Genomic DNA, 57671 nt, shown 5'->3' on the forward strand with positions numbered 1-57671 from the left:
CTACCGAATCCATCCATAAGGACTGGGTGGAAGGAATTAAGATCATGTACGACGAATATGGAAAACGCTTTAAAGAAATCGGAAAGACGGCAGTCATCGCCACAGGATCGGCCCCTGGCCTAATCTGTGCTGCTGCCAGACGTACCATGCAATACCTGGATACCTGTGATACCATTTATAATATTGTCTATGAAGGAGTTGAGGCAAAGCGGTTTTTACCATTCTGGTGGTCCCCGGTGACGGCCTTAAGCGATATGGGCGGTATCCCCAATGCTTTTGAAAACGGCGAGATGATACAAACAGAGCCTTTCGGACGGCCGATTTATCGAACATATGACTATGTGGGCAAAGAAATCCGTTTTGTGGAGCACGACCACGATGAACCGGTACATATGGGACTGAACGCAAAAGAATTTTTTAAAGGGGCAAAGAATATTTACTTTAAGTACGCCGGCTCAGGCGTGACCTTCGCAGAGCCGATCTACCGGGCAGGGCTGTTATCCAAAGTGCCGGAGGAAATCGATGGGCAGCAGGTAATCCCGTTCAATGTGGTTTTGAAGCACATTCCGCCTGCACCGAAGTACAGAGACGAGATAAAAGAGATCATTGAAGAGGGCCTTGTAACGGACTCCGGGGCAATGGTGGTGGAAGCTATCGGTGAAAAGGATGGAAAAAAAATCAAAGTGGAAACCCATGTCTTTGCTCCCGGATTAATTGAATCCTTTAAGCGGGCCGGCATCACGTCAGAGATGTATCTGACCGGACAGGGAGGCGCTCTTTTCACAAAGATGTTTGTGGAGGACAAATTTACACAGACTGGACTCATATCATCCGACATGCTGACCTTTGATCAGGTGGATTATTATATTAAGTGTGCGGAAAAATTGGATATTACCCTCGATACAAAGGTTACGGAGCTGAAATAGCTCCTCAAAGAAGTTAGGAAAGGAGCACACTGCTATGAAAGATCAACATCAGCCGAAGGTAAGAAGCGGCGTAAAAGATGTGGTGAAATCCAAAGTGGGGGTTCTGCCAGTTGTGGGAATGTTCTATGCGATCTGCTGCGCAGGGGCTTACGGTATTGAAGAGATGGTGCCGGAATGCGGGCCAGGGCTGACGATTGTTTTACTGCTGATTATTCCAATTGTCTGGGCGTATCCATACGGAATGATCTGTGCGGAAATGGGTGCTGCCAGGCCGGTAGAAGGCGGATCCCTCATCTGGGTAAAAGAAGCACTGGGTGAATTCTGGTTTGCGATTATGGCCTTTAGCAATGTGATCTGGAGCTTGGTGTGCAATACCGTATATGTGGTTCTGGCCATCAGCTACCTGGGGATCTTTGTAGAGCTGACTCAGGTAGAGGCATATCTTTTGAAACTGCTGATGATCGTGGTATTTTTTATCATCAATGTTTTGGGCATAAAAGAAGTGGGCGTTGTCAGCACGATTATGTCCATCATCATAATTTTGGCCTTTGCGGTAGTAGCTGTCGTCGGCTTTATGAACTGGAATCAGAATCCAATGGATCCCTTTGTACCTGATGACGTAGGCGTTTTGGAAGGCATCGGCGCAGGGCTTGCCATCGGAATCTGGATGTATTCGGGCTTTGATGAGATGTCTCTGCTCGCAGGAGAGATTGAAGGCGCCAACCGGGTTATTCCCAAAGCTCTGATGATTGTAATTCCGCTGATTTCTCTGACCTATATACTGCCCACATTGGCTGGAATCGCATCCATCGGGAATTGGGAAGAATGGACGACAGAGTCCGGTGGTATCGGTTATACGACTGTTCTTACAGAGAATGTTGGAGTGGGATTCGGCGCAGTCTTTATGGTTGTGGCGATCATCGGTCAGTGTTCCATTTTCAATGTGTGCCTGGCTACAGGCTCCAGGGGCATTCTAATTTTATCTGATGAACACCTGGGACCTCAATTCTTTGCCAGACTGACGAAGAAGAAAGGATCGCCCTATGTGGGACTGATTATTGTTGCTCTTGTCAGTGCAATTTTAATTCCCTTCAGCTTTTCATTCCTGGTAGTGATCGATGTATTCTTTATGGTAATTGTCTCGGCGCTGACGGTCATTGCGGCGATTATTCTGAGGAGAAAAATTCCCAGAGAAGAGGTACCCTTCAAGATACCGGGAGGAACGCCGATGCATGCACTGATGTGCACCTGCGTTCTCATCATCTGTGTACTGACCACATTGCTCAACGGTACCGATTGGTTCCTGGGAGGACTTTTATGGATTCTCATTGTTCCCATCCTTTATATCCTGTGCAAGCGGAAGTTTGGCGGCTTGACCGTTAAGGAGCCGGAGCAATACCCGATCAACCCGCGTACCAGACTGGGTCCTTTGGATCTGCATAAAGCCGGATACTTATATATGGGAATTGGCATATATGCCATACTTGCCAGATGGTTCCTCCAGTGGTATGAAGGAGCAGACGCAGCAGAGTATTACCTTGATGAATGGGGCAGCGGCTTGTTCAGCGACTTCCCTCTGATGCTCAATGTAATAACTCTGACCGGTATGATCGTCTTTATAGTCGGCATTCTCTTCTATCTACTGGGGAGAAAGCTGGAAAAACAATAATTTCCTTCCGCCCGCTACTGCCAAGTTACACAGCGGACGACAGGCTTTATGAATAGGCGCTTCCCCTGACAATGAAAAGGTTGGGGGAAGCGCTTGTTTTTTCGGAAACCTCTTGACAAACGCAGAATAAATGCGCATAATAAAACTATAAAGTTTTTAAAAAACTCGCCGGTACTCGTCCGCAAGGCAGAGCAAGGGGGAGTTTTTCTTTGGGAGGAAAACATTCATGGATTTAAAAAAACAGCATATTCTGGAAGCTGCGGCAACCCTATTTATGGAGAATGGCTATCTGAAGACATCCATGCAGGATGTTGCCGAAGCCTGCAATGTTTCAAAAGCAACGCTTTATAAATTCTTTAATTCCAAGGAGAGTCTGGGAATTTTAGTCGTCTTTTATCTGACGGATCAAATGATGCAGAAGGTGGAAAAGATCACAGAAAATAAGGACCTTTCGCCTAAGAACATCCTGCGGGAGAGCATTATCGCCCGAATGGACCGGTTTGCAGAACGCAACCGGTTTATGGATGAGTTGCTTTTCTCTTTGAACCAGGATCAGCGGGAGAAATATCTGCCGGCTGTCAATAAGAGCCGATTTGACATCTTTGAACAGTTTTCCGGCATCATTAAGAAGGCATTCTCTTTAAAGAGCGAAACAGCGGCAGGAGAGCTGACTCTGAATCTCAACGGACTCATCAAGGAAATCACCTTCGTGGCCGGAGAAGATGTGATTGACCTGGATGAAAGGAAGATTGCCGACTTTATGGTTGACAGCCTGGAAGCGATCCTGGAGAAAAGGAAGGGCAAGCGACCGCTGATGACAAAAGAACAGCTTGCAGCTCTGCGCAAAGCCTTCAGTGATGAGGAAAAATGGCTGCAGCCAGTACTTAAGAAAAAACGGCTGATTCATTCTCTGAGGGGAACGCTGGATGATTATGAAAAAAACGGCAAGATTCTCAACTTGAAGGAAGCAGAATCGCTGATTAGCCAATTAAAAAAATTAGAAGAAAGCGAGGAATCATAATATGGTGGAAAAAAACGTAACAAACGGGAAGCCGGACCGCTACATGTTAATTATTGGCATCATGCTGTCGGGAGCCTTCATTGCTGTACTCAACCAAACCGTCCTCTCTCCGGCCCTGCCCAGCATTATGAGGGATCTTTCCATAACGGCTGTAGAAGGCCAGTGGCTGACCACGGCTTTTATGCTGGTTAACGGTATCATGATCCCCATAACCGCCTATCTGATCAACCGCTTCACAACCAGACAAATCTTTCTCAGTTCTATGATCCTGTTTACCGCAGGAACTGCTTTGGCAGGATTTTCGAAAGGTTTTTTGCTCCTTTTAGTAGCCCGCATTCTACAGGCAATGGCGGCAGGGGTTTTGATGCCCATGATTCAGACCGTTATTCTGCTCCTTTTCCCCAGGGAAAAGCGGGGATCAGCCATGGGAACCGTGGGAATCGTCATCGCCTTCGCTCCGGCCGTGGGTCCTACTTTGTCGGGATGGGTCGTGGATGTCTGGGGCTGGAACAGCATCTTTTTAATCATTGCGCCTCTGGCAGCCATCGACGTGATTCTCGGATTCGGGCTGCTAAAGAATGTAGGTGAGACGAAGAAGCTCAAGCTGGATCAGCGCTCGGTCATATATTCAACATTGGGATTCGGCGGGCTGCTCTACGGGTGCAGCTCTGCAGGAAGCTACGGATGGGCCCATCCCATGACTTTGGCTCCACTGGTAGTAGGCATCGTGTTTTTGGCAATCTTTGTCAGGCGGCAGATGAGGGCAGAGGCGCCGCTTTTAGAGCTGCGAATTCTAAAGACTAAAATCTTTGCCTACTCTACGATCATTGCTATGATTATCAATGCCTCTTTGATCGCAGGTACGATTATCACGCCCATCTACTTGCAGAATGTGCTTCATTTTTCCGCCCTTCAATCGGGTCTGATTATGCTTCCGGGCGCGGTGATTATGGGTGTCATGAGTCCGATTACCGGGAATCTGTTCGACCGTTTCGGGCCGAGGGGAATTGCCATTACCGGGCTTGCGATTATGACTGGATTTTCCTTCTTCTTTGTGTTTATCGATGAAACCTGGATTTTTTCACATTTGTGCATCATTTATACGGTGAGAATGTTCGGCATGTCCATGGTCAATATGCCCCTTACCACTTGGGGACTCAACTCCCTGGACAATAACATGATCGCCCACGGCAGCGCCATCAATAATACGGCTAGGCAGGTAGCGGGATCCATCGGAACGGCTATCCTGATTACGATTATGGCTATGGTGACGGCACTGAATCAGAGCGCCGGAGAACTTGAGGCTACGCTGCGGGGAATGCATGCTGCTTACGGCGTGGCTGCATCTTTGGGTGTAATCGCGCTGATTATGGCCATCCTCTTTGTGAAAAAAGAAAAACGCACCGATGATATCTTTTGCGACTGATTCTATGTTAAAATAAAAGAAAAGAACAGGAGGCAGAACAATGGAAAAGCATCATGTGATAACCATAGGCAGGCAGCTGGGAAGCGGCGGCTCAGACATGGGAAAGGCGATTGCGAAGCACTTTGGTTTTAAATACATAGACAAAGAGATTTTGGTCAAAGCGGCGGAAGTGATGAATATGACGGAAGAAAATCTGGCATACGTAGATGAAAAGAATACGACTGTTTGGACGACGCTGGCCCAGACCGCGGTGTATGAAATGCCCTATATCGCAGATGAATGGTATGTGCCCACCAGCAAACAGCTCTTTGACACACAGACCAAGATCATGCGGGAGGCGGTGGAAGAGGGTCCATGCGTTATCATCGGCAGATGCGCGCCTTATCTGTTCCGCAACTATGAAAAGCACGTCAGCATCTTCCTGCAAGCTGATCTGGAACCCCGGATGAAGCGTTTGGAAAAAACTCTGGGCAAACCAGTACGCGGAGATAAAGGTCGAAAGCTGATGGAAAAGGAAGACCGGGAGAGGGCGAGATATTATAATACCTTCACCGGAAAAAAATGGCTGGATTTGCGGGAATACGATTTTGTGCTGGACACAACGCCTTTTACCGATGAACAGATTAAAGAACTGTTAGTCCATTATATTAAGGTGCGGTTTCCAGAACTGTAAGGTTGACGCATTGGAACCAATGGGATAAAATAAATAGGTTACAGACAAAGGAGAACCTATGATTTATTTGGATAACAGTGCGACAACAAGACAGCATGATCGGGTGACTGAGGTCATGCTGCAATACATGGGGGAGGATTTTGGAAACCCCTCCTCGCTATACAGTTTGGGGATCATGGCGGAAAAAGCGGTCAAAGAGGCTCGGAAAAAACTGGCCCGGGCCATGGATTTGCCGGAGGGCAGCCTGTATTTTACGTCCTGCGGCACAGAATCCGACAATATGGCCATCTTCGGCGCGGCCTCGGCCCGCAGAAGGAGAGGCAGCCGAATCATCACCACCCAGGTGGAGCATCCGGCTGTGCTGGAGGCATGCGGCCGGCTGGAGCAGCAGGGTTTTGACGTGATCCGCATCCGCGTGGATCAGGACTGCCGCCTCGATCTGGATCAGCTGAAAGAGGCCATCAATGAGGAAACCATACTCATATCTGTCATGCAGGTGAATAATGAGACCGGCGCCATCATGCCCATCGATGAAATTGCAAAAATGAAGCAGAACGCTTTTTTGCACACGGACGCGGTACAAGCCTTTGGCAAGATCCCTTTAGCAAAATGCGCAGACTTGGTTACTGTCAGCGGCCATAAGATTCACGGACCAAAAGGAATCGGCGCGTTGTGGATCAAAAAAGATGTGCATATTCCTGCTTTTTTCGCGGGCGGAGGCCAGGAGTCGGGCATGCGGTCGGGCACGGAAAACGTTCCTGCCATCGCAGGCTTGGGCGAAGCCGCCGCGCTTTTGTCCGAAGAAGGTTCGGTTAAAGAGCTCAGAGACCGGCTGCTTTCAGGCATTCGGGACGAAATCAAGGATATTCGTGTCAACAGCCCGGATGACGGCTGTCCCTCTGTGTTGAATATATCCTTCCTGGGAACCAGGGCGGAAGTTCTTTTGCACACCTTAGAGCAGGATGAAATTTACGTTTCCACCGGATCCGCATGCTCTTCCAATAAAAAAGGACAGAGTCACGTGCTCAAAGCTATGGGTCTTTCCGACCGGGAAATTGAAGGAGCAATCCGCTTCAGCTTTGGCAAGTATAATACGGCCGCGGAGATGGACCAAGTGGTAGACAAAATGAAAAAGGCGGTAAGCCGTTTTCGCAGACTGGGCAGCTTCCGGTAAGCCACGCTGACAAAAATAGATAAGGAGAAACCATGAATCAGGAACACATTTTCATCGTGCGCTGCGGAGAAGTGGCGCTGAAAGGGATGAACAAACCATATTTTGAACGCATGCTGGCAGAACGCATCCGCAAGCTTCTTAAACGAAAGTTTGAACGCTTTGACGTGAAACGCCACGAAGGTCTTATTTTCGTCCGGGCAGATCAGCAGTATGATAAGGACGCCATTATCAAGGAAATTTCCAAGGTATTCGGCGTAGCTTCCATCAGCCCGGCCGTGGAAACCGAATCCAACCTGGATGCCATCGGTGAAGCCGCCGTGGCATATATGGAGGAACTGATCGAGGAGAAGGGAATCAAGACCTTTAAAGTCAACGCTAAACGGGCGGACAAGAGTTTCCCCGTAAAATCCCCGGAGATCGGCCGCATCATCGGCGCCAAAATCCTGATCGGCTGTAAAGTGCTGAAGGTGGATGTCCACGATCCTGACTGTCTGCTTTTCGTCGATGTGAGACATGATAAATCTTATATCTACCAGGACAAAATTGCTGGTTTCGGGGGGCTGCCTCTGGGAACCAACGGCAAAGGAATGAGCCTGCTCTCCGGCGGCATCGACAGCCCGGTGGCAACCTGGATGATGGCCAAGCGGGGAATGCTCATTGAGGCGGTTCACTTTCATTCTTACCCTTATACCAGCCAGAGAGCCCAGGAAAAGGTGGAAGATTTGGCAAAGATCGTCGCCACTTATTGCGGACGCTTTAAAATGCATGTAATCAATCTGCTGCCAATTCAGGAGCAGATTGTTGAACATTGCCCAGAAGAAGAAACAACTATTCTGGTACGACGATTCATGATGCGAATTGCTGAACAGGTGGCCCGCGAGACAGGCTGCGGGATGCTGATTACCGGGGAAAATTTGGGACAGGTAGCCAGCCAGACCGCAGAAGCGCTGGTGGTTACCGATGCTTCCGTACAGATGCCGGTTATGCGGCCGCTGATTGCCATGGATAAGGTGGACATCATGGATAAGGCCAGAGAGATCGGTACCTATGAAACGTCCATCCAGCCTTATGAAGATTGCTGCACCGTATTTCTGCCAAAACATCCGGCGACCAAACCAAAGCTGGAACGGATTCTGGCATCGGAAAGCAAGTTGAACGCAGAGCAGTTAATCGCAGATGCGGTCGCATCCCGCGAAACAATCGACATAAAACCAGAATAATCGCTAAAAATAGAAGAATTTCCTCCTTTTCTCTTAAGGACAAGCTGCAGGACACGTACTATAATTGAATTGTACGCTGCGGTTAGAGAAAGGAGGATTTTTATATGCATTTAAAATTTCAGATGACCGACAATATTCTCATTGCTTCGGCGTTCGGTGAACTGGATCATCACAGCGCCGGAGCAGTGAGAGACGAGATAGATGAAACGATGGAGGCCTTCCAATGCTGCCACTTGATCCTGGATTTTGCAAAAGTAACGTTTATGGATAGTTCGGGTATCGGCGTAGTGCTGGGCAGGTACAATAAAGTGACGAAAAAAGGCGGCAGGATTTTCCTGGCCGGTTGTTCGGACTTTGTCGAAAAGATTCTATACATGGCGGGAATCTTTACAGTTGTGGACAAGCAAAAAAACGTAGAGGATGCCATCTGTCTTATTAAGGGACAGGAGCAGCTGCAGATGGAGGTGACGCTCAGTGGAGAATAGAATGAAGATTGAATTTGCTGCCATGGCGCAGAATGAAGCCTTCGCCAGGTCGGCAGCAGCGGCTTTTGTGGCCTGCATGGATCCGACCATCGAGGAACTGACGGAAATAAAGACAGGCGTATCGGAAGCAGTCAGCAACAGCATCATACACGGATACAAGGAGGATTCCAGCGGGACCGTGGAACTGGAGTGTCAGATTCGTGAAGGGGGAAAGGTTGTGATTGTGGTGCGCGATCATGGCGTTGGAATTGAAGATGTGGACAAGGCAAGAGAGCCCATGTTCACCACAGGGAGAACAGAAGAACGATCTGGAATGGGCTTTACGGTTATGGAAAGCTTTATGGACAGATTGGAAGTAGAGTCTCGGGCCGGAGAGGGAACGACGGTGACGATGACCAAGCAGCTTGACCTGAGCGATGGCATCTAAATATGTGCCGGTAAAAAAGGAAGATACATACGCGCTAATAAAACGAGCTCAGCAGGGTGATGAAGACGCCCGGGAGCAGATCGTAAATCAAAACACTGGACTTGTAAAAAATCTAGCATTGAAATTTACCGGCTCCGGTTATGAACTGGATGACCTGCTGCAGATCGGATTTATGGGCCTTCTCAAAGCCATCGACCGATTTGACACAGGGTTTGACGTTATGTTTTCCACCTATGCCGTTCCCATGATCCTGGGGGAAATCAAGCGGTATATCCGGGATGACGGAAAGATTAAAGTCAGCCGTCAGCTGAAAATGGATATACGAAATTTAAAGCGAATAAAAGAAGAGTATTATAACAAGAACGGGACCTGGCCCAAGTTGAGCTATCTTGCAGAGGAAATGGAGCTGCCGGTTGAAAAGATTCTGGAGATTTTGGATGCGGGCGAAGCCTTGTCCAATGTGGAAAGTTTGGACAACAGTGAAATTTCCGAGGGCTATCGGGAGAAAAAGATCAGTCATATTTCGGAAGAAGAGAAAAACATCGATATGATCGATTTGAAAATGATCATCGGTACTCTGTCGGATCGGGAAAGACAGATTATTGTGCTGCGGTATTTTAAAGATATGACCCAGCAGCAGATCGCAGGCAAAATGGGGATTTCCCAGGTGCAGGTCTCGCGTATCGAAAAAAAGGTTCTCAAAAATTTGAGAGAAAAAATGGCAGAAACCGTCTAGGATCGAAGTTTGATACCTGGATGGTTTCTGCGGGCAAACGTTAATCGGCAGAAAACCATACGATAACTGCGCGGACAACGTCGAATTGGGAAAACTTGTCCGCAGATGGATAAGACTCAAGAGGCGGAGCCGCGCCTTCATCGGCATCGGTTTTGGCTCGGGCCGTCATGTAAACGGCGATTTCTTCATCCGGCTTGATTGGCACAGGTTTATCAATCGTGGATGCAACCAGACCGTCGTCGGGTGACAGTTTTGCAAGGCCGGTAACTTCACTGCTCAAAGATCCGCCTTCTTTATGGGATGAGGCGATGTGCGCCGTACGCCCTTCATCACCAAAGGTCACTAAAAGCTTGCCATTGAACTGGTCAAATTGGGAGTCTCCCGACACATCTTCCCATTTGCCTGTTTTACTTCGGTATTCCATAATTTTCACATGGAGCGTTGTTAGAGAATCATCGACTTGATACGCGATCAGTCCGGTGCCGTCCGTGCCGTCCAGTCCGGCCATGGAAAGAAGATCCGCTTCATCAGTCGTCAAAGGTTTGGGACCGATTTCCATCTTTCCTGGACCTGCAGTCTTGCTTTCTTCTCCGCTGTTACCGGATCCACAGCCTGCCGTGGACAGGATAAGCAATAAGATGAACGAAACGATCAAAATCCGTCTTTTCATAATTTAATTCCTTTCTAAATAATCCTAATCTGACAGGCTTTCATAGCCTTCAGCGCGTTTTCATGGCTTTTGGGGGTCACTCCCGCGCAGCAGGAGCTATCTACTGTTACAGGTATTTCCGGAAGAAATGCCTTAATCATCAGAGCGTTGGAAATCACGCAGATATCGGTACATAGTCCCACCAGCTCGATTTCGTCAGGGGCGTTTCCCGCCCGTTCCAATTCCATCATCATGATTCCCAGATCTTTTGAGCCAAAGGTTTCTTTTTCAATCACAGGTGCATCCTGCGGGCGAAAGAGGCTGGCGCAGATTTCCCAGCCATCGCTTCCCTTGATGCAGTGGGGGACCGGCAGGTTTCGGCCTTCCTGGGTCTGCAAATAATCTTCGCCGTGGGTATCGGCGGTAAAGATGACCAGATCGCCTCTGGCATCGTATTCTTTAATTTTCTTGTTGACCGGTTCGACAATTTTTTCAGCTTCCGGGGTTCCCAGCGCTCCGTCGATAAAGTCTTTTTGCATATCGACAACAATCAGTAATTTACTCATTGATAACCTCCCTGTTTCTTTGTTATGAAAATCATATACCAGAAAGCCTTCTTTCGCAATGAAAATTTGCTATAATGAAAAGATGAGGTGAAGGAAGAATGAAAATGAAAGGATTGGTGCTTGTGGTGATCCTGCTGGTCACAATGGTCGGATGCGCCGCGGGCCGGGAAGAACAATACATCGATGTGAACGGGGTCAGTTTGGCCTATGTCCGGCAGGGAGAGGGCGAGCCTTTGATCCTGCTCCATGGAGGCGGCGGAAGCGGCCGCAGCTTTGATCATGTGATCGACAGGCTCAGCGAAACGTTTACCGTATATGCCATAGACAGCCGGGGGCAGGGGAAAAGCAGCGCTGTGGGCGAATACAATTATCAAGATATGGCGGATGATGCGGCGGCTTTTATAAACGAATTGCAGCTGGACCATCCGGCTCTGTACGGGTTCAGCGATGGCGGGATCGTCGGTTTGATCCTGGCGTCTCAGCATCCGGTTTTGCTGTCAAAGCTCATGGTCAGCGGCGCCAATGCGGATCCCAGTGGTATTGTAGATGAGGACCGGGCGGCCATGGAGAGAAGCTATTCCGCCACCGGAGATGGACTTTTGAAAATGGAGTTAACCCAGCCTCATTTGACTGTGGAGGATTTGAATCGGATCCGCATCCCTGTGCTGGTGACAGCCGGAAGCGATGATATGATCAAGGAATCCCATACCCGATTCATTGCCGAAAACATACCCGGCAGCCGCCTGGAGATTCTCCAGGGAGAAACCCATACCAGCTATGTTCTGGAAAGTACTCAGGTTGCCGATCTGATTGAGGATTTTTTAAAGAAATGAGCGGATGGCCTGCCAGTGGTCTGCTAGTTTGTCTAAGGTCCAGGCGGCGTTGGCCGGGCTGGTGGAAGGCAGTTTGACCGCCGGCCTGCCAGTGTGCGGCTGGCAGTATGTTTCATAAAGTTTATGGGATTTGGCTCCGTTGCAAAAAATCTGTGCAACAGGTGCTGCATCTAAAATTCTGGACAGGTCGTTTTGCACCACATTGCGGATGGTGCTGTCGCTGGAGCCTGCGATTTCACAAGAAGCGATTACGTCCCATACAGCGATGTTATTCTCAAGCAGGAAGGCTTTTTTCTCGTCAATGGTCTGGGGCACCGGATGACCTAACACCTGGGCCAGCACCTTCCAGAAACGATTCTGCGGGTGGCCGTAAAAAAACTGGGCTTCCCTGGATTTGACCGAGGGAAAGCTGCCCAAAATCAGAATTTTGGAATGGGCGTCGTATACGGGCTCGATGTTGTGAACCTGGGGAGTTGTTTTTGCTGTCTGCGCCATGAGGGGCTCCTTTCTTTGGAATGAATTGCCTAATAATTGGAATTTTTAAAGTGCGGAAAAACAAGAAAAAATCCCCTCAAACCTGTTGAAAACAATGGATTTGAGGGGATTTATCTTTGGAGCTACTGGTCGGATTTGAACCGACGACCTGCTCATTACGAGTGAGCTGCTCTACCCCTGAGCCACAGTAGCATCTGATACGATCAATATTATACAACGGAACGGGCAGCTCTTTCAATAGTTTTTTTCAAAAGTTTTCGAGAAATTTTGCCAGCTTTACCCCAGATTTTCCTCAGCGGTATTGTTGATATGGCTGAAAGCTTTTCTGGACGCGATGACAATGACAGCCGCGGCGGCCATGCTCCCGAGAATGATCCATTGGGGCGCCGCCCAGTCAAAGAGCAGACCGTAGAGGGCCTGGCCCAAAGGCTGGGAGCACATGGACATGGCCATAACAAAGGAAATCACTTTTCCGATCAGGCTTCCCGGCACCTCGCTCTGCACGAAAGAAAGCATCTGAACGCTGAACATGGTGGCGAGCACCATCATCAGGAAGTAACAGCAGACGATGACCAGATAGGAAACCATGGGAGGCGCATCAAAGAGCAGGCAGAGCGCCATGGGCAGCAGGGTTGCTGCGGCAGCCAGGAGCAGCTTCCATACTTTTTCGGCCCGCAGCCGGTTTGCCAGAACGCCCACGAGGATACCGCCCGCCAGGCCGCCGGCAGCGGATATTCCCTGCGCGTAGCCGTACAGCTGGCCGGACAATGCCAAATGTATTTTGATGATGACCGGAATGCCCACGATCACCATGGAGGTCAGTACCAGATTGAACAAGGCTACAATGATGATGACTTTTTGGATGACCGGTTTTTCTCTGTGAATGTAGTGAATGCTTTCAGCAAAATCCCCTTTTACAATGGAGAGAATACTGCCGTTCTCAGGAAGCTTGTTTACAGGAATGCGGATGAACAGCTCCATGACAGCAGACAAGAGAAAGCAGATTCCGCTGATGAGAACCACCTGGGTTACGCCGAAGGCTTCATAAACAATACCGCCCAAAACCGGACCGATGAGGTTTGCCAGGGCCGACACCTGATTGATGATAGCGTTGGCTGTCATCAGGTTTCCTTTCTCCTGCAGGAAAGGAATGCTGGCCTGAACAGAAGGCTGATACAGAGATTGAATTCCCGAAAGCAGCATCATTACGATGAGGACCAGGGCCTGAGGTGATAAGGAACCGTTGAGAAGGAGGAAAAGGCCGGTTAAAAAGGCGGTTAGAAAGTCTAAAAAAACCATAATATTCCGCTTGTTGACCCGGTCCGCAAGAAGGCCGCCTACAGGCGAGAGGATCACCATAGGAATGAAGGAACAGGCCAGAACGATACCGAACAGGGATGACGACCCTGTTCGGTCCAGCAGATAAAGGGGCAGCGCGAACCGCAGCGTGGCATTTCCAAAGAGCGAAATGATTTGTCCGATTAATATCAGTGTAAAATTTCGATTTAGCAGTTTCATAAAAATCTCCTTTCATACATACGGTTGGTATGTTCAATCCCAATAAATTGCTTCCCGTAGGAAGCGATAACAAGTGAAAACGGACGCTAATCGTCTAAGCATTCCCCATAGGACAATGCGGCAGCCATGACCTTTTCGTCCATAACCGGCAGGCCGATCTGGTCCAGCAGCGTCTTTAAAAAGCGAACTTTCTCCGTGAAGGCAGCCCGGGTTTCATGAAAGACCAGCGGATTGATCCAGATGTTGATGAGCAGCAAAAACACTTCCGCGGCCTCTTTGGGCTGGGATACGGTGATCGATCCATCCTCCACGCCTTCCTCGATGTAGGGCAGCAGCATCTGAGGCGAATGTTTTACGGACTCGAACACTTCCTGCGCCAAAAACTTTGGATTGTGATAATAGTCAGGCACTGCTTCCATCAGTTGATGTTGCTGGACGCTGGTCATACAAGTCAGGCAGATTTCCTTCAGCTTTTCCAGTCCGGTCAGTTGATCCTCACGGCCCTTGAACATAGACGCAAAGTCCACGTTCGCATACATCCGTTCGCCGACCGCTTGAATGATGTCCTCCTTTGATGAGAAATGATGGTAGATGGCGCCTTTGCTCAAATCTCCCAGATCGTTCACAATATCCTGGATGGTTGTCTTTTCGTAGCCCTTTTGTAAAAACAGCTTTGTAGCAGAATCCAGAATCCGGTTAACCGTGACCTCCGGATATTTGTTCCTCGACATATCAATGGTCCTTTCCATACATACGTTTGGTATGTATAATAAATTATCACGGAAATGACCCCGTGTCAAGTGGTTTGCCGGGCAAACATATCAAGAACCCCATTTGGTCATGAAAGGAACGCATTGTCTTTTGCAGGGCGGTAACATATAATAGATTTATTAAAGAAAGTGCCTGCGCCGGCGTTTTCGGGAAAAATGGGGGAATTGTCAGGCGTAATCAGAAAGAGAGGATAAGGAATGAAAAAGTGTATTTGTGTGTTATCAATGGTTTTAATTTTTGCTGTATCTCTGATCGGCTGCGGCCGGGATCCGGCAGATGTCCAGCTGAGCGATCAGCAGATAAAAAGTGTGACCGAGCAGCTTACTGCGAGAGAGCCTTACGATCAAGATGAGGCGGAATATCTGGACGTTCAAACTTTTGACTCGCTGAAAGTCTACGGCGCCCGCGAGAAAGAGGGGTATACAGAAATCTATGTCTGGGATCTGTCGGGAGACTTTGTGAAGTACAAGGATGCTGCTTATGAGCTATCAGGCAGCTCCATGCCGTTGACCTTGGTAACGGAGATCAGCGGAGAATCCGTAAAATTAATAAACGTGAAATTTCCGGAAGACGGCGACCGATATGGGCCTTCTATTGAAGCAATGTTTCCAGAAAAATATGCGAAAGAAGCGATTGGGGAGGGAAACGGGCTGGTGGGAAAGCTGAAAAAAGAGCAAAAGGAAAAGATTAAGGCGCTTTGGAACATGGAAATCAGCGAAGATCTTTTTGATTTGAATCCAGATACGGGAGCCTTTACCATAACCAGAGTCGTAAATGATGGCAGCAGCGGTGCCGAAGATTTTAAGACAAAGGTGATAGAGAAAGGGCGTTTGACAAAAAAGGAATTATAAAGGAGGAAAAAATGAATTATCAGATGATAGGCAAGACTGTTCCTGCGGTGGAAATGCAGTTGAACAGAGGAGAAGTTATTTTTACCCAATCAGGCGGGATGGCCTGGCAGAGCGACGGGATCGCCATGTCCACAAACACCCGCGGCGGCGTGCTGAAAGGGCTTGGCAGGATGCTCGCCGGAGAGTCCATGTTCATCGCCCACTATGAAGCCGTCTGCGACAATGCGGTGATTGCTTTTGCCTCAACGGTTCCAGGGAGTATCCTGGATGTGGATGTCAGAGGCGCCAATGGGCTGATTATACAGAAAGGCGCATTCTTGTGCGCAGAAAATTCCGTGGAGCTGGAAACCGTGTTTACCAAGAGATTTTCTTCCGGCTTTTTTGGCGGGGAAGGGTTTATTCTACAGAGGCTGACCGGAAGCGGCAAGGCGTTCCTTGAAATTGACGGCGATGTCACCGTGAAAGAGCTGGCGCCGGGGGAAGTGCTGAAAGTAGATACCGGCAATGTGGTAGCCTTTGCGCCGACTGTGAACTACGAGGTGGAAACGGTAAAAGGCATGGGTAATATCCTCTTCGGAGGAGAGGGCCTCTTCCTTACCAAACTAACCGGCCCGGGAAAAGTCGTTCTGCAGACCATGAATTTTGCCGACTTTACAGGGCAGATCGCAGCCAGAATTCCATCGGGAGACTGAGGAAGCATAGGCAAGGAATGGCATTCGGTGCATTCGGGTTGATGGGAAAAGGATGATGGTGCGGTGAAAAGGCTGATTGTTTGATGATATTTGGAGCTGGGCGGGCTATTGCATTTTGTATTACCGTGGAAAGGGGCGGTTGCTGAAGCGGCGCGGCTCAGTTCTGTAATTGCCGGGGATATATGTAAAATATTCCTATTTATATTTGAAATAGGGTGATTTGGGGGCAATGTCCATATAAATTTTGGATTTTAGAGGAAAAGATGGTAAAAAATTAATTTAAATGGAACTAATTGAAAATTAGTTTTGTAAAGTTAGTGCAAACTTTCTTGATTATACTTCCGAATTGACCGCAAATCGGTTCTTTTCAAGCGATTGGCGACGGAAAATGCTTTGTTTTTATATGGACCAGCACTCTGTTTTTGGTGATTTCGAATATAAATTGAGAAAATAAATGAAAATTCAGGCGATTGCGCCTGGGATATTCGATTTTGTAAGTAAGGTTAAGGCACAGGATAACAAGGCGGATAAATTGATATGTTTGTTGACTAATGTATTAGGCATAGCTGATCGGTTTGGGTCGTGGCTGTGCCTGATTTTTTTATTTTTTGATAGGAAGTAAAGTTGGAATCGGATTTTGATTTTTGATGAGCCTGCATCAGGGTGAGGGAGTGGAAGACATAGGACGTCCGGGACATGAACGCTGGAAAATTGGAAGCATGCTTTTTGGGACCTTTTCCAGACCCATTTCCAGACCTGGCAGTGACGCGGCGTAATAATTGTTGACAACAGGCGTTATATATATATATAATATGTTAGATTGTATATACTAAATTTATATGAATAAAAAAATGATGCTCGATCAAAGTGAGCGATTATAATGGGGAAACGGGGTGCCTTAGGGTACTCTTTTTTGTTTGGTTCCAAATGCTACGTTTTGAGGGCTAAACGTTACGAGTTGTTGTGGTTGCGGACAATGATGATGTGAAGTTGAGTGTATGAATAACTGATCGTGTAAGTTATGCTAAGCATACAGCAATATAAAAAAATTAGAGCTGAAAATATATAATTTATGTCGGTTAAATAAGGAGCGGTATTATGAAAAAGAAATGGATAAGTTTGATGACTTCAGTGATGATGTTTGCAACAATATTAGCCAATCCGGCGATTGGGGCTGCGGCTGAGAAGCAATCAGAAGCAAAAGACGTGCAAATAAAAACAGTAACGTCAGTCGAGCCTACTAAGGCAAAAGAAGAGAAACCGGAACCTTCAAAAGCGAGCAAAGCGACTGCACAAGCGGCAAGTAGTAAGGATATTGCTGTTAGTGAAGGCGTGACTGGCGGGAATATTTATTTTGATGAAGCGACGGGGACGATTACGGGGTGTGATGAAAGTGTAACTGGAGTTGTGATATCTTCTGTGATAAATAATGTTTCGGTTGAGACGATAGGGGAATCTGCGTTTCTTGGATGCAGCGCGCTCACGAAAGTGAAGCTGCCAGACAGCGTGACTGTAATCGAGGGGTATGCGTTCAGCGAATGCATAAAATTGGAAGAAATCATTCTGCCAAAGAACCTGGAGAATCTGAAAGGGAGAAGTTTTTACAACTGCAAGGCGCTGGGATCGATTGAGATTCCAAAAAGCCTGCAAAAGAGCGGTACGGCCGGAGGATATCAGGTAGGACCGTTTGCAGGTTGTGCCAAATTGAAAGACGTCCGCTTTGAAGAAGGGACGAAAAGAATCGTGGAAAATCTGTTTTACGATTGTGATGGAATCGAGAACGTGACGATCCCTGAGGGTGTGACGGAGATCGGCACATCCGCGTTTGGCAACTGCGTAAATCTGATTAGCGTGAGGTATCCGTTGAGCCTGCAAAAGATAGGGGAATCTGCATTTGTCAAGTGTACCGGATTGGCCAGCCTGGAACTGCCGGAGAAATTGGAGACGATAGGGGAATCTGCGTTTCTTGGATGCAGCGCGCTCACGAAAGTGAAGCTGCCAGACAGCGTGACTGTAATCGAGGGGTATGCGTTCAGCGAATGCATAAAATTGGAAGAAGTCATTCTGCCAAAGAACCTGGAAAATCTGAAAGGGAGAAGTTTTTACAACTGCAAGGCGCTGGGGTCGATTGAGATTCCAAAAAGCCTGCAAAAGAGCGGTACGGCCGGAGGATATCAGGTAGGACCGTTTGCAGGTTGTGCCAAATTGAAAGACGTCCGCTTTGAAGAAGGGACGAAAAGAATCGTGGAAAATCTGTTTTACGATTGTGATGGAATCGAGAACGTGACGATCCCTGAGGGTGTGACGGAGATCGGCACATCCGCGTTTGGCAACTGCGTAAATCTGATTAGCGTGAGGTATCCGTTGAGCCTGCAAAAGATAGGGGAATCTGCATTTGTCAAGTGTACCGGATTGGCCAGCCTGGAACTGCCGGAAAAATTGGAGACGATAGGGGAGTCTGCGTTTCTTGGATGCAGCGCGCTCACGAAAGTGAAGCTGCCAGACAGCGTGACTGTAATCGAGGGGTATGCGTTCAGCGAATGCATAAAATTGGAAGAAGTCATTCTGCCAAAGAACCTGGAGAATCTGAAAGGGAGAAGTTTTTACAACTGCAAGGCGCTGGGGTCGATTGAGATTCCAAAAAGCCTGCAAAAGAGCGGTACGGCCGGAGGATATCAGGTAGGACCGTTTGCAGGTTGTGCCAAATTGAAAGACGTCTGCTTTGAAGAAGGGACGAAAAGAATCGTGGAAAATCTGTTTTACGATTGTGATGGAATCGAGAACGTGACGATCCCTGAGGGTGTGACGGAGATCGGCACATCCGCGTTTGGCAACTGCGTAAATCTGATTAGCGTGAGGTATCCGTTGAGCCTGCAAAAGATAGGGGAATCTGCATTTGTCAAGTGTACCGGATTGGCCAGCCTGGAACTGCCAGAGAAATTGGAGACGATAGGGGAGTCTGCGTTTCTTGGATGCAGCGCGCTCACGAAAGTGAAGCTGCCAGACAGCGTGACTGTAATCGAGGGGTATGCGTTCAGCGAATGCATAAAATTGGAAGAAGTCATTCTGCCAAAGAACCTGGAGAATCTGAAAGGGAGAAGTTTTTACAACTGCAAGGCGCTGGGATCGATTGAGATTCCAAAAAGCCTGCAAAAGAGCGGTACGGCCGGAGGATATCAGGTAGGACCGTTTGCAGGTTGTGCCAAATTGAAAGACGTCTGCTTTGAAGAAGGGACGAAAAGAATCGTGGAAAATCTGTTTTACGATTGTGATGGAATCGAGAACGTGACGATCCCTGAGGGTGTGACGGAGATCGGCACATCCGCGTTTGGCAACTGCGTAAATCTGATTAGCGTGAGGTATCCGTTGAGCCTGCAAAAGATAGGGGAATCTGCATTTGTCAAGTGTACCGGATTGGCCAGCCTGGAACTGCCGGAGAAATTGGAGACGATAGGGGAGTCTGCGTTTCTTGGATGCAGCGCGCTCACGAAAGTGAAGCTGCCAGACAGCGTGACTGTAATCGAGGGGTATGCGTTCAGCGAATGCATAAAATTGGAAGAAGTCATTCTGCCAAAGAACCTGGAGAATCTGAAAGGGAGAAGTTTTTACAACTGCAAGGCGCTGGGATCGATTGAGATTCCAAAAAGCCTGCAAAAGAGCGGTACGGCCGGAGGATATCAGGTAGGACCGTTTGCAGGTTGTGCCAAATTGAAAGACGTCTGCTTTGAAGAAGGGACGAAAAGAATCGTGGAAAATCTGTTTTACGATTGTGATGGAATCGAGAACGTGACGATCCCTGAGGGTGTGACGGAGATCGGCACATCCGCGTTTGGCAACTGCATTAACCTGAGCAATGTAACGTATCCGTCAACTTTGCAAATAATAGGGGACAGTGCATTTTTTAAGTGCGTTGGATTGGGAGAAGTGGCAATTCCTGAAAAAGTGGCCAAGATAGGCAGTTCTGCATTTAACAATTGCACTAAACTGACCAAAGCAGAAATCCCAAACTCCGTAAAATCCATAGGATATCAAGCTTTCTACAGGTGTCCGGACATTGTAATATACTGTGCGGCTAATTCATATGCCTGTATTTACGCAATGGATAATAATTTGGAAGTTGTATTGACAGATAGTAAATTTGATACTTCAAACAGCATATTGAATTATGACGCTACATATTACGAGACTAATTTTTCATCAACAACGATTAACAATGGATACATACCGCTTAGTTTGGGCTATGCTATTAAAAATAATAAGTTTGTATCTTTGTCCAATATGAAGGTTGTAATTAAAATCCCTGCAACTGCGGAGATTGTGAGTCAGACGCTGACTGTAGATGGTGAACTCTGTACAGATTATACTGAAAATCAGGGTGTTATTACAATCCCGGTTACAAAGCGAACTGGAAAAATACGACTGAGCGTACGGCCAACAGATGCGACTTCTATGCGCAGCTATGCTAAGTTTAACTTTACAAAAAATGGGGTTGCTGATAGTGAAGTAATTGGTGTTATTAATGATGAAATTCCGGTATTGTCGTTGGAAGCGAATGAGATAACGGATAGTAAAGATATCGTATTTAAAGGAGTGTCATCGACAGCAGAAGATATAAAAATATATTTAGATGATGAATATAAAACCAGTGTGGTAGCAAACAAGGCTGGAAATTACAAGGGCGCAGTAGAAATCAAGGCACCTTCAGAAAATAAAAGATACATGCTGAAAGCAATATCTGAAAACTCTTCAGGAGAACGAATTGAAGCGACAACGGAGATAAAATATCAAAAAAATGCTGCAGTACTTACAGATTTTAAAATGTATTATCGAAATGAATGTTATGATTTGAATGCGGATGGTGCAAGGCCTAATGTTACCTTTGTACCAGGTAATCAATTTACATTTGAGACTAAATTCTCAAACCCACAAGAAATTGATAATGTTCATATTGTGAGCGAACGTAATAATATAAAACAAAGAATGAAAGCGATATGGGATGCAAAAAGTAATAGTTTTATTGCGGCAGGTTTCTTTGATAATGGTAATAAAAACTATGTACCAGGGGAACTTTCTGTGGAATATCAAGAGAAGAAGAAAACATCTCCAATCAAAGTTGGAGACATTGTTGATGTGACTTCTGAGGAATACACAAAACCTTTAAGCGGTTTGATAAAAAATAGCGATGTTAATGTCATAACAAATAATTCAAATGTTTATGAAGCAGAACTGAATTTGTCTGATCCTGACAAAGGGTTAAACAATGTGAAATTAAAGCTAAATGTAGAAAAAATTAATACAGCAGCCAGGTCGATTATTGGGGATGCCCTAAGTGGATACGAGACAATAAAGAAATATGTTCAGGAGGATGAAAATGGAAGACCATATATTTTGACAATAGGGAGCAGTCCTGGGAAAATGATCATTTTTGCAGATGACGTTTTAAATAATAAAACAATAAAATATGTGATTGAAGAGTTGACAGGAGATGGATTTGAAACAGTTAACAAATATTTAACTGGGATTGGAATCGCTGCAGATACGATTAGTGCATGGTATGAATATGGAGATATTCAAAACCAGATTGAAAAATCAAATATGACTATTGGAGAAAAGCAGGAGGCTACAAGAAAAAACAAGGAATTGCGTGATGACAAGATTAAATTCAGTGTCTTAGTTGCGGGGCTGACTTATGTAGGAACGATGGCACTTGGTCCGGCAGGCTTAGGTCTTGGATTATTGGTAGGAGCAATTGGAATGACCTCAGATTTCTTTTGGGATGCGCGGATGGCAGGGATACTTTCAGGCGGAAGAAGCAGATTAAATATTCAATGGGCGATCGACCCAAGCGGCTACGTCTACGAGGGTGTGACTGACAACCGTATCAGAGATGTAAAGGTTACTGCTTATTACAAAGAAAATGAAAAATCCAACACAATTAAATGGGATGCTTCCGAATATGATCAGATTAATCCGCTGATTACCGCGGAAGATGGCACTTACGCATGGGATGTACCCGAAGGATTATGGCAGGTTAAATACGAAAAAGAAGGATACCAGACAACCTATAGTGAATGGCTTCCAGTTCCGCCTCCTCAGACAGAGGTGAACATTGGTATGGTATCAAAGATCAAGCCAGTTGTAGAAAGCGCAGCGGTCTTTGATGATCATGCACAGATTACCTTTTCACAGTATATGGACCCGAACACGGTAACAGCAATTACCATAAAGGACCCGAAAGGAAAGAATGTACCTTACACATTGGAATATGACGAAAACCAAAAGAACATGGACGGAAAGGTTTTCGCAAAGAGTTATAAACTGAAATTCGGCATGCTGTACAGCGTGGATAAGGATGGAGCATACCAGATTGTAGTTAATAATGCAGTTAAGAATTATGCTGGCAATGCGATTGACGCTTGTTCACTAAGTAAAAAATATGAGAAGGAACGTTCCCTTGTGCTGCCGCAAAAAGCAACGGTGATCTATGGCGGAACCAGTGAATGTTCTGTTGAACTGATAAATGCTGTAGGCACAGAAACCTTTGAATGTGTTACAGGACTTAATGATATTGCTCAAGTTGGAAGCGTAAGCAAAATCAATGAGAGTGGTTCGGCCGAGATTACATTGATTGGAAATATGATCGGTGAAACCAATCTGACCATATCAGTACCAGGAACCAATCTAAAAGCAACTTTACCAATTGAAGTAAAGATGTCGGAAGAGAGCATTGACCAGCTTCCTGCGATTGAAGATTTGAAAGTGACATTAAAGGCCAAGGATACTGCTTTGCTGGAATGGAGCAAGGATGAAACATTTGCCGGATATGAAGTATATAGGGCAGCCGCAGAACAAGGTACATACAATCAGATCGATAGCACAAAGGCTCCAAGCTATCAAGATCAGCCGGCTAAGAGCGGGACATATTACTATAAGGTGCGGGGTTATAAAATAGCAGATGGTAAAAAACTTTATGGTGGATACAGTGGCATCGCTGGCACGAGTGTGACAATTGAACAGCCACAGCCACCTGAAAATTCAGTAACGCCGACCAAGCCGGCGAAAGGGAATCAAACCATCAGTGGTGCCGATACCTTCACAAAAGCCTACGGCAGCAAGCCATTTACCCTAAACGCAGCAGCCTCCGGCGGCGGCCAGCTGTCCTACCAGTCCAGCAACCCCAAAATCGCCACTGTTTCCAGCACCGGAAAAGTGACGATCAAAAACACGGGAAAAGTACAGATCACCATTACTGCCGCTGCCACGGCTAACTACAATGCAGCGGCTAAGACAGTTACCATCACCGTCAACCCGAAAAAAGCAGCGGGCCTGAAAGCCAAAGCCGGTAAAAAGCGCATGACCGTCAGCTGGAAAAAAGACACTAAAGCCAGCGGCTACCAGATCACCTACGCCCAGAACAAAAAGTTCAAAAAAGGCAAAAAGAACGTGATCATCAGCAAAAACAAGACAACGAAGAAAACCATCAAAAAGTTGAAGGCTAAGAAGACTTATTATGTAAAAGTACGGGCATATAAAAAAGCCGGGAGTCAGAAACTTTACGGCGCATACAGTGGTGCGAAAAAGGTCAAAGTGAAATAAGAAAACATGATAAAAAGCTGTCTCCGAAGAAAATCCCGGAGGCGGTTTTCTATTTATACGAAGCTGTCGGTATTTAAGCAAATCCGCCTTTAACTTGATACTTTTTTTCACCCAGGAGCAACAAAAGAGAGCTTTTAAAGGTGCTGCCATTGATTCGTTAAGTAACAAAAGGACCAATTGGTCCTTGTTAAAGATGCATTGAAGTTTTCCAGAGGGTGATGCTGTACAAAAGGCGAACTATTTTTTCAAACCTTTGACAATTGCCGCAATGTGATTGAACTGATCGGGATCGATCTCCCTCAAATCATTCATCAGCTGGAGGATCTTTATGTCAGTAAACTGACTGCTATCGAAAAAATCTCTGGGCGTGATATCGAAGTATTCACAGATATAGAAAAACACCGTCATGGAAGGAAGCATCTGCTTATTCTCAATGCGGTTGATATAGGAAGCACTCTGGCCGATTGACAGGCTCATATCACGGGCAGACACACCCTTTTGAAGGCGCAGCTCCGTTAATCTGTTGGCAAAGAATTTTTCATACATGACAGTGTCCTCTCTATGCATATTATTGTAATATATGGAAGCAAAAATTGTGTAAATTCTCTGTATCTATATTCCTTGACAGCGTGCAGTATAAATATATATAATAAAATCGAATATATATTTTAAATATCAGTAATAAAAATCATAGAGAAGATCGCCGTCTTATATCTCTAAGAGGCGAACGACTTGTGATAAAAACGGGTATTGGCGCTATGCACTTATTAAGAGGAGGACATATTTTGAAAGTCAAAAAACGAATTAGTTTAGTTATTGCATTGATGATGCTGATGACGGTGTTTGCCGTTCCGATGCTGGCATACGGTAAAGAGAATAAAGTTAAGGCAACGCCGCGGTCGGAAGGAAGCGGGTTTTATATTACAAACAACTCAGCGGGAGAGGGAGATATTGACGATTTATATATGGACCTAAACGATAGCGTGCAGTTGTATTTATTTGAAATGAGCAGCCCAATAACCACTTTGCCAAGTGGGTGGTCTTGGAATTCTGCTGATACTGAAACGATCACAATAACATCCGATGGGATAATAAATGCTGTTTCCAGAGGTTATGCAAGTATAACGGTTACAGATGACGAGGGGAATATTCTGGCTGCGCTGAGGGTTTATTGCGGATATAATGAAAGCTCTGGCTATGTCGTTAAATCCGCCGAAGGGGGTTCCTTTGACAACAACCCCTATGTGGATGAGTACGAATCATTGTATACAACACTTGGTACTTCATCGGGAAACAACACAATGAAGTTAAAAGTTGGATCGGATGACGAAACAACAATTAACCAGACAGATTGGACTTGGGAAGTGACAAATGATGATGATAATGGAGATCAGATTCTTTCGTTGAGTGAAACAAATAGCAATGGCGTGACTGCTACTGGAAAACAAAGCGGAATTGTACAAGTTCGGGCCTTTAATGAAATTGACGATTATACGAAGGTGCTGACAATTTATGTTGGTGATGCTTACGATTGGTATCTTGTGGACGGAGCTGACAATCAAGAAGGTTTTGTTGGTGTTAATAACACACTGAATTTGTACTTAAAAACAATACCGGAAAACAGTGTAATTCCATCTGATTACAATGTAGCTGTGGAAGATATCGACGATAATCCAATTACAGGCGTAGTTAGGATTGATAAAAACGGGAACAAGATAGGAGTAACAGGATTAGCAGAAAGCGAGAGCGCTCTATGGATTTATGCGTATGTAGAAAAAGACGGTGATACGCGCTGGAGTCCTTCTTACTATTTGAGAGCAGGAAGTGAGCTGCTTTGGATAGATAAAGGTTCAGTTGATTGTCAATTCACCCTGTTTACAAAAAGCAAAACGGCAAAAGTTAGCAGCGTTTATGCTTATGACGATGCAGTCAAAACTTTGACAATTCCATCATCGGTAACGGCATCGAAGGACGATGTATATAATCCGGGAACATATACGGTTACTTCAATGAAGTCGGATCTGTTAGTTGGAGAGGATTTGAACAGCATTACGATTCCAAACACAGTAACCAGCATTGGCGCTTACGCTGTAGGTTATGATAAGTTTGAAAATTCATCGGGAAAAGAAATTTACTCTAAGATCCCAAACTTCATCATCTACGGCTACTCCCCAACCTCTGCCGCCGCAAACTATGCAGCAGCCAATGGTTTCCGCTATATCAATATCGGCTCAAAACCGGCCCAGACCATCAGCGGAGCAAGCTCGTTTACAAAAGCATACGGCAGCAAAGCTTTTAACTTGGGCGCAAGCGCTTCAAACGGCGGCGCTCTGACCTTCAGCTCCAGCAACACAAAAGTAGCGGCAGTCAGCGCGAGCGGCGTAGTGACCATTAAGGGCACAGGAAAAGCAACGATTACAATCACTGCTGCCGCCACAGACCTCTATGGAGGAGGAAGCAAAACTGTTAACATCACCGTTACACCGAAAAAGGTTGCCGGTATCAAAGCCAAAGCAGGAAAAAAGAGTATGACCGTCAGCTGGAAGAAAGACACCAAAGCCAGCGGCTATCAAATTACATATGCCCAGAAAAAGAATTTTAAAAAGGGTAAGAAAAACGTTACCATCAGCAAGAATAAAACAACAAAGAGAGCCATCAAAAAGCTCAAGTCCAAGAAGACCTATTATGTGAAAGTCCGAGCTTACAAGAAAGCCGGAAGCCAGAAACTTTACGGTGCATACAGCGCTGTGAAGAAGGTTAAAGTGAAGTAAAAGAAAATGGAAAGCTGCCTCTGGGGAAACCTGGGGGCAGTTTTGCTTCTCGAAGGATTAGTGGTATAATGACCCAATAGAGAAAACAAAGTTAGTGCGCGATGCGCATGCGAGGTGAACATCATGAGAAACAAAGAGTTTGTAAAAATCGTCGAAGAGAGCGAAAACATCGTGTTTTTCGGCGGCGCCGGCGTTTCCACAGAAAGCGGCATTCCTGATTTCCGCTCAGATGAGGGGATTTATAAAGCCTGGACCGAATACGGCCGCCCTTCGGAAGAGATTATTTGCCGTCCCTTCTTTGACAGAAAACCGGAGGTGTTTTTCGAGTATTACAGAAAAAACCTACTCTATCCGGAAGCCAAGCCCAATGAGGCTCATCGGGCGCTGGCGAGGCTGGAGCGGCAGGGAAAGGTCAAGGCGGTCATTACCCAGAATATCGACGGCCTCCATCAGGCGGCCGGCAGCAAAAACGTAATCGAGCTCCACGGTTCCGTTCTGAGAAACTACTGTATGAAATGCGGCTTGTCCCACAGCATGGAATACGTGCTGGAAGCGGACGGCGTGCCTCTGTGCCAGGCCTGCGGCGGCATTGTAAAGCCGGACATTGTCCTGTATCAAGAAGAAGTGGGAAGCGATGCGCTGGATCAGGCCATTGCAGCCATTAAGCAGGCAGAAACGCTCATTGTGGGCGGCACTTCCCTGGTGGTTTATCCGGCTGCGGGGCTGGTGGAGCATTTTCAGGGAAAGCATCTGATCTTAATCAATAAGTCCCAAACCCAGTACGACGAACGGGCCGATCTGGTGATCAATCATCCAATCGGTGAAGTTTTTGCCGGATTGTATGAGTTTTAGCCCTCGATCAGATATGCTGCATGAGCACCACCACAATGACTCCGGTAATGAGAGAAAAGGTGGCGGCCCGCTGATACCCATGTTCGTGGGATTCGGGAATGATTTCATCGCTGACCACGTAGACGATGGCGCCGAAAGTAAATGCGTAGAAAAACGATGAAAGCAGGGTTGGCAGGGCTCCCAGCAGGACTCCGGCCACGATTCCCGGGAGCATCATAAAGGCGATCAGCAAGCTGATTTTAAAGGCTTTTAGTCGTTTCATGCCCATCCCCAGAAGCGGAACAGCTACAATCAGACCCTCCGGTATTTTCTGCACGATCATAGATACGGCCACCATCACTGCGCTGTCGGTGAGGCCATCGCTGAAAACGATACCGGTGGCAAGCCCTTCGGGGATGTTGTGGATGGCAATGGCGATGATGAGCAGCAGGACTCTGCTGCCGTGGCCTTTTGTTTCGCTTTCCTTCATATGCCCGCCGTCAAAGTGGACATGGGGGACAAAGCGGTCGATGAGGCTGATTAAAAATGCCCCCGCAAAGACGCCGGCGGCGCCGGTTAAAACAGGGATCGGGCGAAACTGTTCAAAGGCCGTGGGAAGCAGGCCTAAAAAGGCAGCTGTAAGCATAACGCCGGAGGCAAAGCCCAAGATCATATCGTTGGCCCGGTGGGTGATTTTCTTGAAAATCAGACCGGCCAGGGAGCCGATGACGCTTGCCAGTATTACAAATAGACCGGCGATGATTCCGTACATGGGTATTCTCCAATCTGAATAATTTGATACTATTAGCAATTCCCGATTTCTTCCGTTTTTAAACGGTATGTTTTGATTAACCAGGGAGGCTGGAAAATGAAACATTTAAATGTGTTGGAAGCGAAGCTGACGGACTTTGTTTGTCAGGCTTCTGGAAACTACCTAAATGAAGAGAACGCTATCACAAAGGATTTGATCGGCCTGCGGATTTATGATGCTCCGCTGATCGGGGCGGCCCCAGTATCCGATGTTCTCTTTGAAGCGTTGAAAAAACCGGAGGCCATAGGAGAACATTTTATGCTGCCCAAGGATTGGATGCCGGAGGGCAGAACAGTGCTTTCCTTTTTTCTGCCTTACACAGAAGCTGTTAAGCTAGCTAATGCGAGAGATGGGCGGGAACCGGCCCCGGAATGGCTTCATGGGCGAATAGAGGGCCAATCATTTTTGACGGAAGCATGCGCTTATTTAAAAGACACCATTGAGCATATGAGCGGGACTGTGATTGTGCCGACATGGGATCCGCGTTTTTGGAAAAGTGAAACACCAAAGGGCGTGGAATTCCCGGATTACGAGTTTACCAGCAACTGGTCGGAGCGGCACATTGCCTTTGTCTGCGGCCTCGGAACCTTCGGCCTTTCGCGGGGGCTGATTACAAAGGCGGGAATCGCCGGCAGGTTCGCCAGCCTCATTACAGATTTGGAATTCGAACCTGTGCCCCGCGAATATGATGGACTCTATGATTATTGTACCAACTGCGGAGCTTGCATACGAAGATGTCCGGTGAATGCAATCTCTTTCGAAACGGGGAAAGCACACGAACCCTGTGCAAGCTTCCTGGACTATACGGAGGAAGCCTATGCGCCGCGCTATGGCTGTGGAAAATGCCAGACCGGCGTTCCTTGCGAAAGTGGAATTCCCGGAAAATAGCGGTTTGGCAGGGTAAAGCGGAGTTTGTGGCCGGTATCGCCGCAGACTCCGCCTTTTCTTTGGCTCCGGAAGCCACTTAATTGCGCACCCGTTTATTTCCAAGCAGCAGGACACAGGCAACAAGGCTGAGGGCAGCGATGGCGATGCATACTGCCCAGCCCAGATGCCACATGCCACGGGCTCCAAAGATAACTCCAACCAGCAAAGGTGCCGCAGGCATTCCCATATCGCCGGCGCCTCCTTTTTCAGTCGGCTTGGACCCGTCGCTGCTCAGCTGTCCGCCGGACAGCTGAACTTAACGCTCCGGCCCTTTCGGGTTCGAATCCCTTTAATTCTGTGAACACCAAATAAAAAAGCAATCTCACATTCGTAAGATTGCTTTTTATCTGGCGCGCCATTAGGGATTCGAACCCCAGACCTTCGCATTCGTAGTGCGCTACTCTATCCAGCTGAGCTAATGGCGCTTATTTTGTTACCGAAAACTATTATACAATAAAAGGGCATGCTGTGTAAAGCGAAATTTTAATTTTTCTTTCGTTTTCTCTAAAAGCTACAAGCTAGACTTACAAAGCCGATAGGAGGCTCTTGCTTGTAAAACCGCGCAGACGCAGAATACAGATTTCCTGAGGGACCGCAATAATTCGTTTATCGGCCATGCTTAGAACATATTTCATTTGACCTGCAATCTGCTGAACTTCGGCGCTTTACAGAACAGGCCAAATTCAGAATCGCCGGTTAAGCCTCCCGAGGGCACTCTACCGGCCCGCGCCGCAGGAAAACGAATCACACAAATCTAGAAACAGTTGCATAAGTGGGCTGATCCATTTGTTTTTGTGATGTGCGCAAACGGCAGTAATGTTTGTGCCTGAAATATCAGTTGGAATTTTCTCTAATTCACCACGATTTAATTCCTCTTTTACAGTAAATTCGGGGAGAAAGGAAACGCCCACATCGTTTTTAACAAGATTTTTGATTGTCGGAATGCTCCACAGCTCAATCGTATGGTCGAGAATGATTGACTTATCACGAAGATATTGTTCAAAAATCTGTCGAAATATGCAATTCGGTTCATTGATGATGAGAGGGGCCGGAATCGTTCTATCCGGTGTCACAAAATCCGGATACCTGTTTTTTATTTTAGGGGATGCTACCAAAACGACCGGATAATCCTCCAAACGCTTAACCGTAAGATTCGAGCCAAAGCCTCCCACGTCTTCATAGAACACGCCTAAATCTAACCTCCCGCTGAAAAGTTCATCCCGAATATCATAACAATTCATAGAGCGCAGGAACAAACGGGCTTTCGGCGCTTGCTTGTGAAATTCTTTCAATATAGCAGGGAGCTTGTAGCATAGCAAACTTTCGCCGATACCAATCTGGATGTCTCCCGGGCATTCCGATAAATGTTCGCCTAAAAAAGACAACTTATCCACAGACTGGAGAACTTCATCCACATAAGGAATTAAATGCTCTCCTGCCTTTGTCAAAACCATTTTTCTACCAATTTTTTCAAATAAAATTGTGGATAAGTCGCGTTCAAGTTGTTTCATTTGAAATGTAATTGTAGACTGTGTATAATTCAGCTTTTCAGCAGCTTTAGAAAAACCGCCTTCCTCAATAATTGTGCGAAATGTTCTTAACCCTCTAAGCTCCATTGGTCCCCCATCAAATACTTCAAAAAAAATGAATTATATCTATAAATATTTTGATTTGTTTGTTGTATTGCTGTGTGTTATTATAGCAGGCAAGAGAAGGAAGCGCAAGGATCAGTTTCCAAAATGTTCAGGAATACAAAATTCAGCAATCAGTAAGGTCCTATTTAGCAATAGGATAGGACGTATCTATATGTTTTGATATGCAACTTAAGAGAGGCGGCGTTATTCATGGGGCAATTTGAGATACAACGGGAAAAAATACATAAAATAGGTGCTTTTCAAATCATCGTCGTGGTGGCTGCGGCGTGCCTTGTTCACGGAGTTATGCAAGGAGTACACGATAATTACGGCATTATGTTGAATGGGCTTCTATCCATAACGCATGTCGATTATGCCGGTATCAGTTTTTGTATTGGCGCCGGAGCGCTGGTTTATGGATTTGCGCAACCGTTTCTCGGAATGCTGGCACTGCGGAAATCAAATGTTTTTGTGATTTTTATAGGCATTTTATTTACCATCGTTGGTTTGGCGATTACACCGTTGTGCCGGAATATATGTACGTTATTTATTTTCTTTGGCTTGGTTTTGCCCTTTGGGACAACAGGGCTCTGCTTCGGAATTGTTATGGGCGCGATCACACCGGTTCTTGGGGAACGTCGGGCAGCTATTGTATCCGGGATTGTACAAGCAAGCGCGGGAATTGGCGACGCTCTGATGTCTCCCGGACTGGAAAAGATGATTTCTGACTTTGGAGTTCGCACCGCCATGACAGTTACAGCAGTCCCTTTTCTTGTAATGGTTCCGGTCGCCCTCTGGCTGGGTAAAAAAAATAGGGCTTACACGGTTGCTGCAAGAGATAAAAAGACAATAGAGAATCAATCTCTTTCGTCCATTTTGAAAAATGCCTTTGTGGACAGGGATTACCGTTTGCTTTTGATTGGATTTGCCACCTGCGGTTTCAATATGTCTATTATTGAAAGCCACTTGTTTTCACAATACCTGTCCTATGGAATCTCTGGAAAAACAGCATCCTTAACGCTTACCGTATATGGGATTGCAACGATGACAGGCGCGGTAGTTGTAGGTTTTCTTGGCACAAAATTCCGTATGAAAAATATCCTTGGTTGTGTTTATGCCATGAGAGTATTGATTTCTTTGGCTTTTCTCATTTTACCCAAAACAGTGCCCTTCGCGTTCCTTGCTACAGCACTTCTGGGAATGAGCGGCGATGCTACTGTACCACCCACGTCAGGTATTATCAGCCGTAAATTTGGCGCGGAGAAAATGGCCGTTTTGTATGGGTTTACCTTGATCGGACATCAGATTGGAGCTTTTGCGAGCTCATATCTTGGAGGCATCCTTGTGAAAATGAATATGGGATATGATCCGCTATGGACAATCAATATGATTTTGGCTATAATCGCTTCTATCGCAAGTTTTTCTATTCGTAACAACAGAAATCCTATTGGGAATGTTTAGCGAGGGCAGGAACAAATATCTTGCGAACTTTGACCATTTCAGCCGCTTAATCATCGGCAATCTGAGCACAGAGCGTAATTCTGAATATGCGCTGGAACAGGTTTACAAGGCGATCGGCAGCCGGTAATTAAGCCGCCTGCCGTTCATTATCGCCATCAATCTACCGCTTGCGGAGTTGCAGGCGCTAAAGATTTAGCAAACGTTCAGATTACCGGTATATAGCGCCAATTCTCCAATTTTATGATATACTAACTACACTGGTTCATCCAAGAAACCAGGGTGCATCGGGGATAAGAAAGAGAGCAGCATATGCATGGGTTTTTGTTGTTGATACCATTTTTGTTAATCAGGTTTGGGCTGCTGTCCGTTTTGGACAAAAGCGCAATCAAACGCGCGGCTCATTTTCCGCCAATGATGGGGAAGGAAAGAGGGGCATATTGGATTTATCAGCTCTCAAATACTGCGATCATTGTGTACTTATGTTTTCTTTCCATTGCCGTAGATTTTTCTCCGCAATTTTACATTGGGCTCGTAATTTATATTCTGGGCTGCCTTCTCTGCACGGTTTCCATGATCAACTTCGCTGCGCCTTCAAATGGCGGGCCGCATAGCAATGGACTTTACCAGTGCTCCCGCAACCCTATGTATGTGTCCTATTTGATCTATTTTGCGGGATGTGCGCTGCTTACCCGATCCTGGCTGCTGGGCGGATTTGTTTTAATCTTTCAGATCGCATCCCATTGGATCATTCTCGCAGAAGAACGGTGGTGCCTGGAACAATTCGGTCAAACATACCGCCAGTATATGAATCGCGTGAGGCGATATATTTAAAAGGTAGAAAAACGGCAAGGAGGAATCAAGCATGGCATGGTATTTTATCGTCGACACCTATATCGACGAACAAAGAGGGCGCGGAGAATACGACGACTATATCCGCGAGGTGAAACCAATCGTTGAACATTACGGAGGCGTATATCTGGCAAGAATGGATACACCCTGCAGTCTTTCGGAAAAAAGGCAGCCGCAGCGCGTCATTATCGTCCGATTTGATACAAGAGAGCAGCTGGATCAATGTTTTTCCTCCAGTGAATATAAAGCCATCATGTCAAAGCGTACCGGCAGCGTTGACAGTAGAGCGGTCATAGTGGAAGGGCTTGTATAATCGCGAATTTCCATTTATATTCGAAATGCAGTGATTTGGACACAATGTCCAAATAAATTCGGACTGTGGCTGGGTTTATGCGGCTAAAACAGGGTGAATGCGGAGCTTTTCCTGAAATGGCTAGCGCAAACTTTTCTTGACTGGACTTACAAATCAAAACACTGGCTTATAGGCTGCCAAAATGGAAATAACCTTGTATAATAACAAAGCATTTGTCAGGAATTGCAGCCTGTAGGCGTTGGAAAAATCTCAACAATAAGTTAAAAGTGATACATTGTTGAACGAATTGTCTCATTCGACAATTTTCGACATTGCACCTCTCGGCAAAGCCGCATTAATTAATCAAGATATTCTATCAACTTATGCTCATATCCGATATAATATAGGTAAAGATGGTTACTGACAGGTAAAGAAAAAAGGAGATCGCGATGGATCGGAATATACATATGGAAAATCAATTTGAGGACCTGCGTGCCCAACTTCACATCGACTGCGGGAAATGCTGCGGCCTTTGCTGCACAGCTTTATATTTCTCAAAGTCCGAAGGCTTTCCCAGCAATAAAAAGGCGGGAAAACCGTGTCCGAATCTTCTTTCCGATTTCCGCTGCAAGATTCACTCTCAGCTTTCACAAGAGGGCCTGAAAGGCTGCATCGCATATGATTGCTTTGGTGCCGGGCAGAAGGTGACACAGATGATTTACAGCGGATCCGCCTGGAAAACCATGCCGCCGGATCGCGCGCAGGAAATGTTCGACGTTTTCATACGGGTTTATCAGCTGCACCAAATTCTTTGGTACCTGATCGAAGCCCTATCTTTGACAGCCGCACAAAAGCATAAAAACGAACTGAAAGGACTCATCCTAAAAATTCAGACGACCGTGGGAAACTCTCCGGCAGATATCTGCAGCTGTGATATCGAAGCATACCGGAAAAGGGTCAATCATGTGCTGAAGGAAGTCGGCGACAGCGTTGGCGAGTCAGTTGGCGGGAATAAGACCGGAAAATTGGATGAAAGCGAATATCTTGGCAGACAATTTGGCAAGGCCGATTTGAGCGGACAGGATTTTTCCATGGCGCTGATGATAGCCTCTGACCTGAGCGGATGCAAACTACGGGGAACGAATTTTCTGGGAGCGGATCTGCGGGATACTGACCTGAGCAATGCGGATCTGAGCGAAAGCATTTTCCTGACACAGATGCAGATCAACGAAGCAAAAGGCAATAAACATACCCGTCTGCCTGATTGGCTGGAGCGGCCGGACCACTGGAAATAGAAGGGGTTGTGTTGCAGGTGATAGGACGGTGAAACTTTCATCAAGGGAAAAAATAAAAAATTTAGTTTTAAATTTACGCATTTTTCAACGATTGAACCCCATCAAAATCAGTTGTCAACAGCTGACCAAGCTTTCTTGCCATATCAGGCCCCGCAAACCCATAACTTTGCGTAAAAACAGACAAGTTTTTCGAAAAGTTTCCGATTCCATCGCCATCGCCATCTCCACCCCCCCTTGCACCCGAAGCCGCCTCCGCAAACTCGCCGCGCCCATTCTTGCAAACCGACCTGTCACTTGATATAATAAACACTAAGCAAATCCTGGAAAACAGATTTTGCAATGGCGCGGAATGCTTTTCGTCCATCACATCCATGGGAAAAGGCCCCGGATGCCAAACAACAACAATAGATCCAGCTGCGGCCGCTTTGCCGCGGACTGTATCCAACAAGGATAAGAACAGGAGGATAAACAAGATGAAAATCGTATTGCTGGAATCTTTGGCCATCAGCCAAGAACTTCTCGACCAATATATACAGCCCCTCAAGGCAGCGGGCCACACCTTTGAATCCTATGAGCGGGAGGACGACCTCAGCCTGCAGATTGAGCGGGCGAAGGATGCGGATATACTCATAATCGCCAATATGCCGCTGAAAGGGCAAGTGATCGAAAACTGCCGGAACCTGAAGTTGATCGATGTCGCCTTTACAGGCGTGGATCATGTGGATTTGGAAGCGGCAAAAAAGCAAAGGATCGCAGTAAGCAATGCTTCCGGCTACTCCAACGATTCGGTGGCCGAGCTGACATTGTGCATGATGCTTTCTCTTCTGAGAAACGTTCCTCAGGTCGATGAGCGTTGCCGCGCCGGAAAGACCAAAGACGGTCTTGTCGGCAGCGAACTGAGGGGAAAGACAGTAGGCATCATCGGTACCGGCGCCATCGGTACCAGAGTGGGCGAACTGTGCCGCGCGTTTGGCTGCAAGACCATCGCATATAACGGATTTTCTAATAAACTCAGCACCCAAGAGATGGAATACATGCCCCTGGAGGAAATGCTCTGTCAGTCGGATATCGTCACACTTCACTGCCCGGTGACCGAACAATCCAAGAATATCATTAACAAAGCTTCGATCTCGGCCATGAAGGACGGAGCGATCCTAATCAATGCGGCCAGAGGCCCGGTCGTGGACTCGCAGGCTCTGGCAGATGCTTTGAAGAGCGGCAAGCTGGCTGGCGCGGGCATCGATGTATTTGAAAAAGAACCTCCACTGGATACGGAGCATCCTTTGCTGCATGCCCCCAATACCATCGTCACGCCCCACGTGGCATTTGCAACAGAAGAATCTATGAAAAAACGAGCCAGGATCGTCTTTGAAAACATCGATCAATGGCTGGCGGGAAATCAGATCAATCGAATCCTTTAATGACAGGAGAATATTATGGAACTTGAAGCACGGATAAAGGAATGGCCGCTGATCGGACCTATGAGCGAGTACCGGGAAATCTATTGGGGAAATCCCAGGTATGGCCAAAAAGCGCAGCTGCCTTTTACAATGGATGATATTGACGATGCGGAGGCTAGACTAAAGAGGTTTGCTCCCTATATAAAAAAGGCTTTTCCAGAAACCCGGGAAATGGGCGGAATCATCGAATCACCGCTGCGGGAAATCCCCGAGATGGCAAAGGCGCTCAATATTGAAGGCAGGTTGTTTTTAAAATGTGACAGCCACCTGCCGGTATCCGGCTCCGTGAAAGCCCGGGGAGGCATCTATGAAATTTTAAAGCTGGCGGAAGCCATCGCCATGGAGCAAGGGATGCTGTCGCTGACCGACGACTACGGCAAACTGACGGAAGAATCTTTTCGCAGGCTTTTTTCCCAATACAGCGTGGCAGTGGGCTCCACCGGCAATCTGGGACTTTCCATCGGCATCATCAGCGCAAAGCTGGGATTCAAAGTGACCGTACATATGTCGGCCGACGCCAGACAATGGAAGAAGGATCGTTTAAAAGAAAGAGGCGTTACCGTAGTAGAATATGAAGACGATTATCAGCGGGCGGTGGCGGAAGGCCGGGCAGCGGCTGAGAAAGACCCAAGCTGCCACTTTGTGGATGATGAGAACTCGCAAGATTTGTTCCTGGGTTATGCGGCATCAGCAAAACGCCTGCAAGTCCAGCTGGAGAGACAGCATATATCCGTGGATGAACAGCATCCGCTGTTTGTTTATCTGCCCTGCGGAGTAGGCGGTGCTCCCGGCGGCATAACCTTTGGCCTCAAAACTGTGCTTGGACCCCATGTCCATTGCATTTTCGCAGAGCCGACTCATGCTCCCTGCATGACCCTAGGCATGATGACCGGCCTCCACGACCGGATCAGCGTCAGCGATATCGGGCTGGACGGCAGGACGGCAGCAGACGGATTGGCAGTGGGCCGTCCTTCCAAGCTGGTGGGGAACGTGGTGAGCACCTTGGTCCAAGGCTGCTATACGGTGGATGACGCCAAGCTCTATCGATATCTAAAGCTGCTGTGGGATGAGGAAAACATACAGATCGAACCTTCCGCCTGTGCGGGATTTGAAGGTCCGGTACATATGTTAATCAACGAACGATATTCCCCGACCCATATCGTATGGGCGACAGGGGGCAGTATGGTGCCTGGGGACGAAATGGAGCGTTACTATCAAAGAGGAGCGGAACTGGTGTAGTCTCCGGCGGATTTTGCCGCACGCCGAACCAATCAATCCTGCACCAGGATATATAGATTAAGGAGGTTTTCTATGGACGGACAAACACAAATGGAAGCATATTTAGACAAAACGATGCATGAAAATAACATAGGCCAGGAAAAGACCATCAATGGAATGATGAAATCGATCAAGGTCGGATGCTCTTATGAAGAGAAATCCATTTCTCTGGGATTTCCGGTTCTGGAGTGGCAGGCCAACCGGGCAGGAATGATGCACGGAGGGGCCATCTGCATAGCTTTCGATATGACTGCGGCTGCGATCGCCAGATTCTGCGCCGGCAAAAATTACGCGCCCACCATCAGCCTTGATGTGAAATATATTCGCCCCATCAAGCTGGGCGATACCCTGATCGTAACGGCCAAAGCCACTGCGGCCGGCCGGCGGATTACGCAGATCGTCTGCGAGGCCGTGAGTAAAGATACCGGAAAGCTGGCGGCAACGGCCGCCACGGTATACATGAACGTGGACACTACAAAAGAAAATCGCTAGGTGAATGGTAAAGAGCACGTCGGAGCAGAAGAACAGCCAAACTGTTTGAAAATTTCTAAAGCTTTCGCCCGAGGGGCTCTTTTTGTGCGCAAAAGACGAATGCCAGACAATTCTACAAGAATAATTTATTCAATCATGAATTTTTTGTGATTTCATACTTGAATAAACATAAAATGAGATGTATAATTATCTGAATAAAAAATTAAGAAGAGAATAAAAAGGATGAAGACAATGGACAACAAAAAAGAAAAAATGGAGGGCCTGCTGTATCTGGAGGACGGATCCGTTTATAAAGGACATGGTTTCGGATTCAAGGGCACTGCAGTGGGGGAACTGGTATTCAATACCTCTATGACGGGTTATCAAAAGATTTTGACCGACCCGTCCTATAAAGGACAGGTCATTACAATGACCTATCCGCTGATCGGCAATTATGGCATCAGCAAGATTGATAACGAATCCGGCGGTATTCACGCATTCGGTCTTGTAATCAAAGACCTGTGCAGGCAGCCGTCCAACAGCAACAGCATTGAAAGCCTGGATGAATGGCTTGTGGAACATAAAACACCGGGGATCTGGGGTGTGGATACGAGAAAGATCACCAAAAAAATTCGTACCGAGGGTACTGTAAAATGCGTGATCAGCAACCAGGGAATCTCCATTGAAGAGGCAAAACATCTATGCGAGACCAACTCCCTGAGAGGGGACTGGATGAAAAGTGTTTCAACGACAGAGCGGATCACCCTGGGGCAGGGCGGTCAATATAAGGTGGCAGTTCTGGACTTCGGAGTTAAATTGAGTATACTTAAAGCACTCATGAAGCGGGGCTGCCAGCTGGAAATGTTTCCTTACGGAACGCCGGCGGCGGAAATTCTCGAATATCAGCCTGACGGCATCTTTTTAACCAATGGTCCCGGGGACCCGGAGGAAGCAGCAGAAGCAGTCCAGGAAACGGCGATTTTGCTGAGAGATGCAGGGGTACCTGTTTTCGGAATTTGTATGGGGCATCAGATTCTGGCTTTGGCCGCAGGAGGAAAGACCTACAAACTCAAATACGGCCACAGGGGCGGCAACCACGGTGTCTACGATAAAGATACGAAACGCTCTTACATAACCTCCCAGAACCACGGCTATGCGGTAAAGATGGAAAGCATCATGCTCAACGGCCTGGAAGTAACCCATTTGAACCTGAACGACGGAACGGTAGAAGGGATGGAACACAGAGATCTTCCCGTTTTTTCCGTGCAGTTTCACCCGGAAGCATCACCCGGGCCCAATGACAGCGCTTATCTCTTCGACAAATTTGTAACTCTGATGAAAGGTGGTAAGGAACATGCCTAGAAAAGCTTCTTTAAATAAATTACTCATCATTGGTTCGGGTCCTATCATCATCGGCCAGGCGGCGGAATTCGACTATGCCGGCACACAGGCATGCAAAGCGATCAGAGAAGAAGGGATCGAGACCATTTTGGTCAACAGCAATCCGGCGACCATCATGACCGATAAAGGCATCGCCGACAAAGTATATATGGAGCCCCTGACCGAGGAGGCTCTTGACAAAATCCTGGAAAAAGAGCGGCCCGATGGAATTCTGGCCGGATTCGGCGGACAGACGGGGCTAAATCTGGCGATGGCTCTGGAAGAACACGGCATCCTGGAAAAATACGGGGTGAAGCTTTTGGGGGTCAATCGGGAAAGCATTGAAAAGGCTGAAGACAGAGAAGAATTCAAAAAACTCATGCAGGAAATCGGCGAGCCTATCCCGCCGAGCATCATAGCTACCAGTATGGAGGAGTGCTATCAATTCGTAGAGAAAATCGGATACCCGGTGATTATCCGCCCGGCCTACACGCTGGGAGGGACCGGCGGCGGCGTGGCAACCAATGACGACGAGTTAAAGCTCCTCTGTCAGCGGGGAATGGAAAACAGCGCCATCGGCCAGATCCTGCTGGAAAAATCAGTAGCCGGGTGGAAAGAAATTGAATATGAGGTTATCCGCGACAGCAGAGATAACTGCATCATCATCTGCAGCATGGAAAACCTGGACCCAGTGGGCGTACATACAGGAGACAGCATTGTCGTGGCGCCGACACAGACGCTGCGTGATGAAGAATACCAGATGCTGAGGGATTCCTCAGTAAAAATCATCCGCAGCCTGGAAATCGAGGGCGGCTGCAACGTTCAGTTCGCGCTCAACCCGGATAATGGAGAGTACATTGTAATTGAAGTAAACCCAAGGGTAAGCCGTTCTTCGGCTCTGGCATCCAAAGCGGCGGGCTACCCCATCGCCAAGATCGCGGCCAAGATTGCCCTGGGCTATAATCTGGACGAACTGAAAAACTACGTTACCCATGAAACCAGCGCCTGCTTTGAACCGGTGTTGGACTACTGCGTGGTCAAATTCCCCAAATGGCCCTTTGACAAGTTCCGCACCGCTTCCAGAAAGCTGGGAACCCAGATGAAGGCCACCGGGGAAGTCATGTCCATTTGCAGAACCTTTGAAAGTGCCCTTCTGAAAGCCCTTACTTCGGTGGAAATCAAATGCGACGGACTGCGCATCCCCTTCGTCACCAATCTGGACGACGAAAAGCTGATGGAAAAGCTGGCCGCCTGTGACGATGAACGAATTTTCTGCATCGCGGAGGCCCTCAGAAGAGAGCTGATCGATGTGGAAGGGCTCTATCAGCTTTTGCGCATCGACCGCTGGTTCCTCAACAAGATTAAAGGGATCATTGACTTGGAAAGGACGCTCAAAACCCAGCCACTTACAAAGGAACTGCTCTACGAAGCGGAGTCCAGAGGTTTTACGGACAGCGAAATCCTCGGCCTTTCCGGCGTGCCCAGGGAAGTCCTGCAGGACATCCGTATTTATAACGATATCTTCCCGGTCTATAAAATGGTCGATACCTGCGGCGGCGAGTTCGATGCAGCCACCCCTTATTATTACTCCTGCTACGATGCGGAAGATGAGGTGGAGGTCAGCGATGAAGAAAAAATTCTGGTCATCGGTTCGGGACCGATTCGGATCGGCCAGGGGATCGAATTCGACTACTGCTGTGTGCAAGGCGTATGGGCCATCAAGGATCTGGGCTATGAAGCAATTATTATGAATAATAACCCGGAGACGGTAAGCACTGACTTTGATACTTCTGATAAGCTGTATTTTGAGTCTCTTCATATTGATAACGTTATGAACGTGATTAAAAAGGAACGCCCCTACGGTGTCATCCTCCAATTCGGCGGTCAGACATCGCTGAATCTGGCGGAAAAGCTCAACAGCCGGAGCATCAACATTTTGGGAACGCCCTATAAATATATCGACCTGGCAGAGGATCGGGAAAAGTTCTGCGATCTGCTGGATGAGCTGGGTATCGCTGTTCCCCAGGGACTGGCAGTAACTACTGCAGAGGAAGCATTCGCTGCAGTTGAAAAGCTGGGCTACCCGCTGGTTGTACGGCCGTCCTATGTCATCGGCGGCAGAGCTATGCAGGTCGTATACAGCGATGTGGAGCTGAAGCGGTATCTGAAGGAAGCTGTTTCGATCTCCACCGAGCACCCTGTTCTCATTGATAAATATGTTCAGGGAAAAGAAATCGAGGTCGACGCCATTGCTGACGGAGAGGATGTACTCATCCCGGGCATCATGGAGCACATTGAACGGACCGGCGTCCATTCGGGAGATAGTATCTCCGTTTACCCCCATTTCACCCTTTCCAAAGAAGTGGAGGATACGCTGATCGACTACACCAAGCGGATCACAAAAGCCCTCAATGTGGTCGGTCTGGTGAATATTCAGTATGCGTACGACGGCCAAAAAATCTACGTGATCGAAGTGAATCCGAGAGCATCGAGAACTGTGCCGATTTTGAGCAAGGTAACGAAGGTGCCGATGGTTAAACTGGCCGTGGCTGCCATGCTGGGCCATAAGCTGAAGGATTCGGAATATGGAACCGGCCTCTATAAACGGGCGGACTACTACGCGGTCAAGGTTCCGGTATTCTCCAATGCCAAACTGACCAACATGGATATGGCTCTTGGACCAGAAATGAAATCAACGGGTGAGGTGCTGGGAATGGATGCGGATTTGAGCAAGGCGATCTACAAGGGTTTCTTGGCCGCCAATATGAAAATCCCCACAGAGGGCAATATTTTCGTCACATTGAGAGATCCGGATAAAAACGCGGCAACTGCGAAAACCCTCAAACGGTACGAGCAGGCTGGATTCAAGCTGTATGCTTCTGAGGGTACGGGCACCTTTATGAAAGAAGCCGGCATTGGGGCAGAAGTGATTTCCTATGAACAGGCAAAAGAGATGATCGGTGAAGAGATTAAAATGGTCATCAATACACCGAAAGTCGCCAACCGGCCGGAAAGCGACACTTTCCCCATCAGGCGCAAAGCAATCGAGCGGGGGCTGCCGGTGCTGACCTGTCTGGACACAGCTGCGGCATTTCTGATTGCCATCAATCTGAAACAAAAAGGTGTAGAGCTGGATTATAAAGTGATGTAATTCTGACTAAAATTCGTGTAATCCCAGACGCCGGGCGGCTGCATGCGGCAGCCCCTTGGCGTTCGGCTGATCTATTCGCCGCAGCTATAGCTGCGGTTCTTTTTTTTGGCAGCTGGGACAAAAGACACTGGACCTGCCAGCCAGCACCATCTTTTCAAGGGGGCGGCCGCAGATCGGACAAGGTTCCTTTTGACGGCCATACACCTGCAGATACGGCGCGTTGCGATATTCCATCCCTCTTGCGGATAAGTAATCTTCTGCGGAAATGTCATTTTTCTCGATGAAATCTGTCAGTATTCGGGGAATATGATCGGCAAGCCGGCCGCATTCCTGGGCTGTCAGGCTCTTGGCTGTACGGCCGGGGAAAATGCCGGACGCAAAGAGAATTTCATCGGCATAGATATTGCCGATTCCTGCCAATAGGCTTTGGTCAAGCAGACACTCTTTAATCGTTTTTTTTCTGGTTGAAAATCGAATTTGCAGATATTCACCCGTTAACCCGGCATCAAAGGGCTCCGGTCCCAGCCGATGGATTCCTGTAATCGTATCCTCTTCATCCCACTTTAAGAACCAAAGGCGGCCGAAACGGCGGGGATCGATGTAACGGAGCTGACTGCCGTCATCCAGGTCAAAGACTGCATGGGTATGCTTTGCTTTTTCATAGTCAGGCGGGGTGACGAGGAGACAGCCGGTCATACGCAAATGCAAAACCATGCGGTCATTCTTTTCAAAAAAAATGCATAAAAATTTCCCGCGGCGGCTCATCCCGGCCACAGTTTGTCCGCAAACGCTGGTACAGAATGCCTTGGCATCGGGATAGCCGATCACTTGCTGATTGCCGATCTCGATGCTGACAATTTTTCGCCCTTTTATTTGAGGCTCGATGACGCGACGTACCGTTTCTACTTCTGGCAATTCTGGCATGATTTAATTCCTCCATAAAATTTTTTCGTTGTCTGCCGTTTAAAACCGATCGCTGTTATTGAGCATATCCCGCAGCCGCCCGCTTGCGGGAGGCTTCTTCTTTGGAATGAGTCTGGAATAATAGACAATAGCGCAGTGAAATTCTTTTGGAGAGGTATGGATAATGGCGTAAGAACCATCGCTGCCGTCCCTGGGCATGGAAAGGCTGCCGGGATTGACCAGGTGAATTCCGTTTGCTTCTTCGTATGCTGGCCTGTGGGTGTGGCCGAAGAGCACCGCCTTGCAATCGAGCTCCTGGGCCCGATAGACCAGATTCAGCGGAGATATTTTCACGTGATCCATGTGTCCGTGGGTCAGAAGAAGCTTTCCATATTCCGTTTCAAGGATTCGGTAGTCTTCCGAACTGTAGGAGCCGTCCATATTTCCCTTGACAAAGACAACTTCCGTCTCCAGCTCCTTTTCTAGACGTTTGGCATCTTCAATATAATCTCCCAAATGAACGACCAGATCCACATCGGTCAGCTTGCTCCAGACCTGGGTGACCTTGGATGTCTTTCCATGGGTATCGCTAATTACAAAGATTTTCATATGGTAACCTCCAATAAAGGGATTGTAACATAAGATGAACCAGTTGACTAGATCCGGAGGATAGAGTAAAATTGTTTTGTCTGAGTTAGAGGAGGTAAAGATGAAAATTGAACTGAAGGAAAACGGTCAGCCGTCCAAGGAAGAAATTCTGCAAATGGGACAAGGGCAAAAGCAGGTGATTCTCGCCGGCGAGGAGCCCCTGAACCGCGTGGGGATTGTGGATATCGTAAAAAAGCTGCAGGCAGAGGAAATCTACATAGAAACGGACGGACAAAAGCTGGAATCCATGGCGGAAAAGCTGAAAAAAGCAGGTCTGGCAGGTGTGATCATTAAGGTAAATACCATGCGTTATACCCGCTACAAAAGCAGCAATGACGGCAAAGATTTGGCAAACGTTGTCGATGGAATCAATAGTGCGGTTGGTCATCAATTGAAAGTGAGGCTGCAGGTTTCGCTGGAAAAGGGATTTAGTGATGATGAGGTTCTGGATTTCGTACAGCTGACCTTTCAGCATGACTATGAAATCGTCTTTATGCCAACCATGCCCTATGAAGACATCAAGGCCAAGATGCGTCTGCATCCCGCAAGCGGCGAATACGGCGAAATCGAAATGTTCAAATACGCTGGAGCCAGAGGAAAGCTCGGTTTTTTAAAACAATAAAAAAGAAAAGAGGCTGATGCACGAAGGCAATGATCCTACGTGCTCAACCTCTTTTTGTGTTTCAGGCCTCGCCTGTACGGCTTTCTACTTTACGACCAGTCTGTCCAGGATCTCTTCAATCCTTTCAATACAGCCGCCGCAAACAGAACCAGCTTCCGTTTCTTCCAAAATATCCTCATAGGTCTGCGCACCATTGTCAATGGCATCTTCGATTTTTCCATAGGATACGGATTTGCAGATACAAACTAAGTCATTTCTGTCCATGATCGGTCTCCTTTTCCTTGTATTTCTATATACATACAATAACCCGATCACAAAATGTTATTCATCAAATTTCTTCCACCAGATAAACGCCCTCCAGATGGCTGAATTCATCGATGGCTTGACTGTGATCCATGTTTTTAGGCAAAATCATGGATAGATGAAAGGCAATGCCCCCTTCGGTGACAGGATTATCCTGGCTCAGATGGGTTTCGTAAAAGGCCGCGTCCACCGTGCGTACATGCTGGATGAACGAACGAAAATGCTCGACAGAATCTACTTCAATGTAAAGATCAATGGCGCGGGATCTTCGATAAAAATGATTTTCGACTTTGGGAAGCAAAGAGAGGCTGATGAAAATAACAACGGCTGCAATGACGGCGCCTGAATAAAAGCCAATACCAAGAGCCAGGCCCAGACAAGCTGAAGCCCATAATCCTGCGGCTGTAGTCAAACCTTTGATCTTATGACGGCCGGTGACCAGAATCGTTCCCACGCCGAGAAAACCGACTCCAGTTATGACCTGCGCCCCCAGACGGGCCGGATCGCCAGTGCCGTAGATCTGACAAATATATTCATTGGTGAGCATCGCCAGCGTTGCGCCTACACATACCAGGATGTGTGTACGAAATCCGGCCGGATGGCGGTTGGCGCCCCGCTCCAGACCGATGATTCCGCCAAAGACCACTGCCAAAACCAGCCGCAGCGCTGTAGAAAATAAATTGATATCATAAAAATAATCCGGCAGCGTATACATTTCCGTCCTCCGCTCAATTATGGCATCAGTGCCATTGCTTTTAATCGTTTCAGAAACGCTACTAAAAAGCAGCGCCGACCTAAATGGTTGGTTTATTATCATTATTATTATACCATAAATCAAAGTTATGTGATAAACTTAGGTAGGAAATAAAGGAGGACCGCATGTACCAGCAATTATTGAAACAAAAGATCGATCTGAGCCTTCGCAGGCCATTTAAAAACGAAACCAATTTAAAGATTAAACGGCTGAACGAGCTGGATTACATATACGGAGGCCTGGCTCTGGACGGTACCGACCTTACGCGGCAGGAAGCTGAGGGGATGATGGAAGGCGTAATACCCAAAACCGCCTCGCTGAAGGAATGCGTATACATCAAAAATTACATGAACGTATTGGAGTTGATCCGGAATTCACTGGCATTAAAAAACAGTCTGGACAAGCGGCTGCTCTTAAAACTGCATAGCACGCTGACAGGCAGCAGCGCCGGTTTCCGGAAGAGTACGCCCACTGTGGTGGATTTCAAACATGTGCCGCCCCATCATTCTGAGGTGGAGGAGCGGATTAATAAACTGTTCCAAGCCGCGTATAAGACAGGTGCAAATGAAATAAGAAGCGCAGCTCGAATCCACTGCGGCATTATGGAAATTTATCCCTTCGAACGATACAGTGAAGCCATGGCCCGGATGGCCATGAACTATTACCTGGAAGAGAGAGGTTTTTATCCGGTGGCGCTGGGCTACAATCGGCGCGAATATATTAAGACCGTTACTGAATGTCTGAAGGATAAAGATATTACTATTTTTTTCTGGGGGCTGGAACGGGCCGAATTTAATAAACAGGAATTGATACGGCAGATTGTAGAAGAAGGCGAAGATGAGGATGCGTAATAATATTGTGTACAGCAGCCTATATGGCGCTGAATAAGAAGAAAAGGAGACAAAGCATATGGAAATGAAAACGGCATTGGCACTTGGAAAAGCCGGAGTGGATACAGAGGCTGCACTTAGGCGGCTGGGCGGAAATACGATGTTGTATGAAAAAGTATTGATCAAATTTTTAGATGATCAAAGTTTTTCTGAGATCGGCCCGGCGCTCGAGCAAGATGATTTCGAAACTGCATTAAAGGCGGCGCATACCTTAAAGGGCGTTTCTGCTAATTTGGGAATGAATCGGCTGGCAGATGCATGCGCCCGAATAGTCAGTCAAATTCGTGCAGAGAAAACGGAGGAAGCAAAAACGGCATATCCGGAGCTTGCGGATGCTTACAATGCTGTCTGTGCGGTGCTGGCGGACGAAAAGGCGGATGAATGAAGGCCGGTGATTTGCAGTAGAGCTTTTATAAATTGGGAAGGAATACAGAGTCATGCATCGGGATACGATACTAATTGTTGACGATATGGAAATCAACCGTACAATTTTATGCGGCTTGTTCAAAGATGAATACCACTTGCTGGAAGCGGAAAACGGCGAGCAGGCTTTATTCCTGCTGGAGCAATATCACAGCAGTATCGCGATTATGCTCCTCGATGTTGTCATGCCAGAGAAAAACGGGTATCAGGTTCTGGAAGAAATGAACGGAAACGGTATGCTCTCCGAGGTGCCGGTAATCGTAATTACGGCGGATGACTCACTGGAAGGAGAATTGCGGGCTTTTGACCTGGGGGCTTCCGATATCATCGCCAAGCCTTTTGAGCCCCATGTTGTTAAGCGCAGAGTTGATAATATTATTGAGTTGTATCTTCACAGACATAATCTTGAAAATCTGGTAGATGAACAAGCGGTCAAACTGCGAGAATCCAACGATGTGCTGATCGATGCACTTTCATCGGTCATCGAATACCGTAGTCTGGAATCCGGTCAGCATATCAAACGAATCCGTATGCTGACAAAAGTACTTTTGGAAGAAGTGAAGCAAACTTGCCCGGAATATGGCCTCAATGAACATAAGATCAATGCCATTGCCTCCGCTTCCGCTATGCATGATATTGGCAAAATCGCCATACCGGATAATATTCTCAATAAGCCCGGAAAGCTGACTGCTGAAGAATTTGAGATCATGAAGACACACTCTGTTAAGGGCTGTGAAATACTGGCGAGCTTGGCGCGTATGGATAATAAAGAATATTTGCGCTATGCTTATAATATCTGTCGGCACCACCATGAACGGTGGGACGGAAACGGTTACCCGGATGGACTTGCCGGTGATGCTATTCCTATTTGCGCCCAGGTGACAGGAATTGCCGATGCTTATGATGCGCTCACTTCAGATCGGATTTATAAAAAAGCGATTCCTCATGAACAGGCAGTGGACATGATTCTTGGCGGTGAGTGCGGAGCGTTTTCGTCGAGTCTGCTAAAATGTTTTGAACGTGTAAAGCAACAAATGGCCGTACTGGTCAAGCGGTATGCGGACGGCAAACTGTTGGAAGAGGAGACGGCCCGGGAGAACAGGCCGGCGGATGTGTTCCGCCAGGAAAATATCAGTGCTTTTGAGAAGGAACGAATGAAATATCAGGCAATGCTGAGGTTTGTGGATGCGACGGTGGCAGAGATCGACCTGGCGGCTGGCAGTTGGCAGCTAGTTTATTCCTATGGGCTCAACGGCCACTCTCTTTTAAAAGGTGAGAACATTGACGCCGTTGCCCAAGACTATATGAAAGAAACCCTCCACCCTGCGGATCAGGAACAGGTTCGCTGGATCTGGGAACATGGGCTGGCCGAATTTTTTGAGGAAGGAAGATTTCGCCAGACCTGGATGCATCGAATTAAGGAGAATGCCGGCAGTGAATGGGAAAAAATAGAAATGACCATCGTCAGACTGGATACGGAACATCCGCAGCAGAAAAAAGGTCTGATGATATGGAAAAAAATTGAAGGCGACGATTCCTTAGAGAAACAGGATGCGATTATCGATAGCCATGTGTTCCGCAGCATTTTTCATGGTATCAGACAAATGCGCAACGATAAATGGCTGACGATTGAACATATAGAAGATTCTTTTCTCGGCTACAGCCATCAGGAAATTGAAGAACGGTTTGATAATCGGTATATTAATTTGATTCATCCCGAAGATCGGAATCATGTGATCAGGCAGCTGGCTCTGCAGTTAAACCAAGGTTCGGAATATGAAGTTGAATATCGGGCCATCAACGCACAGGGAAAGATCGTTTGGCTGTTGAGCAAGGGACGTCTGCTGATTGATAGGCAGGGCAGGGAAGTTCTGTTCGGAGTACCGATTGATATTGCCAAAACCAAAAATACCGAAGAACAACTGCAGATGAGTCTGGAACGGTACAAGATCATTTTGGAGCAGACCAATGATATCATCTTCGAATGGGACATTGCTTCGGATCATGTTGATTTTTCTTCCAATTGGAAAGAAAAATTCGGCTATGAGCCGATCATGGAGCATGCGTCGGAACGGATCGTCCGGGTCTCCCATCTTCATCCAGACGATATGAAGCCTTTTGATGAATATATTCGGGAGATGAAAGCAGGAAAACGGTATAACGAAATAGAATTCCGTGTTTCGGATGCCAAGGGCCGCTATCGTTGGAGCAAAATCCGCGCCACAACGCAATTTGACAGCAAAGGGGTTCCTTGCAAAGTGATCGGGCTGATCGGGGATATTGACGCCGAAAAACAAGCCACACAAGAATTGCAGGCCAGAGCGGAACGGGATATTCTGACGAAGCTTTATAATCGGGACTGTGCCCGTAAAAGGATCGAGCAGAGATTGACGCTGGTCGATTCAGATACCGCCTGCGCCCTTTTCGTGATTGACCTGGATAACTTCAAGCTTGTCAACGACCGGTACGGTCATATGTTCGGGGATGCGGTGCTGAAAAAAATTGCAGAGCAGCTTACGAAAATCTTCCGCAGCGAGGATGTTCTGTCCCGAATTGGCGGCGACGAATTTATGGCGCTTCTTCAGGGAGAGCTGAGCAAAAGACGTATCGAGGCCATCGCCGAGCGTATTATTAAGCGTTTTCACCAGACCTTTGAAAACCTTCCTCAGGACTGCCGTATCTCCTGTAGTATAGGGATCGCAGTTTCCCCAGATGATGGAATGGACTATAAGACCTTGTTTCAGAAAGCTGATATTGCTTTGTACCGTGCAAAAGCATCCGGGAAAAAGCAGTTTTGTTTTTATGACATGTCTTTAGACGGCATGGCTTTCTGTGCGCCTGAAGTCCGTGCGGAAATTGTAGGTACTAATATTGATTCTGATGGCAGCGATGAGGCGGCCGTAGGTGAGCTGGTACCCGCCGCTTTTCACATTCTCAGTGAAAATGGCGATATGGATACGGCAGTTTCAAAGCTTTTGGAAATGGTAGGCCTGCGTTTAGACGTGGATCGGGTAAGTGTATTCGAGGTGTCCGATGACAGGAAGTTCTATCATAATACCTTTGAATGGTGCAATGAGGGTATCCTTCCGCTGAAATCAACTCTTCAAAATCGTCCTTTTAAGGAGCTGGGCAGCGATTACTTTGACCACTATAACGACCGGGGCGTGCTGTATGCCAGTGATTTAACACAGTTTCCGCCCAATATAAGGACAATGATGAAAGATGTGGGGATCAAATCTGTGCTCCAATGTGCGGTCCGGGTAAACGGTTCCTTTGGCGGATGGGTTGGATTTTCCCATTGCGCCAATCAGCGATTTTGGACCAGCGATCAGATTGATATTCTCTCCTTTATCGCTGAGCTGTTATCCACATTTCTTCTGAAAGAAAGGATTCAGCAGCAGGCTCTGGCCCGGTCCGGTGAATTACAGCAGCTGATGGACAGCTGGAACACATGGCTCTACATCATCGATCCTAAGACTTATGAAATTCTCTATATTAACAAAAAAGCCAGGGGACTTTCTTCCGAAGCAAAGAAAGGAGCCATATGCCATCAGGTTTTCTTGGGCAAGGAAACTGCCTGTGATGATTGTCCGGCTAAGCTGGCGGAAAAGAGTCAGAGTAAGATTAAAGAATTTTACAGCCAAAACCTTCAGGCCTGGATTGCTGCTGAAGCGACGGTGATCCGCTGGGAGAACCAAGATGCGTATCTGATCGAACTTCGGGACATTACGCCATATAAAGAGCTGTAGACGCTTTTACCGGATAGGTAAGAAAGGAAAGTGTTTATGGATATCAAGCAGGCCCTTTGCGCGGCTGAGCTTTTAAAGGATGCCAGCCCCGCTTCTCTTGCGGTTCTGGCGGGCTGCGGCGTTCTCCGCAGCGCGGAAAAGGGCGCTCATCTTTTCCACGATCGGCAGAACGTCGATCTGGTTTATATGATGGTCAGCGGAATGGCAGCCCTTTATAAAATCAACAGCCAGGGAGAAAAGAAAGTGATCTTCGTCCTGGGAAAAGGAAAGACGCTCAATGAAGAGAGTCTCAACGGCCTACCCGCCTCCGTGAGCTGTGAAATTCTCAAGACCGGGCAAGTGCTTTCCTTTCCCGTCAGGCAGATGCTGCTGGCCATGGAGGAGGACCGCGGGCTCAACCGGGCGGTACTGGATTCCATGTCCTTGAAAATCCGCAGGCTGTATCGGCAGATGAAGAACACGACCAATTCCATCCGAGGCGATAAAAAGTTAGCCGCCAAGCTGTGGAAGCTGGCCGCAGACTATGGAGCCGAGTGTCCCCAGGGGACCAAGCTTCAAATGGACCTGACTATTACTTATTTGGCGGATATGCTGGGGACCAAACGGGAAACCGCTTCCAGACAGCTGAAAATGCTTACAGACCAGGGCCTGGTCCTGGTGGAAAAGAATCGATTTATCATCCCTGACTGCGACAAATTATCGGACTATTTTAAAAGTCCGTGATGAATCTCACGGCTTCTTATCTCCTTCTTCGTTATAATTCTCACAAATAGAACGAAGGAGGAGATTTTTTATGTTTATGGAGGAATTCGCGGCTGTTACCAAGACGGCCAAAGCCAAAGCTCAGTTTCTCAAGAGTAATCCGCTGGGATACGTTCTGGCGTCCATGCTGGCCGGGGCCTACATCGGATTTGGGATCCTGCTGATCTTCAGCATCGGCGGAATGCTGGAGGGCGCGCCCTATGCCAAGATCGTTATGGGCCTGTCCTTTGGCATTGCGCTCAGCTTGGTGGTGATCGCCGGCGCAGAGCTCTTCACCGGAAATAACTTTGTTATGACAGCCGGGGCCCTGGAGAAAACGGTCGGCTGGGGGCAGGCGGTGAAGCTGTGGGTGGTCTGCTTTATTGGCAATTGGGCCGGGTCCATTCTTTTAGCGGTGATCTTTTATGGAACTGGTTTGGCTGATGGTCCAATCGGACAGTTTATCGCCGATTCGGCGGCAACGAAGATGAGCATTGATTTTCTGCCGCTTTTGCTGCGGGGGATTTTGTGCAATACGCTGGTTTGTCTGGCCGTATGGTGCGGATTCCGCTGCAAGTCCGACAGCGGAAAACTGATCATGATTTTCTGGTGCCTCTTTGCCTTTATCACCACCGGCTTTGAGCACAGCATCGCAAACATGACCCTTTTGACCATTTCCATGCTTTCGCCGATGGACGCGGCGGTCAGCTGGGGCGGATATTTCTACAATCTGTTTACGGTCACTTTGGGTAACCTGATTGCCGGAGCAGTGGTTCTGGCGCTGCCTTATTACCGCATCAGCAGAAAGAAGGAGGCGTGATCATGGGATATTATCTGAATGCAAAAGCGGCGGACCGGTTTTTTCAAGAGCTGGCTCCGGAGTACGACCTTTATGCTCCTGTCAAAATGAAAGATGACGGCATGTTCTCCGATACGGATACGGTGCGCTACGGAAAAGTTTCCAAGGCAGCTGAGATCGTCTTTGATGAAAAGTCGGATTATTCCTTTAAAGAAGTGCTGCTTCCCTTATCGGAAACCTTATTTTTCTTTACGGAAAACCAGATCAAGGAGGCTGACGGTAGAAAGAAGGGCGCGTTGATCTTTGTGCGCAGCTGCGATCTTCACGCTGTAAAACGGCTGGATGAAATCTATCTGAAAAACGGCTTTGAGGACTACTATTACAAACGGATTCGGGATAAGGTCAAATTTGTGCTCATGGGCTGCAAGAACTGCTTTGACGATTGTTTCTGCGTGGATATGAAAACGGCTGAGGCTGATTTTTATGATCTGAGCATGGAGCCTGACAAAGACGGCTATCTGCTGGACAACCGAACGGAGGAGTGGGACGATCTCTTGCAGGAGCTTTGCCAGAGCAAGCCGGATGTGACCCCGTCCCATGTGACGGAAACAAAGGTCAGGGCAGCTGTGCCCGATCATTTGACTCTGGACATCGCGGAGGCCAGGATGTGGGATGAATACGACGGTAGATGTGTCGGCTGCGGCAGATGCAATTTCGCCTGCCCCACCTGCACCTGCTTTACCATGCAGGACATCTTTTATTCGGATAACGGAAAGGCGGGAGAGCGGAGAAGAGTGGCGGCCTCCTGCATGGTGGACGGGTTTACTGATGTGGCGGGCGGCGGCTCTTACCGGAAAAAGAACGGCCAGCGGATGCGGTTTAAGGTGCTGCACAAAATCTACGACTATAAGAAGCGCTTTGGCTATCACATGTGTGTGGGCTGCGGCCGCTGCGACCGCATCTGTCCCGAATACATATCCTTTTCCGGATGCATCGGAAAACTGGCGGAAGCGCAGAAGGAGGTAGAAGCAAATGATGCAGAATGAATATGTTCCTTTTTTCTCAGAGGTTAAGGAAGTGATCCGCCATACGGACATCGAGTACACCTTTCGCATGGCTTATGAGGGCCAGGTTAAGCCGGGGCAGTTTTTTGAGGTGTCACTTCCCAAGTTCGGCGAAGCGCCCATCTCCGTCAGCGGGATTGGGGACGGGACCATCGATCTGACCATCCGCAGGGTGGGCAGGGTTACAGAAGAAATCTTTGAACATTATGAAGGCGACCGGCTGTTCCTGCGGGGGCCTTACGGCAACGGCTTTGACGCGGACCTTTATAAGGGCAAGGAATTGGTTGTGGTTGCCGGGGGAACCGGTCTTTCTCCGGTGCGTGGCATTGTCGACTATTTTGCCCGTCATCCCCAGGAAGTGAAATCCATGACCCTGATTGCCGGCTTCAAGTCAGCTTCGGATATCCTCTTTAAGGAGGATTTGCAGAGATGGCGGAAATCCATGAAGGTGATTCTCACTGTGGACAGCGGAGAAGAGACGAAAGACTGCAAGGTGGGGCTGGTGACCGAATTTATTCCCGGGCTGGGGCTTGGGGATGCTGCGTCTGCCGCCGCCGTAGTCGTGGGACCTCCTGTGATGATGAAATTCGCGGCTGGTGCGCTTTTGAAGAGGGGATTTTGCGAGGAGAATATCTGGATTTCCCATGAGCGGAAAATGTGCTGCGGCATCGGTAAGTGCGGGCATTGCAAGGTGGATGATACATATATCTGTCTTGACGGTCCGGTGTTCAATTTTACCAAGGGGATCCGGCTGGTGGATTAAAGGAGGAAAGACATGGATATTAATACGAAAGCTTTAAAAAAGAACGCCTTCCGCGTTACCAAGGTGCGGGGGATCACCGCTTCCCGAATCCGGGTGCCAGGCGGCCATTTAAAGACGGAATACATGGCAATGATTCAGGGCATCGCAGATGCGTTCGGCAATGGTACGGTTCACATTACCAGCAGGCAGGGCTTTGAAATTCCGGGCATCCGCTTTGAGGATATGCCGGAGGTGAACCAGCGTCTCCAGCCCATCATTGAAGGGCTGAATATCAATCAGGAGGCGCCGGGAAAAGGCTATCCTTCATCGGGCACCCGAAATGTGACCGCCTGCATCGGCAACCGGGTGTGTCCTTATGCCTGTTATGATACTTCCGCCTTTGCCCAGCGGATCGAAAAGGCCATCTTCCCCAACGATCTGCATTTTAAGATTGCCCTGACCGGCTGTCCCAACGACTGCGCCAAGGTGAGGATGCACGATTTCGGCATCATGGGCATGAGCCGGCCCCATTATGAAAAGGATCGCTGTGTGGGCTGTCAGGCCTGTGTGAAAAAGTGCCGGGTGAAATCGGTGGAGGCTCTGGCCTTCCGCAACTATAAGGTGGAGCGGGATGAAAGGACCTGCATCGGCTGCGGGGAGTGCGTGCTGGCCTGTCCCACGAGGGCCTGGACCAGAGAAGGGGAAAAGCGGTATCGTCTGACCCTGCTGGGGCGGAGCGGAAAGAAGAATCCCCGGCTGGGCATCGATTTCATCAAGTGGGCCGATGAGGACAGCATCATCAAAATCATTCTCAATACCTACGAATATGTGGAGAAATATATCGACCCCAATGCGCCGGGAGGAAAGGAGCATGTGGGCTATATCGTCGACCGGACGGGAACGGAAGAATTCCTCAAATGGGCGATGAGGGACGTGAACCTGCCCCAGGGAGCGGAGCTGATCCAGCCCCTTTACTGGAACGGAATCAAATATCGATAAGCCTCTGGTGTTGTCGAGGTCAAGGGGAACAAAAAAACACGGCAAAGCGGGATAAATAGATACCCAAGAATCAAAACAAAGCATTTTTTGTATCTGTTTATCCCGTTGTCATTTTTTGCAAAAACCAGCCGGGCAAATTCCTGTTTGATACCGGCATGATTTGTGGTATTGTTTAAGGAGAACAGGAGAAAGCCATGTACAAAATTATGATTATTGAAGACGATGCGTCGATCCGGCGGGAGCTTTACCTGCTGCTGAAAAACGCTTCCTATGAGCCGGCAGAAACAGCCCTATTCACCGACCTGCCCCAGCAGATTCAGAAGGAAAATCCGGACCTGGTGCTTTTGGATGTCAACCTGCCGTATGAAAGCGGCCTGGGAGTATGTAGGGAGCTGCGCCAGTTTTCAGACGTTCCGGTGATCTTTGTCACCAGCCAAAACACTTCAATGGACGAGCTGGAGTGCATCACTTCCGGGGGAGACGATTATATCAGCAAGCCGTATCAAGCGCCCATTCTGCTGGCTCGAATCGCGGCCGTTCTCAAACGGACGGGAAAATCACAGGACGGAGCCTCGCTGACTTACAAGGGCGTTACCCTGGATCTGCTGGCCTGCACCGCCAGATACCAGGATCGGGAAGCCGAGCTTTCCAAAAACGAATTCCGCATATTGGTTTATCTTTTTCAGCATACGGGCCAGGTGGTTTCCCGCATGGACCTGATCGAAGACCTGTGGGACAATCAGGTGTTTATCGATGACAATACATTGAGCGTTAACATGACCAGGCTCCGGGGAAAACTGGCCGATATCGGCGTGCGGGATCTGATCGAAACCAAGCGGGGACTTGGGTACAAATTGTAGAGGTGGAAAGCATGACCGTTTTTGAATATATGAGAGACCGAATTTGGACGCTGCTTGTGAATCTGGCCGCAATGATCGCTGTCACGGCTTATCTGACGGCAGGAGGCGTCAGCGCAAGCATGACCGTTCTTCTGATTTTAGGGTGGGCTGTGACGCTGGTCATTTTCTTTGCCCTGGGATATGTGAGGAGAAACCGCTATTTCCGAGATCTGGAGCATACCCTGCAGGCATTGGATAAGCCTTATCTGCTGGGGGAGATCATGGGGAAACCCTATCGCAGCGAAGACCGGAAGTACCGCCAGCTGATCCGCCTCTCCAACAAAGCGGTCATCGAGGCCATCCGCAGGATGGAAGACGAACAGAGAGAATACAAAGAATACATTGAAAGCTGGATCCATGATGTCAAACTGCCCATTACTGCCATAGAATTAATCTGCAGAAACCAGACCGATCCTGCGGCAAAGGAAGCGGCGCGGAAAATCGCGCCCGAGCTTTCGAGAATGGACAATCTGGTGGAATCCGCCCTCTTCTACGCCAGATCCGACTCTGTTTATCAGGACTATTTGATCAGGGAAACCGACCTGCAGGCTGTGATCGATCAGACGATTGCCAGGAATAAGGCTTACCTCATTGCAAACAGGATGATGATTGAAGCAAGCTGCAGCTGCGGCAGCGTGTTCTGCGATGAAAAATGGCTCCAGTTTATTCTGGGCCAGATTCTCATCAATGCGGCAAAGTACAAAAAAGGCCAGGGCGGAAAAGTCCGGATCACTGGAAAAGATATAAAAAACGGTGTGCTCCTTGTCCTTGAAGACGACGGCATGGGCATCCCAGAAAGCGAAATCGGCCGCATCTTTGAGAAAGGCTTTACTGGAACCAATGGGCGGGGCGGCCAAAAGTCCACCGGCATCGGCCTCTACCTATGCAAAAAATTATGCGGCAAACTGGGAATCCAAATAACGGCCGAGTCAGAGGAAGGCGCCTTTACCCGGATTCTGCTGGCCTTTCCCAAAAGCGATCACGCGAGTCTTTCAAATTTGTAAGATTCATGTAAGCAAAAGCGATACATCCGCCTTCCTGCACCGTCTATACTTGAGATATCACAAGGAAAGGAGACATATTGATGAAAGAAACGATCAGAATCTGTGATATCGAAAAATATTACGGCAGCAAAGACCATGTGACAAAAGCCGTAAACCGGGTCAGCTTTGAGGTGAAAGAGGGGGAATTCATGGGCGTTATGGGCGCTTCCGGTTCGGGAAAAACCACTCTGCTCAACCTGATGTCCACCATTGATCAGGTAACTTCCGGGCACATTTACTATGGGGACCTGGATATTACAACCCTGAGCGACGATCAGCTGGCCCAGTTCCGTAAAGAACGGCTGGGTTTTGTTTTTCAGGATTTTAATCTGTTGGATACCCTTACAATGGAAGAGAACATCACCCTGGCTATGGCTCTGCACAAAAAGCCGGCAAAGGAAATACGGAAAAGAACGGCTGAGATTATGGAACGGCTGGGAATCGGGGACATCAAAGACAAATTTCCCCATCAGGTTTCCGGCGGACAAAAACAGAGATGCGCCTGCGCAAGAGCGCTGATCAACCGGCCCCAGCTGATCTTTGCCGATGAGCCCACAGGAGCGCTGGATTCCAAGTCAGCCCAGATCCTCCTGACCACCTTTGAAACCATGAACACCCAGCTCAATGCGACGATTTTTATGGTCACCCACGATGCTTTTTCCGCCAGCTATTGCAGCCGGATCCTCTTTCTGCGGGACGGAGAAATCTTCCACGAGCTTCGCAGAGGGGAGAAGGACAGGGGGCAGTTTTTGA

52 protein-coding genes and 2 tRNA genes (2 of these 54 only partly in view) are annotated in these 57671 nt (G+C 47.7%); 38 read left to right on the forward strand and 16 right to left on the reverse strand.

Annotated elements, in window-relative coordinates; translation table 11 throughout:
• From NIA71_RS00300 to NIA71_RS00345, 10 genes are all read left to right on the forward strand, one after another.
• Positions 1–926: the 3' portion of a saccharopine dehydrogenase family protein gene (locus NIA71_RS00300; protein ID WP_253019346.1), read on the forward strand. Its footprint begins 298 nt before the window's first position; only the last 926 of its 1224 coding nucleotides appear in the window; the start codon falls outside the window, past its left edge; it ends in the stop codon at positions 924–926.
• A gap of 34 nt (positions 927–960) precedes the next feature.
• Positions 961–2595, forward strand: a complete 1635-nt coding sequence (locus NIA71_RS00305; RefSeq protein WP_148396747.1) for an APC family permease — start codon at positions 961–963, stop codon at positions 2593–2595.
• A 226-nt stretch (positions 2596–2821) separates the two neighbouring features.
• The gene (locus NIA71_RS00310) at positions 2822–3616 is read left to right on the forward strand and encodes a TetR/AcrR family transcriptional regulator (protein WP_253019347.1); all 795 of its coding nucleotides are present in this window, start codon (positions 2822–2824) and stop codon (positions 3614–3616) included.
• A gap of 1 nt (position 3617) precedes the next feature.
• Positions 3618–5042, forward strand: a complete 1425-nt coding sequence (locus NIA71_RS00315) for an MDR family MFS transporter (RefSeq protein ID WP_253019348.1) — start codon at positions 3618–3620, stop codon at positions 5040–5042.
• A 40-nt stretch (positions 5043–5082) separates the two neighbouring features.
• Complete coding sequence (locus tag NIA71_RS00320) at positions 5083–5715, forward strand: AAA family ATPase (RefSeq protein ID WP_148396744.1); 633 nt, start codon at positions 5083–5085, stop codon at positions 5713–5715.
• 58 nt (positions 5716–5773) lie between these two features.
• Positions 5774–6889 carry a cysteine desulfurase family protein gene (locus tag NIA71_RS00325; RefSeq protein WP_253019349.1) on the forward strand — a complete coding sequence of 372 codons (1116 nt, stop codon included), beginning with the start codon at positions 5774–5776 and terminating at the stop codon, positions 6887–6889.
• Between the two features lie 32 nt (positions 6890–6921).
• On the forward strand, positions 6922–8109 hold the full coding sequence (gene thiI / locus NIA71_RS00330) for a tRNA uracil 4-sulfurtransferase ThiI (RefSeq protein ID WP_148396742.1): 1188 nt from the start codon (positions 6922–6924) through the stop codon (positions 8107–8109).
• Between the two features lie 104 nt (positions 8110–8213).
• Complete coding sequence (locus NIA71_RS00335) at positions 8214–8594, forward strand: STAS domain-containing protein (protein WP_148396741.1); 381 nt, start codon at positions 8214–8216, stop codon at positions 8592–8594.
• Position 8595: 1 nt separating this feature from the next.
• Positions 8596–9021, forward strand: a complete 426-nt coding sequence (gene spoIIAB / locus NIA71_RS00340; RefSeq protein WP_265333419.1) for an anti-sigma F factor — start codon at positions 8596–8598, stop codon at positions 9019–9021.
• Complete coding sequence (locus tag NIA71_RS00345) at positions 9011–9757, forward strand: sigma-70 family RNA polymerase sigma factor (protein ID WP_148396739.1); 747 nt, start codon at positions 9011–9013, stop codon at positions 9755–9757. The genes spoIIAB and NIA71_RS00345 overlap by 11 nt, the downstream gene beginning before the upstream one ends.
• Positions 9758–9797: 40 nt before the next feature.
• Here the strand turns inward: NIA71_RS00345 and NIA71_RS00350 are convergent, their stop codons facing one another.
• Positions 9798–10427: a hypothetical protein gene (locus NIA71_RS00350; protein WP_148396738.1), complete on the reverse strand. Its 630-nt coding sequence runs from the start codon at positions 10425–10427 to the stop codon at positions 9798–9800.
• 14 nt (positions 10428–10441) lie between these two features.
• Positions 10442–10972 (reverse strand): cysteine hydrolase family protein, encoded by a 531-nt coding sequence (locus NIA71_RS00355; RefSeq protein WP_148396737.1) that lies wholly within the window; start codon positions 10970–10972, stop codon positions 10442–10444.
• A gap of 98 nt (positions 10973–11070) precedes the next feature.
• Between NIA71_RS00355 and NIA71_RS00360 the strand changes: the two genes are divergently transcribed.
• Complete coding sequence (locus tag NIA71_RS00360) at positions 11071–11805, forward strand: alpha/beta fold hydrolase (RefSeq protein WP_227754838.1); 735 nt, start codon at positions 11071–11073, stop codon at positions 11803–11805.
• Here the strand turns inward: NIA71_RS00360 and NIA71_RS00365 are convergent.
• From NIA71_RS00365 to NIA71_RS00380, 4 genes are all read right to left on the reverse strand, one after another.
• The gene (locus tag NIA71_RS00365) at positions 11794–12300 is read right to left on the reverse strand and encodes a DNA-deoxyinosine glycosylase (RefSeq protein WP_253019350.1); all 507 of its coding nucleotides are present in this window, start codon (positions 12298–12300) and stop codon (positions 11794–11796) included. The two genes, NIA71_RS00360 and NIA71_RS00365, sit on opposite strands and share 12 nt — an antisense overlap.
• A gap of 117 nt (positions 12301–12417) precedes the next feature.
• Positions 12418–12492 (reverse strand) — tRNA-Thr (locus NIA71_RS00370).
• 84 nt (positions 12493–12576) lie between these two features.
• Entirely contained in the window at positions 12577–13818 is a 1242-nt protein-coding gene (locus NIA71_RS00375; protein ID WP_148396735.1) for an MFS transporter, read from the reverse strand.
• Positions 13819–13904: 86 nt separating this feature from the next.
• Positions 13905–14549, reverse strand: a complete 645-nt coding sequence (locus tag NIA71_RS00380) for a TetR/AcrR family transcriptional regulator (RefSeq protein WP_253019351.1) — start codon at positions 14547–14549, stop codon at positions 13905–13907.
• A 237-nt stretch (positions 14550–14786) separates the two neighbouring features.
• Here NIA71_RS00380 and NIA71_RS00385 point away from each other — a divergent pair, with 237 nt between their 5' ends.
• The 3 genes from NIA71_RS00385 to NIA71_RS00395 all read left to right on the forward strand — a co-directional run bounded on the left by NIA71_RS00385 (position 14787) and on the right by NIA71_RS00395 (position 23728).
• Positions 14787–15440: a hypothetical protein gene (locus tag NIA71_RS00385; protein WP_148396733.1), complete on the forward strand. Its 654-nt coding sequence runs from the start codon at positions 14787–14789 to the stop codon at positions 15438–15440.
• Positions 15441–15451: 11 nt separating this feature from the next.
• Complete coding sequence (locus NIA71_RS00390; protein ID WP_148396732.1) at positions 15452–16132, forward strand: TIGR00266 family protein; 681 nt, start codon at positions 15452–15454, stop codon at positions 16130–16132.
• A gap of 1098 nt (positions 16133–17230) precedes the next feature.
• Positions 17231–23728, forward strand: a complete 6498-nt coding sequence (locus NIA71_RS00395) for a leucine-rich repeat protein (RefSeq protein WP_253019352.1) — start codon at positions 17231–17233, stop codon at positions 23726–23728.
• A gap of 237 nt (positions 23729–23965) precedes the next feature.
• Here the strand turns inward: NIA71_RS00395 and NIA71_RS00400 are convergent, their stop codons facing one another.
• Positions 23966–24274 carry a helix-turn-helix domain-containing protein gene (locus NIA71_RS00400; RefSeq protein WP_148396730.1) on the reverse strand — a complete coding sequence of 103 codons (309 nt, stop codon included), beginning with the start codon at positions 24272–24274 and terminating at the stop codon, positions 23966–23968.
• Positions 24275–24513: 239 nt separating this feature from the next.
• On the opposite strand from NIA71_RS00400, the gene NIA71_RS00405 reads away from it, so the two are divergent.
• Positions 24514–26499 (forward strand): fibronectin type III domain-containing protein, encoded by a 1986-nt coding sequence (locus NIA71_RS00405; RefSeq protein WP_253019353.1) that lies wholly within the window; start codon positions 24514–24516, stop codon positions 26497–26499.
• Positions 26500–26622: 123 nt separating this feature from the next.
• Positions 26623–27351, forward strand: coding sequence for an NAD-dependent protein deacylase (locus NIA71_RS00410; protein ID WP_148396728.1), 729 nt, complete (start codon positions 26623–26625; stop codon positions 27349–27351).
• Between the two features lie 7 nt (positions 27352–27358).
• Here NIA71_RS00410 and NIA71_RS00415 read toward each other — a convergent pair whose 3' ends face one another.
• Entirely contained in the window at positions 27359–28102 is a 744-nt protein-coding gene (locus NIA71_RS00415) for a ZIP family metal transporter (RefSeq protein ID WP_227754846.1), read from the reverse strand.
• Positions 28103–28198: 96 nt separating this feature from the next.
• Between NIA71_RS00415 and NIA71_RS00420 the strand changes: the two genes are divergently transcribed.
• On the forward strand, positions 28199–29029 hold the full coding sequence (locus NIA71_RS00420) for a 4Fe-4S binding protein (protein WP_253019354.1): 831 nt from the start codon (positions 28199–28201) through the stop codon (positions 29027–29029).
• 76 nt (positions 29030–29105) lie between these two features.
• Here NIA71_RS00420 and NIA71_RS00425 read toward each other — a convergent pair whose 3' ends face one another.
• The 3 genes from NIA71_RS00425 to NIA71_RS00435 all read right to left on the reverse strand — a co-directional run bounded on the left by NIA71_RS00425 (position 29106) and on the right by NIA71_RS00435 (position 30684).
• Positions 29106–29255 carry a hypothetical protein gene (locus tag NIA71_RS00425; RefSeq protein ID WP_227754848.1) on the reverse strand — a complete coding sequence of 50 codons (150 nt, stop codon included), beginning with the start codon at positions 29253–29255 and terminating at the stop codon, positions 29106–29108.
• A gap of 161 nt (positions 29256–29416) precedes the next feature.
• Positions 29417–29493: transfer RNA gene (locus tag NIA71_RS00430), tRNA-Arg, on the reverse strand.
• A 291-nt stretch (positions 29494–29784) separates the two neighbouring features.
• On the reverse strand, positions 29785–30684 hold the full coding sequence (locus tag NIA71_RS00435) for a LysR family transcriptional regulator (RefSeq protein WP_148396725.1): 900 nt from the start codon (positions 30682–30684) through the stop codon (positions 29785–29787).
• Positions 30685–30912: 228 nt separating this feature from the next.
• Between NIA71_RS00435 and NIA71_RS00440 the strand changes: the two genes are divergently transcribed.
• From NIA71_RS00440 to NIA71_RS00455, 4 genes are all read left to right on the forward strand, one after another.
• A complete protein-coding gene (locus tag NIA71_RS00440) occupies positions 30913–32163 on the forward strand; it encodes an MFS transporter (protein ID WP_253019355.1) in 1251 nt (416 codons plus the stop codon).
• 309 nt (positions 32164–32472) lie between these two features.
• The gene (locus NIA71_RS00445; protein WP_148396723.1) at positions 32473–32994 is read left to right on the forward strand and encodes a methyltransferase family protein; all 522 of its coding nucleotides are present in this window, start codon (positions 32473–32475) and stop codon (positions 32992–32994) included.
• 31 nt (positions 32995–33025) lie between these two features.
• Positions 33026–33325 (forward strand): DUF1330 domain-containing protein, encoded by a 300-nt coding sequence (locus NIA71_RS00450; protein ID WP_253019356.1) that lies wholly within the window; start codon positions 33026–33028, stop codon positions 33323–33325.
• Positions 33326–33753: 428 nt separating this feature from the next.
• Entirely contained in the window at positions 33754–34599 is an 846-nt protein-coding gene (locus NIA71_RS00455; protein WP_253019357.1) for a pentapeptide repeat-containing protein, read from the forward strand.
• A gap of 73 nt (positions 34600–34672) precedes the next feature.
• On the opposite strand, the gene NIA71_RS00460 is transcribed toward NIA71_RS00455, so the two are convergent.
• On the reverse strand, positions 34673–35104 hold the full coding sequence (locus tag NIA71_RS00460) for a hypothetical protein (protein ID WP_253019358.1): 432 nt from the start codon (positions 35102–35104) through the stop codon (positions 34673–34675).
• Between NIA71_RS00460 and NIA71_RS00465 the strand changes: the two genes are divergently transcribed.
• The 5 genes from NIA71_RS00465 to carB all read left to right on the forward strand — a co-directional run bounded on the left by NIA71_RS00465 (position 35073) and on the right by carB (position 42339).
• The gene (locus tag NIA71_RS00465) at positions 35073–36020 is read left to right on the forward strand and encodes a 2-hydroxyacid dehydrogenase (protein WP_148396721.1); all 948 of its coding nucleotides are present in this window, start codon (positions 35073–35075) and stop codon (positions 36018–36020) included. The two genes, NIA71_RS00460 and NIA71_RS00465, sit on opposite strands and share 32 nt — an antisense overlap.
• Positions 36021–36035: 15 nt before the next feature.
• Positions 36036–37298 (forward strand): D-serine ammonia-lyase, encoded by a 1263-nt coding sequence (locus NIA71_RS00470; RefSeq protein ID WP_269478789.1) that lies wholly within the window; start codon positions 36036–36038, stop codon positions 37296–37298.
• 72 nt (positions 37299–37370) lie between these two features.
• On the forward strand, positions 37371–37829 hold the full coding sequence (locus NIA71_RS00475; protein ID WP_148396719.1) for a PaaI family thioesterase: 459 nt from the start codon (positions 37371–37373) through the stop codon (positions 37827–37829).
• Between the two features lie 252 nt (positions 37830–38081).
• The gene (gene carA, locus NIA71_RS00480; RefSeq protein ID WP_148396792.1) at positions 38082–39170 is read left to right on the forward strand and encodes a glutamine-hydrolyzing carbamoyl-phosphate synthase small subunit; all 1089 of its coding nucleotides are present in this window, start codon (positions 38082–38084) and stop codon (positions 39168–39170) included.
• Entirely contained in the window at positions 39163–42339 is a 3177-nt protein-coding gene (carB, locus tag NIA71_RS00485) for a carbamoyl-phosphate synthase (glutamine-hydrolyzing) large subunit (RefSeq protein ID WP_148396718.1), read from the forward strand. The genes carA and carB overlap by 8 nt, the downstream gene beginning before the upstream one ends.
• A gap of 84 nt (positions 42340–42423) precedes the next feature.
• Here carB and mutM read toward each other — a convergent pair whose 3' ends face one another.
• On the reverse strand, positions 42424–43263 hold the full coding sequence (gene mutM / locus NIA71_RS00490; protein ID WP_253019359.1) for a bifunctional DNA-formamidopyrimidine glycosylase/DNA-(apurinic or apyrimidinic site) lyase: 840 nt from the start codon (positions 43261–43263) through the stop codon (positions 42424–42426).
• Positions 43264–43302: 39 nt separating this feature from the next.
• Entirely contained in the window at positions 43303–43851 is a 549-nt protein-coding gene (locus NIA71_RS00495) for a YfcE family phosphodiesterase (RefSeq protein WP_253019360.1), read from the reverse strand.
• A gap of 100 nt (positions 43852–43951) precedes the next feature.
• On the opposite strand from NIA71_RS00495, the gene NIA71_RS00500 reads away from it, so the two are divergent.
• Positions 43952–44512, forward strand: coding sequence for a radical SAM protein (locus NIA71_RS00500; RefSeq protein WP_148396715.1), 561 nt, complete (start codon positions 43952–43954; stop codon positions 44510–44512).
• An 84-nt stretch (positions 44513–44596) separates the two neighbouring features.
• Here the strand turns inward: NIA71_RS00500 and NIA71_RS00505 are convergent, their stop codons facing one another.
• Positions 44597–44776, reverse strand: coding sequence for a (2Fe-2S)-binding protein (locus tag NIA71_RS00505; protein WP_148396714.1), 180 nt, complete (start codon positions 44774–44776; stop codon positions 44597–44599).
• 64 nt (positions 44777–44840) lie between these two features.
• On the reverse strand, positions 44841–45530 hold the full coding sequence (locus tag NIA71_RS00510) for an MgtC/SapB family protein (RefSeq protein ID WP_227754855.1): 690 nt from the start codon (positions 45528–45530) through the stop codon (positions 44841–44843).
• Between the two features lie 164 nt (positions 45531–45694).
• Between NIA71_RS00510 and NIA71_RS00515 the strand changes: the two genes are divergently transcribed.
• The 11 genes from NIA71_RS00515 to NIA71_RS00565 all read left to right on the forward strand — a co-directional run.
• Complete coding sequence (locus NIA71_RS00515) at positions 45695–46420, forward strand: Fic family protein (protein WP_148396712.1); 726 nt, start codon at positions 45695–45697, stop codon at positions 46418–46420.
• A 58-nt stretch (positions 46421–46478) separates the two neighbouring features.
• Positions 46479–46844, forward strand: a complete 366-nt coding sequence (locus tag NIA71_RS00520) for an Hpt domain-containing protein (RefSeq protein ID WP_148396711.1) — start codon at positions 46479–46481, stop codon at positions 46842–46844.
• 52 nt (positions 46845–46896) lie between these two features.
• A complete protein-coding gene (locus NIA71_RS00525) occupies positions 46897–50631 on the forward strand; it encodes a diguanylate cyclase domain-containing protein (protein WP_148396710.1) in 3735 nt (1244 codons plus the stop codon).
• 36 nt (positions 50632–50667) lie between these two features.
• On the forward strand, positions 50668–51354 hold the full coding sequence (locus NIA71_RS00530; RefSeq protein WP_148396709.1) for a Crp/Fnr family transcriptional regulator: 687 nt from the start codon (positions 50668–50670) through the stop codon (positions 51352–51354).
• 70 nt (positions 51355–51424) lie between these two features.
• Positions 51425–52192 carry a formate/nitrite transporter family protein gene (locus tag NIA71_RS00535; RefSeq protein WP_148396708.1) on the forward strand — a complete coding sequence of 256 codons (768 nt, stop codon included), beginning with the start codon at positions 51425–51427 and terminating at the stop codon, positions 52190–52192.
• Between the two features lie 2 nt (positions 52193–52194).
• Complete coding sequence (gene asrA / locus NIA71_RS00540; RefSeq protein ID WP_148396707.1) at positions 52195–53217, forward strand: anaerobic sulfite reductase subunit AsrA; 1023 nt, start codon at positions 52195–52197, stop codon at positions 53215–53217.
• On the forward strand, positions 53207–53998 hold the full coding sequence (gene asrB, locus NIA71_RS00545) for an anaerobic sulfite reductase subunit AsrB (protein ID WP_367177909.1): 792 nt from the start codon (positions 53207–53209) through the stop codon (positions 53996–53998). The genes asrA and asrB overlap by 11 nt, the downstream gene beginning before the upstream one ends.
• A gap of 12 nt (positions 53999–54010) precedes the next feature.
• Positions 54011–54976 (forward strand): sulfite reductase subunit C, encoded by a 966-nt coding sequence (gene asrC / locus NIA71_RS00550; RefSeq protein WP_148396705.1) that lies wholly within the window; start codon positions 54011–54013, stop codon positions 54974–54976.
• A 194-nt stretch (positions 54977–55170) separates the two neighbouring features.
• Positions 55171–55836: a response regulator transcription factor gene (locus NIA71_RS00555; protein WP_148396704.1), complete on the forward strand. Its 666-nt coding sequence runs from the start codon at positions 55171–55173 to the stop codon at positions 55834–55836.
• An 11-nt stretch (positions 55837–55847) separates the two neighbouring features.
• On the forward strand, positions 55848–56879 hold the full coding sequence (locus NIA71_RS00560) for a sensor histidine kinase (protein WP_148396703.1): 1032 nt from the start codon (positions 55848–55850) through the stop codon (positions 56877–56879).
• An 80-nt stretch (positions 56880–56959) separates the two neighbouring features.
• Positions 56960–57671, forward strand: the 5' portion of a protein-coding gene (locus NIA71_RS00565; RefSeq protein WP_148396702.1) for an ABC transporter ATP-binding protein. Its footprint extends 56 nt past the window's final position; the window shows 712 of its 768 coding nt (coding positions 1–712); the start codon lies at positions 56960–56962; the stop codon falls past the right edge of the window.

The organism is Ihubacter massiliensis, from assembly GCF_024125305.1.
GTDB lineage: Bacteria > Bacillota > Clostridia > Peptostreptococcales > Anaerovoracaceae > Hominibacterium > Hominibacterium faecale.

Coding starts and splice junctions, on each gene's coding strand:
- NIA71_RS00510 (WP_227754855.1), bottom strand. CDS start 45,530: ATGTATACGCTGCCGGATTATTTTTATGATATCAATTTATTTTCTACA.
- NIA71_RS00390 (WP_148396732.1), top strand. CDS start 15,452: ATGAATTATCAGATGATAGGCAAGACTGTTCCTGCGGTGGAAATGCAG.
- asrB (WP_367177909.1), top strand. CDS start 53,207: ATGCAGAATGAATATGTTCCTTTTTTCTCAGAGGTTAAGGAAGTGATC.
- NIA71_RS00460 (WP_253019358.1), bottom strand. CDS start 35,104: ATGGCCAAAGATTCCAGCAATACGATTTTCATCTTGTTTATCCTCCTG.
- NIA71_RS00450 (WP_253019356.1), top strand. CDS start 33,026: ATGGCATGGTATTTTATCGTCGACACCTATATCGACGAACAAAGAGGG.
- spoIIAB (WP_265333419.1), top strand. CDS start 8,596: ATGAAGATTGAATTTGCTGCCATGGCGCAGAATGAAGCCTTCGCCAGG.
- NIA71_RS00375 (WP_148396735.1), bottom strand. CDS start 13,818: ATGAAACTGCTAAATCGAAATTTTACACTGATATTAATCGGACAAATC.
- NIA71_RS00520 (WP_148396711.1), top strand. CDS start 46,479: ATGGAAATGAAAACGGCATTGGCACTTGGAAAAGCCGGAGTGGATACA.
- NIA71_RS00335 (WP_148396741.1), top strand. CDS start 8,214: ATGCATTTAAAATTTCAGATGACCGACAATATTCTCATTGCTTCGGCG.
- NIA71_RS00415 (WP_227754846.1), bottom strand. CDS start 28,102: ATGTACGGAATCATCGCCGGTCTATTTGTAATACTGGCAAGCGTCATC.
- NIA71_RS00560 (WP_148396703.1), top strand. CDS start 55,848: ATGACCGTTTTTGAATATATGAGAGACCGAATTTGGACGCTGCTTGTG.
- NIA71_RS00525 (WP_148396710.1), top strand. CDS start 46,897: ATGCATCGGGATACGATACTAATTGTTGACGATATGGAAATCAACCGT.
- thiI (WP_148396742.1), top strand. CDS start 6,922: ATGAATCAGGAACACATTTTCATCGTGCGCTGCGGAGAAGTGGCGCTG.
- NIA71_RS00395 (WP_253019352.1), top strand. CDS start 17,231: ATGAAAAAGAAATGGATAAGTTTGATGACTTCAGTGATGATGTTTGCA.
- NIA71_RS00465 (WP_148396721.1), top strand. CDS start 35,073: ATGAAAATCGTATTGCTGGAATCTTTGGCCATCAGCCAAGAACTTCTC.
- NIA71_RS00455 (WP_253019357.1), top strand. CDS start 33,754: ATGGATCGGAATATACATATGGAAAATCAATTTGAGGACCTGCGTGCC.
- carB (WP_148396718.1), top strand. CDS start 39,163: ATGCCTAGAAAAGCTTCTTTAAATAAATTACTCATCATTGGTTCGGGT.
- NIA71_RS00470 (WP_269478789.1), top strand. CDS start 36,036: ATGGAACTTGAAGCACGGATAAAGGAATGGCCGCTGATCGGACCTATG.
- NIA71_RS00400 (WP_148396730.1), bottom strand. CDS start 24,274: ATGTATGAAAAATTCTTTGCCAACAGATTAACGGAGCTGCGCCTTCAA.
- NIA71_RS00475 (WP_148396719.1), top strand. CDS start 37,371: ATGGACGGACAAACACAAATGGAAGCATATTTAGACAAAACGATGCAT.
- NIA71_RS00515 (WP_148396712.1), top strand. CDS start 45,695: ATGTACCAGCAATTATTGAAACAAAAGATCGATCTGAGCCTTCGCAGG.
- NIA71_RS00315 (WP_253019348.1), top strand. CDS start 3,618: ATGGTGGAAAAAAACGTAACAAACGGGAAGCCGGACCGCTACATGTTA.
- NIA71_RS00355 (WP_148396737.1), bottom strand. CDS start 10,972: ATGAGTAAATTACTGATTGTTGTCGATATGCAAAAAGACTTTATCGAC.
- NIA71_RS00320 (WP_148396744.1), top strand. CDS start 5,083: ATGGAAAAGCATCATGTGATAACCATAGGCAGGCAGCTGGGAAGCGGC.
- NIA71_RS00305 (WP_148396747.1), top strand. CDS start 961: ATGAAAGATCAACATCAGCCGAAGGTAAGAAGCGGCGTAAAAGATGTG.
- carA (WP_148396792.1), top strand. CDS start 38,082: ATGGAGGGCCTGCTGTATCTGGAGGACGGATCCGTTTATAAAGGACAT.
- NIA71_RS00380 (WP_253019351.1), bottom strand. CDS start 14,549: ATGTCGAGGAACAAATATCCGGAGGTCACGGTTAACCGGATTCTGGAT.
- NIA71_RS00425 (WP_227754848.1), bottom strand. CDS start 29,255: ATGGGAATGCCTGCGGCACCTTTGCTGGTTGGAGTTATCTTTGGAGCC.
- NIA71_RS00360 (WP_227754838.1), top strand. CDS start 11,071: ATGAAAATGAAAGGATTGGTGCTTGTGGTGATCCTGCTGGTCACAATG.
- NIA71_RS00420 (WP_253019354.1), top strand. CDS start 28,199: ATGAAACATTTAAATGTGTTGGAAGCGAAGCTGACGGACTTTGTTTGT.
- asrC (WP_148396705.1), top strand. CDS start 54,011: ATGGATATTAATACGAAAGCTTTAAAAAAGAACGCCTTCCGCGTTACC.
- NIA71_RS00385 (WP_148396733.1), top strand. CDS start 14,787: ATGAAAAAGTGTATTTGTGTGTTATCAATGGTTTTAATTTTTGCTGTA.
- NIA71_RS00495 (WP_253019360.1), bottom strand. CDS start 43,851: ATGAAAATCTTTGTAATTAGCGATACCCATGGAAAGACATCCAAGGTC.
- NIA71_RS00345 (WP_148396739.1), top strand. CDS start 9,011: ATGGCATCTAAATATGTGCCGGTAAAAAAGGAAGATACATACGCGCTA.
- NIA71_RS00325 (WP_253019349.1), top strand. CDS start 5,774: ATGATTTATTTGGATAACAGTGCGACAACAAGACAGCATGATCGGGTG.
- NIA71_RS00535 (WP_148396708.1), top strand. CDS start 51,425: ATGTTTATGGAGGAATTCGCGGCTGTTACCAAGACGGCCAAAGCCAAA.
- NIA71_RS00530 (WP_148396709.1), top strand. CDS start 50,668: ATGGATATCAAGCAGGCCCTTTGCGCGGCTGAGCTTTTAAAGGATGCC.
- NIA71_RS00445 (WP_148396723.1), top strand. CDS start 32,473: ATGCATGGGTTTTTGTTGTTGATACCATTTTTGTTAATCAGGTTTGGG.
- NIA71_RS00555 (WP_148396704.1), top strand. CDS start 55,171: ATGTACAAAATTATGATTATTGAAGACGATGCGTCGATCCGGCGGGAG.
- NIA71_RS00435 (WP_148396725.1), bottom strand. CDS start 30,684: ATGGAGCTTAGAGGGTTAAGAACATTTCGCACAATTATTGAGGAAGGC.
- NIA71_RS00365 (WP_253019350.1), bottom strand. CDS start 12,300: ATGGCGCAGACAGCAAAAACAACTCCCCAGGTTCACAACATCGAGCCC.
- NIA71_RS00440 (WP_253019355.1), top strand. CDS start 30,913: ATGGGGCAATTTGAGATACAACGGGAAAAAATACATAAAATAGGTGCT.
- asrA (WP_148396707.1), top strand. CDS start 52,195: ATGGGATATTATCTGAATGCAAAAGCGGCGGACCGGTTTTTTCAAGAG.
- NIA71_RS00310 (WP_253019347.1), top strand. CDS start 2,822: ATGGATTTAAAAAAACAGCATATTCTGGAAGCTGCGGCAACCCTATTT.
- NIA71_RS00500 (WP_148396715.1), top strand. CDS start 43,952: ATGAAAATTGAACTGAAGGAAAACGGTCAGCCGTCCAAGGAAGAAATT.
- NIA71_RS00505 (WP_148396714.1), bottom strand. CDS start 44,776: ATGGACAGAAATGACTTAGTTTGTATCTGCAAATCCGTATCCTATGGA.
- mutM (WP_253019359.1), bottom strand. CDS start 43,263: ATGCCAGAATTGCCAGAAGTAGAAACGGTACGTCGCGTCATCGAGCCT.
- NIA71_RS00350 (WP_148396738.1), bottom strand. CDS start 10,427: ATGAAAAGACGGATTTTGATCGTTTCGTTCATCTTATTGCTTATCCTG.
- NIA71_RS00410 (WP_148396728.1), top strand. CDS start 26,623: ATGAGAAACAAAGAGTTTGTAAAAATCGTCGAAGAGAGCGAAAACATC.